General features: G+C 70.9%; 56 protein-coding genes and 1 pseudogene (1 of these 57 cut by a window edge). 35 read left to right on the top strand and 22 right to left on the bottom strand.

Features of this window, described 5'->3' with window-relative positions; translation table 11 throughout:
* The 3 genes in view from HII36_RS12015 to HII36_RS12005 are tightly spaced (at most 11 nt apart) and all read left to right on the top strand, a layout consistent with a single transcriptional unit that may run on beyond the window.
* On the top strand, positions 1 to 1276 hold the 3' portion of the coding sequence (locus HII36_RS12015; protein ID WP_173523206.1) for an NADH-quinone oxidoreductase subunit M. 284 nt of this gene lie to the left of the window's left edge; 1276 of the gene's 1560 nt are visible here — the last part of the coding sequence; the start codon falls outside the window, past its left edge; the stop codon is at positions 1274 to 1276.
* Positions 1273 to 2862, top strand: a complete 1590-nt coding sequence (gene nuoN, locus HII36_RS12010; RefSeq protein ID WP_173523205.1) for an NADH-quinone oxidoreductase subunit NuoN — start codon at positions 1273 to 1275, stop codon at positions 2860 to 2862. The genes HII36_RS12015 and nuoN overlap by 4 nt, the downstream gene beginning before the upstream one ends.
* Before the next feature lie 11 nt (positions 2863 to 2873).
* Entirely contained in the window at positions 2874 to 3863 is a 990-nt protein-coding gene (locus HII36_RS12005) for a polyprenyl synthetase family protein (RefSeq protein ID WP_173523204.1), read from the top strand.
* Here the strand turns inward: HII36_RS12005 and rarD are convergent.
* Positions 3831 to 4754 carry an EamA family transporter RarD gene (gene rarD / locus HII36_RS12000; RefSeq protein ID WP_173523203.1) on the bottom strand — a complete coding sequence of 308 codons (924 nt, stop codon included), beginning with the start codon at positions 4752 to 4754 and terminating at the stop codon, positions 3831 to 3833. The two genes, HII36_RS12005 and rarD, sit on opposite strands and share 33 nt — an antisense overlap.
* Before the next feature lie 121 nt (positions 4755 to 4875).
* Here rarD and msrA point away from each other — a divergent pair, with 121 nt between their 5' ends.
* The 4 genes from msrA to HII36_RS11980 all read left to right on the top strand — a co-directional run bounded on the left by msrA (position 4876) and on the right by HII36_RS11980 (position 7058).
* Positions 4876 to 5538 (top strand): peptide-methionine (S)-S-oxide reductase MsrA, encoded by a 663-nt coding sequence (msrA, locus tag HII36_RS11995; RefSeq protein ID WP_173523202.1) that lies wholly within the window; start codon positions 4876 to 4878, stop codon positions 5536 to 5538.
* A 111-nt stretch (positions 5539 to 5649) separates the two neighbouring features.
* A complete protein-coding gene (locus HII36_RS11990) occupies positions 5650 to 5865 on the top strand; it encodes a hypothetical protein (RefSeq protein ID WP_173523201.1) in 216 nt (71 codons plus the stop codon).
* A 128-nt stretch (positions 5866 to 5993) separates the two neighbouring features.
* Entirely contained in the window at positions 5994 to 6563 is a 570-nt protein-coding gene (locus HII36_RS11985) for a DUF3885 domain-containing protein (RefSeq protein WP_217369411.1), read from the top strand.
* An 87-nt stretch (positions 6564 to 6650) separates the two neighbouring features.
* The gene (locus HII36_RS11980) at positions 6651 to 7058 is read left to right on the top strand and encodes a hypothetical protein (RefSeq protein ID WP_173523200.1); all 408 of its coding nucleotides are present in this window, start codon (positions 6651 to 6653) and stop codon (positions 7056 to 7058) included.
* A 12-nt stretch (positions 7059 to 7070) separates the two neighbouring features.
* Here HII36_RS11980 and HII36_RS11975 read toward each other — a convergent pair whose 3' ends face one another.
* On the bottom strand, positions 7071 to 9824 hold the full coding sequence (locus HII36_RS11975) for an AfsR/SARP family transcriptional regulator (protein ID WP_173523199.1): 2754 nt from the start codon (positions 9822 to 9824) through the stop codon (positions 7071 to 7073).
* A gap of 104 nt (positions 9825 to 9928) precedes the next feature.
* On the opposite strand from HII36_RS11975, the gene HII36_RS11970 reads away from it, so the two are divergent.
* The gene (locus HII36_RS11970) at positions 9929 to 10255 is read left to right on the top strand and encodes a hypothetical protein (RefSeq protein ID WP_173523198.1); all 327 of its coding nucleotides are present in this window, start codon (positions 9929 to 9931) and stop codon (positions 10253 to 10255) included.
* A gap of 185 nt (positions 10256 to 10440) precedes the next feature.
* On the opposite strand, the pseudogene HII36_RS56505 reads toward HII36_RS11970, so the two are convergent.
* From HII36_RS56505 to HII36_RS11950, 4 genes and pseudogenes are all read right to left on the bottom strand, one after another.
* Positions 10441 to 10832 (bottom strand): annotated as a pseudogene (locus tag HII36_RS56505) (DUF4262 domain-containing protein).
* A 215-nt stretch (positions 10833 to 11047) separates the two neighbouring features.
* On the bottom strand, positions 11048 to 12268 hold the full coding sequence (locus HII36_RS11960) for a CU044_5270 family protein (RefSeq protein ID WP_173523197.1): 1221 nt from the start codon (positions 12266 to 12268) through the stop codon (positions 11048 to 11050).
* Positions 12261 to 12839, bottom strand: coding sequence for an RNA polymerase sigma factor (locus tag HII36_RS11955; protein WP_173523196.1), 579 nt, complete (start codon positions 12837 to 12839; stop codon positions 12261 to 12263). Before HII36_RS11955 ends, HII36_RS11960 begins: the two co-directional genes overlap by 8 nt.
* A 121-nt stretch (positions 12840 to 12960) precedes the next feature.
* Positions 12961 to 13560, bottom strand: coding sequence for a sensor domain-containing protein (locus tag HII36_RS11950; protein WP_173523195.1), 600 nt, complete (start codon positions 13558 to 13560; stop codon positions 12961 to 12963).
* Between the two features lie 84 nt (positions 13561 to 13644).
* Here HII36_RS11950 and HII36_RS11945 point away from each other — a divergent pair, with 84 nt between their 5' ends.
* On the top strand, positions 13645 to 16818 hold the full coding sequence (locus HII36_RS11945; protein WP_173523194.1) for a BTAD domain-containing putative transcriptional regulator: 3174 nt from the start codon (positions 13645 to 13647) through the stop codon (positions 16816 to 16818).
* A 33-nt stretch (positions 16819 to 16851) separates the two neighbouring features.
* Here HII36_RS11945 and HII36_RS11940 read toward each other — a convergent pair whose 3' ends face one another.
* The 3 genes from HII36_RS11940 to HII36_RS11930 form a co-directional block, all read right to left on the bottom strand.
* A complete protein-coding gene (locus HII36_RS11940) occupies positions 16852 to 17421 on the bottom strand; it encodes a dihydrofolate reductase family protein (RefSeq protein WP_173523193.1) in 570 nt (189 codons plus the stop codon).
* Positions 17422 to 17541: 120 nt separating this feature from the next.
* Positions 17542 to 19026: a serine/threonine-protein kinase gene (locus HII36_RS11935; protein WP_217369409.1), complete on the bottom strand. Its 1485-nt coding sequence runs from the start codon at positions 19024 to 19026 to the stop codon at positions 17542 to 17544.
* A 52-nt stretch (positions 19027 to 19078) separates the two neighbouring features.
* The gene (locus tag HII36_RS11930; RefSeq protein ID WP_173523191.1) at positions 19079 to 19660 is read right to left on the bottom strand and encodes a TetR/AcrR family transcriptional regulator; all 582 of its coding nucleotides are present in this window, start codon (positions 19658 to 19660) and stop codon (positions 19079 to 19081) included.
* A gap of 66 nt (positions 19661 to 19726) precedes the next feature.
* Between HII36_RS11930 and HII36_RS11925 the strand changes: the two genes are divergently transcribed.
* Positions 19727 to 20254, top strand: coding sequence for a DUF2867 domain-containing protein (locus tag HII36_RS11925; protein ID WP_173523190.1), 528 nt, complete (start codon positions 19727 to 19729; stop codon positions 20252 to 20254).
* Here HII36_RS11925 and HII36_RS11920 read toward each other — a convergent pair.
* Positions 20205 to 20603 (bottom strand): hypothetical protein, encoded by a 399-nt coding sequence (locus HII36_RS11920; protein WP_173523189.1) that lies wholly within the window; start codon positions 20601 to 20603, stop codon positions 20205 to 20207. The genes HII36_RS11925 and HII36_RS11920 overlap by 50 nt on opposite strands.
* A 143-nt stretch (positions 20604 to 20746) precedes the next feature.
* Here HII36_RS11920 and HII36_RS11915 point away from each other — a divergent pair, with 143 nt between their 5' ends.
* Positions 20747 to 21166, top strand: coding sequence for a VOC family protein (locus HII36_RS11915; RefSeq protein ID WP_173523188.1), 420 nt, complete (start codon positions 20747 to 20749; stop codon positions 21164 to 21166).
* A gap of 57 nt (positions 21167 to 21223) precedes the next feature.
* Here the strand turns inward: HII36_RS11915 and HII36_RS11910 are convergent, their stop codons facing one another.
* Positions 21224 to 21853: a TetR/AcrR family transcriptional regulator gene (locus HII36_RS11910; protein WP_407940780.1), complete on the bottom strand. Its 630-nt coding sequence runs from the start codon at positions 21851 to 21853 to the stop codon at positions 21224 to 21226.
* 118 nt (positions 21854 to 21971) lie between these two features.
* On the opposite strand from HII36_RS11910, the gene HII36_RS11905 reads away from it, so the two are divergent.
* The 10 genes from HII36_RS11905 (at position 21972) to rfbD (ending at position 30171) form a co-directional block, all read left to right on the top strand.
* Positions 21972 to 22346: an MmcQ/YjbR family DNA-binding protein gene (locus HII36_RS11905; RefSeq protein WP_173523186.1), complete on the top strand. Its 375-nt coding sequence runs from the start codon at positions 21972 to 21974 to the stop codon at positions 22344 to 22346.
* Between the two features lie 25 nt (positions 22347 to 22371).
* Complete coding sequence (locus HII36_RS11900; protein WP_173523185.1) at positions 22372 to 22899, top strand: GNAT family N-acetyltransferase; 528 nt, start codon at positions 22372 to 22374, stop codon at positions 22897 to 22899.
* Between the two features lie 222 nt (positions 22900 to 23121).
* Positions 23122 to 23499, top strand: coding sequence for a hypothetical protein (locus HII36_RS11895; RefSeq protein ID WP_173523184.1), 378 nt, complete (start codon positions 23122 to 23124; stop codon positions 23497 to 23499).
* 18 nt (positions 23500 to 23517) lie between these two features.
* Positions 23518 to 24462 (top strand): DMT family transporter, encoded by a 945-nt coding sequence (locus HII36_RS11890; RefSeq protein WP_173523183.1) that lies wholly within the window; start codon positions 23518 to 23520, stop codon positions 24460 to 24462.
* Positions 24459 to 25085: a GntR family transcriptional regulator gene (locus tag HII36_RS11885; protein WP_173523182.1), complete on the top strand. Its 627-nt coding sequence runs from the start codon at positions 24459 to 24461 to the stop codon at positions 25083 to 25085. The genes HII36_RS11890 and HII36_RS11885 overlap by 4 nt, the downstream gene beginning before the upstream one ends.
* Before the next feature lie 93 nt (positions 25086 to 25178).
* Positions 25179 to 25529, top strand: coding sequence for a hypothetical protein (locus HII36_RS11880; RefSeq protein ID WP_173523181.1), 351 nt, complete (start codon positions 25179 to 25181; stop codon positions 25527 to 25529).
* 290 nt (positions 25530 to 25819) lie between these two features.
* Complete coding sequence (locus tag HII36_RS11875; protein ID WP_173523180.1) at positions 25820 to 27274, top strand: sugar transferase; 1455 nt, start codon at positions 25820 to 25822, stop codon at positions 27272 to 27274.
* Positions 27275 to 27276: 2 nt separating this feature from the next.
* Positions 27277 to 28344: a glucose-1-phosphate thymidylyltransferase gene (locus HII36_RS11870; protein WP_173523179.1), complete on the top strand. Its 1068-nt coding sequence runs from the start codon at positions 27277 to 27279 to the stop codon at positions 28342 to 28344.
* Complete coding sequence (rfbB, locus tag HII36_RS11865; RefSeq protein WP_173523178.1) at positions 28341 to 29267, top strand: dTDP-glucose 4,6-dehydratase; 927 nt, start codon at positions 28341 to 28343, stop codon at positions 29265 to 29267. Before HII36_RS11870 ends, rfbB begins: the two co-directional genes overlap by 4 nt.
* Positions 29268 to 29301: 34 nt before the next feature.
* Positions 29302 to 30171: a dTDP-4-dehydrorhamnose reductase gene (rfbD, locus tag HII36_RS11860; protein ID WP_173523177.1), complete on the top strand. Its 870-nt coding sequence runs from the start codon at positions 29302 to 29304 to the stop codon at positions 30169 to 30171.
* On the opposite strand, the gene HII36_RS11855 is transcribed toward rfbD, so the two are convergent.
* Complete coding sequence (locus HII36_RS11855) at positions 30153 to 30731, bottom strand: dTDP-4-dehydrorhamnose 3,5-epimerase family protein (protein WP_173523176.1); 579 nt, start codon at positions 30729 to 30731, stop codon at positions 30153 to 30155. The genes rfbD and HII36_RS11855 overlap by 19 nt on opposite strands.
* A gap of 44 nt (positions 30732 to 30775) precedes the next feature.
* Here HII36_RS11855 and HII36_RS11850 point away from each other — a divergent pair, with 44 nt between their 5' ends.
* The 9 genes from HII36_RS11850 (at position 30776) to HII36_RS11810 (ending at position 40056) form a co-directional block, all read left to right on the top strand.
* Positions 30776 to 31981 (top strand): class I SAM-dependent methyltransferase, encoded by a 1206-nt coding sequence (locus HII36_RS11850; RefSeq protein WP_173523175.1) that lies wholly within the window; start codon positions 30776 to 30778, stop codon positions 31979 to 31981.
* Positions 31978 to 32754, top strand: coding sequence for a glycosyltransferase family protein (locus tag HII36_RS11845; protein WP_173523174.1), 777 nt, complete (start codon positions 31978 to 31980; stop codon positions 32752 to 32754). Before HII36_RS11850 ends, HII36_RS11845 begins: the two co-directional genes overlap by 4 nt.
* Positions 32751 to 33404 carry a PIG-L deacetylase family protein gene (locus HII36_RS11840; protein WP_173523173.1) on the top strand — a complete coding sequence of 218 codons (654 nt, stop codon included), beginning with the start codon at positions 32751 to 32753 and terminating at the stop codon, positions 33402 to 33404. The genes HII36_RS11845 and HII36_RS11840 overlap by 4 nt, the downstream gene beginning before the upstream one ends.
* Before the next feature lies 1 nt (position 33405).
* A complete protein-coding gene (locus HII36_RS11835; RefSeq protein ID WP_173523172.1) occupies positions 33406 to 34425 on the top strand; it encodes an NAD-dependent epimerase/dehydratase family protein in 1020 nt (339 codons plus the stop codon).
* Positions 34422 to 35684, top strand: a complete 1263-nt coding sequence (locus HII36_RS11830) for a DUF4910 domain-containing protein (protein WP_173523171.1) — start codon at positions 34422 to 34424, stop codon at positions 35682 to 35684. Before HII36_RS11835 ends, HII36_RS11830 begins: the two co-directional genes overlap by 4 nt.
* Entirely contained in the window at positions 35684 to 36646 is a 963-nt protein-coding gene (locus HII36_RS11825) for a hypothetical protein (RefSeq protein ID WP_173523170.1), read from the top strand. The genes HII36_RS11830 and HII36_RS11825 overlap by 1 nt, the downstream gene beginning before the upstream one ends.
* 10 nt (positions 36647 to 36656) lie before the next feature.
* A complete protein-coding gene (locus HII36_RS11820; RefSeq protein ID WP_173523169.1) occupies positions 36657 to 38102 on the top strand; it encodes an oligosaccharide flippase family protein in 1446 nt (481 codons plus the stop codon).
* On the top strand, positions 38099 to 38965 hold the full coding sequence (locus HII36_RS11815) for a glycosyltransferase family 2 protein (RefSeq protein ID WP_173523168.1): 867 nt from the start codon (positions 38099 to 38101) through the stop codon (positions 38963 to 38965). The genes HII36_RS11820 and HII36_RS11815 overlap by 4 nt, the downstream gene beginning before the upstream one ends.
* Positions 38966 to 39147: 182 nt before the next feature.
* Positions 39148 to 40056 carry a hypothetical protein gene (locus tag HII36_RS11810; RefSeq protein ID WP_173523167.1) on the top strand — a complete coding sequence of 303 codons (909 nt, stop codon included), beginning with the start codon at positions 39148 to 39150 and terminating at the stop codon, positions 40054 to 40056.
* Here HII36_RS11810 and HII36_RS11805 read toward each other — a convergent pair.
* Entirely contained in the window at positions 40053 to 40943 is an 891-nt protein-coding gene (locus HII36_RS11805; RefSeq protein WP_173523166.1) for a DUF6492 family protein, read from the bottom strand. The genes HII36_RS11810 and HII36_RS11805 overlap by 4 nt on opposite strands.
* A gap of 101 nt (positions 40944 to 41044) precedes the next feature.
* Between HII36_RS11805 and HII36_RS11800 the strand changes: the two genes are divergently transcribed.
* On the top strand, positions 41045 to 41848 hold the full coding sequence (locus HII36_RS11800; RefSeq protein ID WP_173523165.1) for a hypothetical protein: 804 nt from the start codon (positions 41045 to 41047) through the stop codon (positions 41846 to 41848).
* The gene (locus tag HII36_RS11795; protein ID WP_173523164.1) at positions 41845 to 43188 is read left to right on the top strand and encodes an O-antigen ligase family protein; all 1344 of its coding nucleotides are present in this window, start codon (positions 41845 to 41847) and stop codon (positions 43186 to 43188) included. Before HII36_RS11800 ends, HII36_RS11795 begins: the two co-directional genes overlap by 4 nt.
* On the opposite strand, the gene HII36_RS11790 is transcribed toward HII36_RS11795, so the two are convergent.
* Positions 43121 to 43675 carry a dTDP-4-dehydrorhamnose 3,5-epimerase family protein gene (locus HII36_RS11790; protein ID WP_173523163.1) on the bottom strand — a complete coding sequence of 185 codons (555 nt, stop codon included), beginning with the start codon at positions 43673 to 43675 and terminating at the stop codon, positions 43121 to 43123. The genes HII36_RS11795 and HII36_RS11790 overlap by 68 nt on opposite strands.
* 158 nt (positions 43676 to 43833) lie before the next feature.
* Here HII36_RS11790 and HII36_RS11785 point away from each other — a divergent pair, with 158 nt between their 5' ends.
* Genes HII36_RS11785 through HII36_RS11775 form a run of 3 tightly spaced genes read left to right on the top strand, consistent with a single transcriptional unit; the run spans position 43834 to position 48018 of the window.
* Positions 43834 to 44607: a WecB/TagA/CpsF family glycosyltransferase gene (locus tag HII36_RS11785; protein ID WP_173523162.1), complete on the top strand. Its 774-nt coding sequence runs from the start codon at positions 43834 to 43836 to the stop codon at positions 44605 to 44607.
* Between the two features lie 3 nt (positions 44608 to 44610).
* Positions 44611 to 46668 (top strand): glycosyltransferase, encoded by a 2058-nt coding sequence (locus HII36_RS11780; protein ID WP_173523161.1) that lies wholly within the window; start codon positions 44611 to 44613, stop codon positions 46666 to 46668.
* Positions 46669 to 46677: 9 nt separating this feature from the next.
* Positions 46678 to 48018 (top strand): hypothetical protein, encoded by a 1341-nt coding sequence (locus tag HII36_RS11775; protein ID WP_173523160.1) that lies wholly within the window; start codon positions 46678 to 46680, stop codon positions 48016 to 48018.
* Here the strand turns inward: HII36_RS11775 and HII36_RS11770 are convergent.
* The 8 genes from HII36_RS11770 to HII36_RS11740 form a co-directional block, all read right to left on the bottom strand.
* Positions 48005 to 48910: a glycosyltransferase family 2 protein gene (locus tag HII36_RS11770; protein WP_173523159.1), complete on the bottom strand. Its 906-nt coding sequence runs from the start codon at positions 48908 to 48910 to the stop codon at positions 48005 to 48007. The genes HII36_RS11775 and HII36_RS11770 overlap by 14 nt on opposite strands.
* Position 48911: 1 nt before the next feature.
* Complete coding sequence (locus HII36_RS11765) at positions 48912 to 49817, bottom strand: NAD-dependent epimerase/dehydratase family protein (protein WP_173523158.1); 906 nt, start codon at positions 49815 to 49817, stop codon at positions 48912 to 48914.
* Positions 49818 to 49883: 66 nt separating this feature from the next.
* Positions 49884 to 50957 carry a GNAT family N-acetyltransferase gene (locus HII36_RS11760; RefSeq protein WP_173523157.1) on the bottom strand — a complete coding sequence of 358 codons (1074 nt, stop codon included), beginning with the start codon at positions 50955 to 50957 and terminating at the stop codon, positions 49884 to 49886.
* Positions 50954 to 51658, bottom strand: a complete 705-nt coding sequence (locus HII36_RS11755; RefSeq protein WP_173523156.1) for a polysaccharide deacetylase family protein — start codon at positions 51656 to 51658, stop codon at positions 50954 to 50956. The genes HII36_RS11760 and HII36_RS11755 overlap by 4 nt, the downstream gene beginning before the upstream one ends.
* A 133-nt stretch (positions 51659 to 51791) precedes the next feature.
* Complete coding sequence (locus HII36_RS11750; RefSeq protein WP_173523155.1) at positions 51792 to 52856, bottom strand: 2-oxoacid:ferredoxin oxidoreductase subunit beta; 1065 nt, start codon at positions 52854 to 52856, stop codon at positions 51792 to 51794.
* Positions 52849 to 54693, bottom strand: coding sequence for a 2-oxoacid:acceptor oxidoreductase subunit alpha (locus HII36_RS11745; RefSeq protein ID WP_173523154.1), 1845 nt, complete (start codon positions 54691 to 54693; stop codon positions 52849 to 52851). Before HII36_RS11745 ends, HII36_RS11750 begins: the two co-directional genes overlap by 8 nt.
* Before the next feature lie 122 nt (positions 54694 to 54815).
* A complete protein-coding gene (locus HII36_RS59185) occupies positions 54816 to 54905 on the bottom strand; it encodes a putative leader peptide (protein WP_357584620.1) in 90 nt (29 codons plus the stop codon).
* Positions 54906 to 54938: 33 nt separating this feature from the next.
* A partial coding sequence (locus HII36_RS11740) for a polysaccharide deacetylase family protein (RefSeq protein ID WP_236003408.1) occupies positions 54939 to 55684 on the bottom strand: 746 nt, incomplete at its 5' end.

The following is a 55684-nucleotide window of genomic DNA, read 5'->3' as shown; positions in this document are numbered from 1 at the left end:
GGTGCCGATCGTGGTGCTGGCCTCCTGGCACGACGCGGACGGCGTCAAGACGGCCGACGGCACGGTCGTCGCGCCGAAGCGGTCGGTCAAGACGTACTTCTCGCTGCTGCTCGTGCTCGAGACGATGATGATCGGCGTCTTCGCGGCGACCGACGTCTTCCTCTTCTACGTCTTCTTCGAAGCCATGCTGATCCCGATGTACTTCATGATCGGGTCGTACGGCGGCGCCCAGCGGTCCTACGCGGCCGTCAAGTTCCTGCTGTACTCGCTGTTCGGCGGCCTGCTCATGCTGGTCGCGGTCATCGGCATGTACGTCGTCGGCAAGTCGTTCCAGTTCGAGCAGCTCGTCGGGGCCATCCAGGACCCGACCACGCAGAAGTGGCTGTTCGCCGGGTTCTTCATCGCCTTCGCCATCAAGGCCCCGCTCTGGCCGGTGCACACCTGGCTGCCCGACGCGGCCGCCCAGGCCCCGGCCGGCGCCGCGGTGCTGCTGGTCGGCGTGCTGGACAAGGTGGGCACGTTCGGCATGCTCCGCTTCTGCCTGGAGCTGTTCCCCGAGGCGGCCAAGGCGTTCACCACGCCGATCCTGGTGCTCGCGGTCATCAGCATCCTGTACGGCGCGATCGTGGCCATCGGCCAGACCGACATGAAGCGGCTCATCGCCTACACGTCGATCTCGCACTTCGGCTTCATCGTGATGGGCGTGTTCGCCATGTCCCAGGTGGCCCAGAACGGCGCCACGCTGTACATGGTCAACCACGGCTTCGCCACCGGTGCGCTGTTCCTGGCGGCCGGGTTCCTGATCGCCAGGCGCGGCTCGCCGTTTATCGCCGACTACGGCGGCGTGCAGAAGGTCGCGCCGACGCTGGCGGGCTTCTTCCTGATCGCCGGTCTGGCCGGTCTGTCGCTGCCGGGTCTGTCGTCCTTCGTCAGCGAGTTCATGGTCATGCTGGGCACCTACCAGAGCCCGGCCTTCGGCGCTGGCGCGCTGCGCGTCTTCGCGATCGTCTCCGCGGTGGCCGTGATCCTGGCGGCCGTCTACATCCTGTGGATGGTGCAGCGGGCGCTGAACGGGCCGACGGCCGAGCCGGTCAAGGCATTCAAGGACCTGAACGCGCGCGAGGTGTGGGTGCTCGCCCCGCTCATCGCGCTGATCATCGGCTTCGGGTTCTTCCCCAAGCCGCTGCTCGATGTCATCAACCCGTCAGTGGTGCAGACGATCGCGAACGTGGACGTCCCCACGGCTACCAGTCCTGAAGGGGGGAGTGGTCAGTGAACGACAACGTCATCCCGGCGCCGACCATCGAGTACGGCACTCTGGCGCCGTTGCTCCTGATCTTCCTCGCGGCCATCGTGGGCGTGCTCGTCGAGGCGTTCGCGCCGCGCTACCTGCGTAAGGCGATCCACATCCCGCTCGCGCTGATCGGCCTGATCGGCGCGTTCGCCCTGATCATCGTGCAGGGCGTGCTGGGCGGCGTCTCCACCAAGCCGGTCGCCATGGGCGCGCTGGCGGTGGACGGTCCCACGCTGTTCATCTGGGGCGTCATCGCCGTCCTGTCGATCGTCTGCGTGCTGCTGATCAACGACGAGGGCCACTTCGTCGCCTCGGCGGCGGCCGTGCCAGGCAGCGCGGACGAGGAGGAGGCCGAGACCACCGGCGGCGGCCACACCGAGGTCTACCCGCTGGTGATGTTCGCGGTCGGCGGCATGATGCTGTTCCCGGCCGCGCACGACCTGCTGATGATGTTCGTCGCGCTCGAGGTCATGTCGCTGCCGCTGTACCTGCTGTGCGGCCTGGCCCGCCGGCGTCGCCTGCTGTCGCAGGAGGCGTCGATGAAGTACTTCCTGCTGGGCGCGTTCTCCTCGGCGTTCTTCCTGTACGGCATGGCGATGATCTACGGCTACGCGGGCACCGTCTCGCTGCCGGGCATCAGCAAGGCCCTGGCCACCGGCTCGCAGCTCGACCCGCTGCTGCTGATCGGCTTCGCGCTGCTCGGCGTGGGCCTGCTGTTCAAGATCGGCGCTGCGCCGTTCCAGGCCTGGAAGCCGGACGTCTACCAGGGCGCCCCGACCCCCATCACCGCTCTCATGGCCTCGGGCACGCTCGTCGCGGCCGTGGGCGCGCTGATCCGGGTGTTCTGGGTGGCGCTGGGCAACCTCGACTGGAACTGGCGTCCGATCATCTGGGGCGTCGCCGCGCTGACCATGATCGTGGGTTCGGTGCTGGCGATCACGCAGACCGAGATCAAGCGGATGCTGGCCTACTCGTCCATCGCGCACGCCGGCTTCCTGCTGGTCGGCGTGGTGGCCACGTTCACCAGCCCCGAGGGAAACGCCGTCTCGCTGCAGGCGATCCTGTTCTACCTGGCCGTGTACGGCATCACCACGGTCGGCGCGTTCGCCGTGGTCACGCTGGTGCGCGACCCGGGCGGCGAGGCCGGTCACCTGTCGCGGTGGGCCGGTCTGGGCAAGCGCTCCCCGGTGCTGGCCGGCGTGTTCGCCTTCTTCCTGCTCGCCTTCGCCGGCATCCCGCTGACCAGCGGCTTCTTCGGCAAGTACGCGGTGTTCGCGGCGGCGCTGCAGAGCGGCGCGCAGCCCGGCGACTCGATGGGCGGCTGGATGGCCGGCCTGGTCGTGGTGGGCGTCGTGGCCTCGGCCGTGGCGGCGTTCTTCTACGTCCGCGTCATCGTGCTGATGTTCTTCAGCGAGCCGGCGGCCGACGGCCCGGCGATCGCGGTGCCCAGTATGGGGACCGTCGTCGTCATCGCCGTTTCTCTGCTGGTTACGGTAGGAGTCGGGCTGTACCCGCAGCCTGTGCTCGACATTGCCACTGATGCCGCTTCCGGCCTGTTCATCAGATAAGGGGTTGTTGTATGTCCGCGCCTCCCGTGGTTGACCTTCCCATTGAGGACGAGCGGTTGGCGCAGGACGTGGCCAACGGACTGGCCGCGGTCGAGAAACTCCTGCGTTCGTCCGTGGAGAGCGAGGACGCCTTCGTCACCGAGGCGTCCAAGCACCTCATCGAGGCCGGGGGCAAGCGCTTCCGCACGTTGATGGTGTTGCTCGCGGCCCAGTTCGGCGACCCGTCGGCGCCGGGTGTCGTGCCCGGCGCCGTAGTGATCGAGCTGACCCATCTCGGCTCGCTCTACCACGACGACGTCATGGACGAGGCCCCGGTGCGCCGGGGCTCGCCGTCCGCGAACGCCCGGTGGGACAACACCGTGGCGATCCTCACCGGCGACTATCTGTTCGCCCAGGCCTCGGACATCCTCGCGGACCTCGGTCCGGAGCTGATCCGCATCCAGGCCCAGACGTTCTCCCGTCTCGTGCAGGGGCAGATCCGCGAGACGATCGGGCCGCGCGACGGCGAGGACCAGGTGGCCCACTACCTCAGCGTGCTGGCCGACAAGACCGGCTCGCTGATCGCCGCCTCGGGGCGCTTCGGCGCGCTGCTGTCGGGCGCGCCCGCCGACGTGGAGGAGCGGCTGAGCAGCGCCTGCGAGGCGATCGGCGTGGCCTGGCAGCTCGGGGACGACCTGCTCGACGTGGCCTCCAGCGGCGCCGAGTCCGGCAAGACGCCGGGCACGGACCTGCGCGAGGGCATCAAGACGCTGCCGGTGCTGTACGTGCTGGCGTCCGGGGAATCGTCCCGGCTGACGGAGCTGCTGTCCGGGCCGGTGGCCGAGGAGGACGTCGACGAGGCGCTGACGCTGCTGCGCGCGCACTCGGGCATGGCGCGGGCGCGGGCCGAGCTGGACGCCTGGGTGGACCGGGCCCGGGCCGACATCTCCGGTCTCCCGGACATCCCGGCCAAGGCCGCATTTTTGGCGCTATGTGACTACGTGGTCGAGCGTTCGGGCTGATTTCCGGACGCGGGCGGCGGCGCGCGCCGTCCGCAGACTGTCGTAGGTGAAGATCGCCAAGGCCAGCCAGACGATCGAGAAGCCGATCCAGCGGCTGGACGGCATGGTCTCCTTGGCGATCAGCACCCCGCACATGAACTGCAGGATCGGCGCGATGTACTGCAGCAGCCCGATCGTGCTCAGCGGCACCCTGATGGCCGAGGCGCCGAAGAACATCAGCGGCACGGCGGTGATGACGCCCGCCCCGGCCAGCAGCAACGCGTGGGTCGGGGTGGAGTGCCCGAACGTGGCCTGACCGGAGCTCTCCAGATAGACCAGGTAGGCCAGCGCCGGGGCCAGCAGGACCAGCGTCTCCACGGTCAGGCTCTCGGCCGCGCCGACGTTCGCCTTCTTCTTCACCAGGCCGTACACGCCGAAGCTGACGGCCAGCACGAGCGCGATCCACGGCAGCCGGCCGTAGTCGAGCGTCAGCACCAGGACCGCCAGCGCGCCGAACCCGACGGCCACCCACTGCAGCGTACGCAGCCGCTCACGCAGCAGCACGACCCCGAACAACACGCTGACCAGCGGGTTGATGAAGTAGCCCAGCGCGCTCTCGACCACGTGCCCGGTGTTGACCGCGTAGATGTAGGTCCCCCAGTTGACCGTGATCACCACCGCGGCCAGCGTCAGCAGCGCCAGCTTCTTCGGCTGCTTGAGCAGCGCGCGAAACCACGACCAGTGTCTGCGGACGGCGAGCACCGCCACCACGGCCACCAGCGACCACACCATCCGGTGCGCCAGGATCTCCACGGCCCCGGACGGCTTGAGCAGCGGCCAGTACAGGGGGAACAGCCCCCACATCGTGTAAGCGGCGATGCCGAACAGGACACCGCGCCGTAGGTCAGGCATGTAACCCATAGTCGGGCATTACCACCTTTAAACACAAACGCGTATCGCTATACGGAATCGTGAAGAAGGTCTAAAGCGTTACCGTTGTGTACGGTAGAAGATCCTTCCCGGAGGTGGCACGATGGGCTGGCTGTTCGGCGGCAACAAGACATCGATGGTCCGTCCCGACGAGGCGCTCCCCGGCCGCGCCGCGCGGATGCCCGTGCCCGCCAGGCACGCCGTGCTGGACGCGCCGCTCGCGCCGCCGTACCCCGAGGGCATGGAGACGGCCGCCTTCGGCCTCGGCTGCTTCTGGGGCGCCGAGCGCAAGTTCTGGCAGACGCCGGGCGTCGTCATCACGGCCGTCGGCTACCAGGGCGGCTACACGCCGAACCCGACGTACGAGGAGGTCTGCACCGGCCGCACCGGGCACACCGAGGTCGTCCGGGTGGTCTTCGACCCGGCGAAGGTGTCGTACGAGAAGCTGCTGCGGGTCTTCTGGGAGGCCCACGACCCCACGCAGGGCATGCGCCAGGGCAACGACGTCGGCACGCAGTACCGCTCGGCGATCTACCACCACTCGCCGGAGCAGCGGCGGGCGGCGGAGGAGTCGCGCGAGGCGTACCAGCGGGTGCTGAAGACGGCCGGCTACGGCGCCATCACCACCGAACTCGCCCCCGCCGGCCCGTTCTACCACGCCGAGGAGTACCACCAGCAGTACCTGTACAAGGTCCCCAACGGGTACTGCGGGATCGGCGGGACGGGCGTCGCCTGCCCGGTCGGTCTTACCTCCAGTGAGGCCTGAGCGGGTCGGCCTGATCCAGCTGGGTGGATCAGGGAGGAGAACGCGAGGATCTTCTGCGAGATCCTCGCGTCGCTCATCGGGTACGAGTTCGACGATCTCGACTGGCAGGCGGTGGCGACCGGGCTGCCCGGCACCGACGATGAGCAGGAAGAACGCTGGTACGGCTATCCGCTGGTCGGGGAGACGGCGAGGCTCGATCTCAAGCTGGCCCGGGCGGTGGGCGGCGCGGTGATCTCGGTCGAGGTGTACGGGGCCGTGGGTGACGTGCTTCGGGGGCAGGTGGTGCTGGTCTGCGCCGTGGCCGCCGGCTACGGCCTGAGCCGTTGACCGCGACGGCGGATGTCCCGCTTGTCAGGACCCGGGTGACAGATCGCGACATTCCGACTAGGTGATCTATCGTTCTCCTGCGGCTGAGAATACGGGCGGCCACTGTTGCTTGCCAGACGGGGATGATCGTGACGGACGACGAGGTGTTGTCGCTCACCACTGCGTGGCGGACGCGGTGGGGCGGAACCCCGATCACCTATCAACTGCGCGGCCGGCATGCCGACCGCTGGGTCCGCTTTCACAGCCTTCCCGGGTCCAAGCGATACGCCGGGACCGAGGACGAGTACGAGATCATCCTTGATCGTCATCGCCGGGTGCTCACCGATCTCGGGGCGCAGGAACGGCTCTATGTGATGGCCGTCTACTTCGAGGACGAGAAGGGGAGGATCTCGCCCGATCCGCGTCATCCGGGCGCCGTGCCATGGCTGACGATCGAGCCTGACGACGACTCGCCATTCGTCGTCCCGGCGAGGATCTGCGTGACCATGATCTCCTTCGACCGGCAGACGCTGGACCCGCTGCTGCGGGCCGCGGCGGACGAGGAGCTGATCGACGTGATCATCGCCCCCTTGGATCTCCGGTGGCTCTATGGCCCCTACGACGGCGGGGCCGACGTCATCGCCGCCACCTCCCACGACCGTGACGTCTTGAAGAGCCGCTACGCGGACTGGCTGTCCTCGCACCCGTCCGGGATGTAGCGGCAGAGGGGATCAGCCATCAGCCACAGTGAGCGTGAGATCGAGGCGGACGTTCTGGCCGGAGGCCTCACTCCCGGGGAACGTCAGGTGATCCGGGTTCTCGACCTGGAGCGCCTCGCCGTGGAGAGGGGACGCGTGGCGCCCGAAGACGCCGGACGGATCCAGGAACCGGTCTACGGCGTCCTTCATTCGCTCAGGATGTGGGAGGTCCTGATCCGCGACATGGAGGAGGGGTGGCCGTACCGCTACCTGGTCTACGAGTACATCAATGACCTGACGGTGCGAGATGGCCTGGACGAGTACGGCGAGGCGCTTCGGGGGACGGTTCGTGACAAGTTCGCCGGCGCTCTGGAGCGTCTGGACGCGCGTTTTCGCGCGGTGACGAGGGAGGACGGCGGGGCCGAGCTGGCCCGGTACTGGCGGCCGGTCGCGGAGGGCAGGGAGACCCGGTGGTGGTGGGCCCGGCGGCCGGAGGAGCTGCCTGAGGGCTGGTAGCCGGCCGTGGTGTCATGCCTGGGTGATGCGGTCGCGGAGTTTGGCGGCGTCGGGGTGGCCGAGGTCGTCCAGGATGCGCAGGGCGTTGTGCCAGAGGCGGTGCGCCCCGTCGTGGTCGCCCGACTCCAGAAGATTCTCGCCCTGGTGGGTGAGGGTGTCGGCTTCGTTGTAGCGGTCGCCGAGCGACCGGTAGAGGTCCACTGAGCGCTGGTAGCAGGCCGTCGCCTCCGCGTGCTCGCCCAGGTTGCGGTGCGCGAGTCCGAGGCTGTTGTACGTGTTGGCCAGGCCGTGCCGGTCGTCGATCTCGGTGTGCAGGTCGAGGGCTCGGGTGCAGCTTTCCACGGCCTGGTCGTAGTCGTGCAGGAGCAGCTGGTACCAGCCGATCGCGTTCAGTGCCCTGGCCATTCCCGCGCGGTGGCCGGCCTGTTCGAAGAGCAGGAAGGACTGGCGCGCGTAGTGGAGCGCGCTGCGGTGGTGCTCCTGCAGCACGCGTACGGCCGACAGGTTGCCGTACGTGTGCGCCTGACCGACCGTGTCGTCCGCGGCCGTGTAGATGGCGAGGGCGGAGGAGTAGTGGTCGTGGGCGTCCTCGTACTTGGTGAGCCGCATGTGGGCGCGGGCGAGGTTCCGGTAGGCCGCGGCCTGACCCGACGGGTGGCCGGCGCGGGCCGCGGCCTCGATGGCCTGGCGCTGGCAGGCGATCTGGTCCATCCAGTGGCCCTGGCGGTCCAGGTAGTCGGCCAGGCTCCAGGCCAGTTGCCAGACGTGCGCGTCCAGGGTGAGCTCGGCGGCCTGCTGGACGGCCGCGAGCAGGGCGGCGTGCTGGGTGGTGAACCAGTCGAGTGCGTCGTCGTGGCCGGTGAGCGGTTCCGTGCGCACGCCCGCGACGGCGGGGGAGAGGCCGATGGGGTCGCGGTGCGGGCTCAGGAGCTGGGCGGCGGCGTGCGCGCTGTGCAGGTAGTGGTCGAGCACCCGGTGCACGGCGGCCCGCCGGTCGGCCTCGTCGTCGGTGCTCTCGGTCAGTTCCGTGGCGTACGTGCGCAGGAGGTCGTGGAAGGCGAAGTGGCCGGGACGGTGCTCGTCCACCAGATGCATGTCGGACAGCTCGGCCAAGTGCGCCCGCGTGTCCTGGAGGCCGGCGCCGCTCAGCGACGCGGCGGCCGCGGGGCTGAAGTCGGCGCCGGGATGCAGGCTGAGCACGCGGAACAACCACGCGGCCGGTTCGCTCAGCGCGCGGTAGGACCAGGAGAACACGGTTCTCAGGCAGGTCGCCGGGTCGCCGCAGTCGAACGCGGTCAGGTCGCCGGTCAGCTGGTCGGCGATGGTCCTGAGCGGGAAGTCGTGCTGCACGGCGCTGCGTGCCGCGGCGATGGCCAGGGCGAGGGGCAGCCGTCCGCAGGCGGTGATGAGCGATTCGACCGCGGCGGGGTCGGCGTCCAGGCGGGCCCGGTCGATGCGGCGGGCCAGCAGCTCGTACGCCTCGCCGGTGTTGAACAGGTTGAGACGCAGCGGATGCGCGCCCTCGGCGGCGACCAGTCCGGACAGGCGGCGTCGGCTCGTGACCACGACCAGGCATCTCCCGCCGCCGGGCAGCAGCGGCCGCACCTGCTCGGCGTCGCGCGCGTTGTCCAGCAGGATCAGCATCCGCCGGCCAGCGATCACGCTCCTGAACCGCGCGGCCGCCTGGTCGGCGTCGGCCGGGATCCGCTCCGCAGGGACGCGCAGCGCGTCGAGGAACCCGCGCAGCACGTCGGAGGCTTTCACCGCGTGCGCGGGGCCGTATCCGCGCAGGTTGACGTAGAGCTGGCCGTCGGGGAACCGGTCGCGCACCCGGTGCGCCCAGTGCACGGCCAGCGCCGTCTTGCCGATCCCGGCCGTGCCCGCGATGGCCACGATGGTGACGGCGGGCGGCGCGTCGTCGCCGGGCAGGAGGTCGTCGAGGCGGGCCAGGTGCTCCTCGCGTCCGGAGAAGGAGGTGACGTCGGCGGGCAGTTGCATCGGCGGCGGGAACGCGACGGTCTCGGCCCGGCGGGTGGCGAGCGAGGGGTCCGAGCGGAGAATCGCCAGTTCCAGCTTGACCAGCTCGTCCGCCGGGTCGAGGCCTGCCTTGTCGGCCAGCCTGTCCTTCATCCGCCGGTACGTCTCCAGCGCCTCGTCGCTCCTGCCGTCGCGGTGGAGCGCGAGCATGAGCTGACCGGTGATCCGCTGCCGGTACGGATGCTCCGAGGCCAGGGCGGAGAGCTCGCCGATCACCGCGCGGTGCCTGCCGAGGCGCAGCTCGGTGTCCATCTGGTCCTCGATCGCGCGCAGCCGCAGCTCGGCCAGTTCCTGACGCAGGTGCGCGGCCGCGATCTCGGAGGTGAGCCCGTCGCCGCGCCACAGGCCGAGCGCTTCGGCGTACAGGCCGGACGCCGTCTCGTCGTCGGCCTCTCGGGCCCGGGCGAGCAGGCCGCGAAAGCGGTGCACGTCGACGTCGTTCGGATCCACCGTCAGGCGGTAGCACACCCCTTCACGCTCGATGGTGAGCGCCGGGTCGAGCGCGCGTAACCGGGCGCGCAGCCGGGAGATCAGCGACTGGACGGTGCGCACGGCGGTGTCCGGGGCCTCGTCCGACCAGGCCAGCTCGACCAGTCGGTCGACCGGAACCCAGCGGTTGGCCTCCAGCAGCAGCGCCGCGAGCACGAGGCGTTCCTTGCGCGATCCCACGGGGATGCGGCGGCCGGCGGCGGAGATCTCCACCGCGCCGAGAAGCCGGAATTCGATCAAGGGCGCGCCCTGGCCGCAGATTTCCTGCAGCCGCCCTGCATCTCCCGCTTGCGATGCTGAGCGCGCACGACGACCTCCGCGTGACCCCGATGGGAAGGACGCCCATGTCGATCAAACGTGCGACCACCCTGCTGGTGGCCGGCCTCGTGACGGTGGCCGGGCTCGGCCTGACCGCCTCCACCGCCTCTGCGGACCCGGGCGGCGCCCCCTGCTACGGCAACACCGACGGCCTGTTCATCAAGAGGAAGGACAACAGCTGGCCCAACCTGTGGGCCGACGTGCTCAACTGCGGGCCGGCGCGGAAGGTGACCCTCGATGTCTCGCGGGCGCTCGACCCGTCGTGCGTGACCATCAAGCGCGCCCAGACCGCGCGGATCCACGCCACCGGCGGGGTTCCCGGGTCGACGATTCGCAAGGCGAAGTACTGCTGACGTACTCGGGGGCTGAACGGGTGAGTGCCGGAACGGCTCTCGCCCACTCCCCGTGAGTTCCCAACCCTTCATTCGCCAGGCTCCTGACGTGAGGTAGCTGGATCGTGGTCATCATAGGGCGACTGCGGGGGGCGAAAGCAGCGATCCGGGATCTCATCCCATATCTCAAGACCCATACGATTCGGTCAGGCTTCCGGCTTGAGCCACAGCCGCGGCTGAAGCTCACGGTACTTCTCGTCGAAATCGGGGTCCCAGGGGAACCGGCCTTCCGGGTCGGGCCAGACGACCTCCAGCACCGGGAACGGCGGACGCCGGTAGAACGAGATCGCCCGGCCGAAGAACTCGCGGTACCAGCGGAGGTCGACCTGTTTGAGCACCACGGGATGCCGGTCGAGCAGGTCGTCCCGCTGCTGCCCGGCCGCCACCGGCCGGCCGGGATCTGGTCGGCCAGGTCGTTCAGCAGCGTGTGCATGAGGTGCACGTCCAGGCCGAACATGGCCAGCTCGGGGGAGCGGTGGGTGTGCCAGAGGCCGACGGTGTAGGCGAAGGCCGGGCCTTCGTCGTCGGCGGGGATCATCTTCACGCTCCAGCCGCGCGTCTGGACGTGTTCGATGGTGTGCCGGTCCATGAGGTCCAGTTCGTCCCGGTCGCCGTAGTCGTGGCAGAGGACGCACCGGCAGTCGGGGTAGTCGATCGGCATGGCGCGAGATTACGGCAGATGCCGGACAGGCGCGCTCCGCCCAGGTCTCGGGGCTGATCGCCTGGGCGGAGCGGTGCGGCGCGCGTCGGGTGTCAGCGCGGCGGGGGCGTGTCCGTCCACTCCGCGATCTCGTACGTCTCGTACTCCGAGACCTCGCCCGGCCGGTGGAAGCGGTCGGGCTGACCGGCGGGCGTCAGGCGGCGCGGCCTGCCGTCGTCCCCCGGCGGTAGCTCGCGTGAGCCGCGCGGCGGCGTCGCCATCAGGTCCCGGATGGCCAGCAGCGTGCCCTTGGCCGGGTCGACGATCCACTGACGCCGGTAGGTGCCGAGCTGCTTCGGCGCGGTGAACAGGCCGAGCGGCAGCGTCGTCTCCAGCGGCAGCGAGATCACCACGCCTGATCGGCCGAGCGGGTCGGTCGTGGCGCCGCCGGCCGTGACGCCGGGCAGCGCGGCGAGCATCCGGAACGCGGCCGCCCGCACCGCCGGCGGCGTGGGGGCGGTGGACAGCAGGGTCCCGGCCACGTCGCTGAGCGCTCGCACCTGCTCGGCGCCGCGCAGCGACCGGATCGGCCGCTCGCTCACCTTGGGCGCGTAGGCCGCCCAGTCGCCTTCGAGGTCCAGCAGGGCGTCCTTCAGCCGCTCGGGATCGGTCGGCAGCGCCGCGATCCGCTCCGGTGTCATGCCGTAGAAGCGCTGGTCACCGGTGTTACGGCAGGTGAGCCGCCGGTCCGGGGCGTCCATGAACACCGTGCCAGGACCCTCGGGCGTCGGGACCCGCACCTTCATGGGGGCTCCCGCCTGCCGCCATCTCGCGCGGTCGCGGTCGCTCCACGGGCGGGCGGGCAGATCCTGGGCGGCGGAGCACGCACGCCCGTCGCGCTCGGTCCACTGGTGGTAGCGCATCCGCGATTCGACCTTGTAGTGGGTCGCCCGGTTCTGGCCGACCGCGTAGACCTTGCCCGCGACGCGCGTGGTGTACCAGTACGCGCCGGTCGCCGCCGTCCGCACGTTGCTCGCGGCGACCAGCAGCACGTTGCCCGGCTCGTACGGCTTCCCGCCGCCTCCCGGCCGGCCCGGCCGATCCGGGCGGTCCTGCGGCAGGGAGACGGCGATCGCGGCCGCCGCGACCACGGCGGCCGTCGCCACCAGGCCGATCGCCGGGAGCCTGAGGCTGAGCCTGAGGCTGCGGCGGGGGCTGGGGCGGGGGCGCGGCCGAGTGGCGGAGCGCCAGTCGATGCGCCGGGCCAGCAGGTCCGGGGTCTCCTCGCGGGCCGACGACGTCCGCATGCGGCGCAGCGCGTCCAGTTCATCCATCGTTGTCCTCCCGCGGAAGGGCCTTGCGGAGCTTCGTCCGAGTCCGGTGGATCTTGGCCTTGACGGTGCCGAGCGGCAGTTCCAGCACCGCCGCGATCTCGGCGTACGACAGCTCGCCCCAGGCCAGCAGCAGGATGGCGCCGCGGTCCTGCGCGCTCAGCGAGGCCAGGGCCTTGGCCAGGCGCGGGCCGTGCGCCGCGGCGAGCACGCGGTCGCTGACCCGCTCGGCGACGCCGTCCTCGGCCGGGTCCACGCCGGTCCTGGCGAACGCCCTGAACATGCGGGTCTCCTGGCGGTGGTGCCTGGCGATCAGGTTGCTCGCGATGCCCCACAGCCAGGCGGCGAACTCCGCGCGGCCGTCGAACCGGTCGCGTCGCCTGAACGCGGTGGCGAACGTCTCGGCCACGACGTCGTCGGCCAACGTGACGCCCAGACGGCGCTTGACGTAGGCGTGCAGGCGCGGCGCGTGGCGGCGGAACAGCTCGCCGAACGCCTCGGGGTCGTCCCAGGAGGCGGCGACGATCTCCGCGTCGTCGAGCCGTTCAGCAGGCCGCTCGGCGGGCCGACTCACCACTCCGGCCGTGGCCGGGGGGCGGTGTGGCGCTTCATGGTCGGTTCCTCCGGATGCAGGGTGCTTGACGTACTCCTCTCTCCCGCAGCCCGCTTCCTGGTTGCATCCTTTTCCCGCCCCTCTACGGACGGCAGACGCCGGGCAGCCGGCACACCTTGGCCGCCATCTTCCTGGCGTCCTTGGTGAGCCGGCCCGGGTCGTAGTCGCCCTCGGTGGTGGTGTAGATCATCAACGCGCTGCCCCGGCGGGCGACGACGCCGGTGATGGTCTGGTTCACGCTGCCGTCCTGCCAGGTCCGGTAGCCCATGCCGACGGATTCGTCCCCGACCTTGACCTTGCTCGTCCGCCACTCGATCTTGAGCTGGGGCGAGTCCGGGTCGCCCGTGCGCGCGCACCGCTTGACCTCCGCGCGCAGCCGCCCGAGCGCGGCGTGGGCGGCGCGCGGGCTTCGGTAGACGATGAGCTGTTCGGCGGAGCCGCTGGGTGCGCTGGTCCAGAGCGTGATCGTACGGGCCGCGACCCGGCCGCGGTCGGCCGCGCGCCGGTGCCCGCACGGGTTCAGCTCCAGGGGTCTGGTGAGCTTGTCGCTGATCTCGTAGCCCTGCTCGTAGGCCATCTCCGGGTCCATCTTCTTGCGCGCGGCCGGCTCGGTGAGCAGGAAGTTCTTCGGGATCTCGGTGACAGCCGCCGGAGACAGGGCCAGCAGCAGGGAGAGCGTCATGCTGATCACGAAGGGTTGGATGCCGTTTTGCCGGGCTTGGTTCTCGATGCCCTGATGAACAGCGGTTTCCCGTAGCCTGGGGCGATGCGACTTGGGGTGCTTGGGCCGCTGGCCGTGTGGACGGACCGGGGCGAGCCGGTCACGATCCCCGGGCGTAAGGTCCGGGCGCTGCTGGCCGACCTGCTGGTCCACGAGGGACGCCCGGTGTCGGCCGACCGGCTGGTGTCGGACCTGTGGGGCGAGGCCGCGCCGGCCGATCCCACGTCCGCGCTGTACGTACGGGTCTCGCAGCTGCGCAGGGCGCTGGCCGGCGCCGAGCCCGGCGACAGGGAACTGGTGGCCTCACAACCCCCGGGATACGTGCTGCGCGCCGGCCCCGACACGCTGGACGCGGCCAGGTTCGCCGAGCTGACCGGGCAGGCCATGGCCGCCGGCGACGCGCGGACCAGGGCCGGGCTGCTGGCCGAGGCACTGGGCCTGTGGCGCGGGCCGGCGCTGGCCGACTTCGCCGACGAGGAGTTCGCCACGGCGGCCGTGGCCAGGTGGGAGGAACAGCGGCTCGCGGCCGTCGAAGCGTACGCCGAGGCCAGGCTGGACCTGGGCGAACACCGGGAACTGGTCGGCGAGCTGGGCGAGCAGGTGGCCGGGCACCCGTACCGTGAGCGGCTGCGCGCGGCGCACATGCGGGCGCTGTACCGCTCGGGCCGGGCCGGCGAGGCGCTGGACAGCTTCCAGGAGCTGCGCCGCCTGCTGGCCGACGAGCTGGGCCTGGATCCGGGGCCCGAGCTGGCCGCGTTGCACCAGGCGATCCTGGCCGGTGACGCGTCGGAGTCCGCGCCGGTCGCGGCGCCCCGGCCGGTCAAGCCCACCACGAACCTGCCCGCGCCCGTCACCGAGCTCATCGGCCGCGACCACGCGGTACGCCGGGTACGCGAGCTGCTGGCCGCCGGCCGGCTGGTCACGCTCACCGGTCCCGGCGGGGTGGGCAAGACCAGCGTGGCCGTCGAGGTGGCCAGGGCGGTGGCCGAGGCGTACCAGGAAGGCGCGTGGCTGGTCGATCTCACCAGCTGGAACGGCGAGGGCGACCCGGCCGAGCTGGTCTTGTCCGTCCTGTCCATTCCAGATCCGGCCGGAGACTCCGAGCCCGCGGGCGACCGGCTGGCGGCCGCGCTGCGCGACAGTCGGCTGCTGCTCGTGCTGGACAACTGCGAGCACGTGATCGAGCCGGTCGCCGCCCTGATCGCGGCCCTGCTGGCGGCCGCGCCCGGCCTGCGCGTGCTGGCCACCAGCCGCGAGCCGCTGCGGCTGCGCGGCGAGGCCCGCTGGGACCTGCCGCCGCTGGACGTCCCCGACACCGACGACCCCGACCGGCTCGCCAGGTCCTCGGCGGTGCGGCTGTTCCTGGCCAGGGCCGGGCTGGCCGCCGAGCCGGAGATCACGGCCGGCGTCGCCGAGGTGTGCCGGCGGCTCGACGGCATCCCGCTGGCGCTGGAGCTGGCCGCCACCCGGGTGCCCGCGCTGGGCGTGCCCGAGCTGGCCGCCAGGCTGCGCGTGCCCAGGGACCGCTTCGGGCTGCTCGGCGCCGGGCCGCGCGACGCGCCCGACCGTCAGCGCACGCTCGCCGCGGTGATCGACTGGAGCTGGCGGCTGCTCACCGAGGACGAACGGGTCGTGCTGCGGCGGCTGGCCGTGCACGCCGGCGGCTGCACCCTGGAGGCCGCCGAGACGGTCTGCGCGGGCGACGGGGTCGCGTCGGCCCAGGTGCTCGACCTGCTGGCCGGGCTGGTGGACCGCTCCCTGGTGGTACGCGCCGACGGGCCCAGGTTCCGGCTGCTCGAATCGGTCTCGGCGTACTGCCTGGACCGGCTGCGCGAGAGCGGCGAGGAGGCGGCGCTGCGCCGCGGGCACGCCGCCCACTACCTGGCGCTGGCCGAACGCGCCGAGCCCCGGCTGCGCGGCCCCGAGCAGCGGGAATGGCTGCGCCGGCTGGACGCCGAGTCCGCGAACCTGCGTGCCGCGCTCGACACGTTCCGCGCCGAGCACGCGGCGGAGGAGGCGTTGCGGCTGGCCTGCGCGCTGGTGTGGCACTGGTTCCTGCGCGGCAGGCTCACCGAGGCGCGGCGCGCGCTGGCCACCGCGCTGGCCGTGCCCGGGCCGGCGCCCGAGGCGCTGCGGGCCAGGGCCGAGGCGTGGCACACCGGCCTGGCGATCAGGCAGGGCGCCGCCGGTCCGGAGCGGGTCGCCGACGTGCTGGCCGAGTACGAGAAGACGGCCGACCCGGTCGACCGGGCGCGGGCCGAGTGGTTCCTGGCGGCGTCCGTCATCGAGTTCGGCGACGCGGCGGCCACCGGCAAGCTGCTGGACCGGGCGCTCGACACGTTCGTCGCGGAAGGGGACCGGTGGGGCGAGGCGGCGGCGCTGAGCACCCGGGCCATGCTCGCGCACATGCGCAACGACCAGGAGGCGCTGGAACACGACGCCAGGCGCGGCGCCGAACTGTTCGGCGAGCTGGGCGACGCCTGGGGCGTGCTGCAGGCCACGGACTGGCTGATCGGCCTGGCCGACATGACCGGCGACCCGGCGGAAGCCGCCCGGCAGAGCGAGGCCGACCTGCGGATCGCCGAAGAGCTCGGGCTGTGGACGGACGTCGCGGGCCGGCTGTCCTGGCTGGGCTGGATCTCGATGCAGACGGGCGCGCACGAGCGGGCCTGCGAATACGCCGAGCAGGCCCGGCGACTGGCCGCCGAGCAGGGACAACGCTCGGTCGAGGTGTTCGCCGCCATCGCCCTGGCCTTCGCCGCCAGGCGCGCGGGCCGCTTCGAACTGGCCGGGGAACGGCTGCGGTGGCTGCTGGAGACGGCCAGGCGGCAGCAGACCGACGATGCGCATCCGCCGTACCTGACGATGGTGCTGACCGAGCTGGGGCTGCTGGCCTGGCGGCGCGGCGACTTCGACGAGGCGCTGGCCAGGCAGCGCGAGGCCGCCGCGATCTACCGCGAGCAGGGGCTGACGCAGGGCGTGGCGTGGGCGCTGGCCGGGCTCGCGGCGGCGCTGGCCGGGCAGGGGCGGCACGAGGTGGCCGCGCGGCTGCTCGGCGCGGCCGAGTCCGCCCACGGCTCCCTGTCGGCCTCCGACAGGGACGAGCTGTCCGCGATCACGGCCGCGGTGCGGGCCGCCGCCGGGCCCGGCTTCACCGAGCGCTTCGCGTCGGGAGCCGGGCTCACGCTGGACCAGGCCTGGTCCCTGCTGGACGACTGACCTGCGGCCGGCCGACCGGTGGGCCGGATGGGCTTACTTGGGCACGTAGACGTGCACCACGATGCCCGACTCGAACCGGTTCACGTCGGCCAGCTTCAGGTGGGTGGTGTCGAAACCGGCGCCTTCGAACAGGTGCTTGCCGGCGCCCACGATGACCGGGAAGTACCAGAAGTGGAACTCGTCGATCAGGCCGTGCTCGACCAGCGTGCGGTCGAGCTCGCCGGTGCCCCACTTCAGGATGTTCTTGCCCGGCTGCTCCTTGAGCTGCGCGACCTCCTCGGCCACGTCGCCCTTGAGCAGGGTGGCGTTCCAGGCGGTGGCCTCGGTCAGCGTCCGGGAGGCCACGTACTTGGGCAGGTTGTTCATGTGGGCGGCGTCCTCGCCCTCGCGGCCCGACCACGCCTCGGCGAACCCCTCGTAGGTCACCCGGCCGAGCAGCATGGCGTCGGCGTCGGCCATGAGGGTGCCGGCGTAGCGGCCGTGGTCCTCGTCCCAGTACGGGTGGCCCCAGTGCTGCGGCTCGGCGCGCGAGGCGGTGGAGGGACGGGTGTCGTCGATGATGCCGTCGAGCGAGACGAACGTGGACTCGATGATCTTGCGCATGATTCCTGCTCCCTGCGGTCTGTGGCGGGGGCTTTCGTGTGTCCCTGCCGATGACCTTCAGCTTGCCGGGGGCACCTTACCGTTTCCTTCTGGTCTCCTCGCCGACCGGCTTACCGGGCCTCAGCGCTGCCAGACCAGCAGGTCCATCGTGAGGTAGTCGCTGGTCGAGTCGACCACGTCGGTGACCTTGACCAGCGCGATGGCGGTGTCGGTGTACGCGCAGATCAACCGGCCCTTGACCTCCTCGATCGGCACGGTTCTCGTGTAACGGGTGTTGTCGACGCAGGCCTGGTAGGTGCCGCGCTCGCCGGGGGCGAGGACGGCCATGTTCGTGCCGCACAGGCTGTAGTTGCAGTATTCGAGGTCGCCGCCTTCTTCCTGGGGATGCATCGGGTCGTTGGTGAAGCTGACCTCGTAGTCGAAGGTGACGTCGATGCCCTTGTACGTGCCGAGCAGCGTGCCGGGCGGCTGGCTGCCCACCCCGCCCTCCTCGGCCGCCGTGGGGCTCTGGTCGGGTTCGGACGACGACTGCGCGGGCTCCGGCGCGACCGCCTCGCGCGTCCGGGTGACCGTGACGGTGGACTCGGGGCGCGGCTGGGCGCTGGCCGACGGCTCGCCGCGCGGCAGGAGCAGTGCGGTGGCCACGGCGGTCACGAGCGCGGTGCCGGCCGCGGCGACGGCCAGGAAACGCAGGCCCACGGTACGCGGCGGGCGCGGTGTTGTGGGCACCACGTCGTAGGCGGGCAGGACGCGGCTGACCGCGGGCGGCAGCCACGACTCCGGCACGGGACGCGCGTGCGCCTGGAGCATGGTCACCAGTTGACGCGGGGTCGGCCGCTGGGCCGGGTTCTTGGCCAGGCAGTGCGCCACCAGGTCCCGCAGCTGCGGCGGGCAGCCGTCGAGTTGCGGCTCGTCGTGCACCACCCGGTACAGGACCGCCGCGTCGGGGCCCTCGCCGAAGGGCGGGCGGCCGGTGGCGGCGTAGTGGATGAGCCCGCCCAGCGCGAACACGTCGATCGCGGGCGTGCTGGGGTGACCGAGCGCCTGTTCCGGGGCCATGAACACCGGGGTGCCGACCCGGACGCCGGTGCCGGTGAGCGGGGTGGCGTCGACGGCCTTGGCGATGCCGAAGTCGATGACCCGCGGCCCGTCGGAGGCCAGCAGCACGTTGGACGGCTTGAGATCGCGGTGCACGACCCCGGCCACGTGGATGGCCTGCAGCGCTTCGGCCACGCCGCAGGCGAGGTTGAGCACGGTCGCCGGGGGCAGCGGGCCGGACGAGGCCACGGCCGCGTCGAGCGAGGGGCCGGGCACGTACGCGGTGGCCAGCCAGGGGCGGGCGGCGGTGGTGTCGGCGTCGATCACGGGCGCGGTGTACAGGCTCTGCACCCGTTGCACCGCGGCGACCTCCTGCTGGAATCGCTGGCGGAACTCGGCGTTCCTCGCGTACTCGGTGTGGATCACCTTGACGGCGAGCCGTCTGCCGCTGGCCGTGGTGGCGAGGTAGACCTGTCCCATTCCGCCCGCGCCGAGCCGCGCTACCAGGCGGTAGCCTCCGATTTCCGCGGGATCGCCTTGAGTCAAGGGCCCGAAGGGGGAGTCCACGGGGCCAATGTACAGAGCGACCCCGGGGGCCGCCATGCGTTCGCGTGAGCGGTTATGCCGATGTGAGTGCGGCGGCGCAGGAGGCGGCCAGGTCCTCCGCGTAGGCGGGCAGCGGCCGGCCGGCGAGGTGATGCCGGCGGACGGTGGCGTACGGCAGGTCCACCGCGGCCAGGTACAGCCGCTCGCGGTCGGCGGGCGCGGCGGCGCCCAGGCGGCCGGCGAGCGCGTCGAGCGCCGCCCTGAGCCGGTCGTTGGCGGCGCGCAGCAGCTCGCGCGCCTCCTCCGGCCAGCCCGCCTCGTCGAAGTCGGCCGGGCCGTACAGCAGGACGCGCGACTCGCCGGGGTTGGCGCGGCACCAGGCGACGACGTGACGGGCGGCGGCGGGCGCGGCGTCCACGGCGGGCTCGCTGTCCAGCGCGGCGAGGTAGCCCTCGTGGAAGCGGCCGAGCGTGCGCAGCCAGAGCGCGGCCAGCAGTGACGCGCGGCTGGGGAAGCGGTGGTAGATCGAGCCGCTGGGCGCGCCCGCCGCCCTGGCGACGGCGGCGATCGTGACGGTGGCCGGGCCGGCGTCGGACACCAGGTCCGCGGCGGCGTCGAGGAGGCGGTCGACGTCGTGGCGAGGGGGTCTTCCCATGGAGTTGAGAATATCGGATGAATCGTTCTAGATTAAGCTCTCTAAAAACTTGGAGAGAGGACGGACATGTCCCGATCGGTTGATCCGCCCGCGCTGCGGACCCTGGTGGATGGCGCGGACCTGGTGGACGTGCGGACGATCGACGGCCAGGCCACCCTGCGCGCGTTCGCCGCCGGGGCGCTCGGCTGGGCGCCCTGGTGGCTACGTGGCCTCTACCTGGCCCGCGGCGTATTCGCGCGGCTGCTGCGCACCGCGCATCCGGATGTGCGGCCCGGCTCGGACGGAATGACGGCGGCCGACATTCCTTTCGAGCCCGGCCGCAGGATCGGATTCTTCCGGGTCGTCGACGCGGTGGAAGAACGGTATTTGCTGCTGTCGGCCAGCGATTCGCATCTCGCGGCGCACCTGGCGCTCGTCGCCGAGCCGGAGAATCGATTTCGCCTGGTCACCGTGGTGAAATACCTGCACTGGACGGGACGGCTCTATTTCGCGGTCATCCGGCCGTTCCACGCGGTCGTGGTGCGCGGCATGGCGCGGGCCGGGATCAGCGCCGGTCGAACCAGCGCCACGCCGGGGGGACCAGCAGCAGCGTGATCACGATCGCCGGGCCGAGCACGTCCGCGTCGAACATGACGGACGGGTAGAGCTCGCGGTCGACGGCCTTGAACGTCACGGTGGTGGCCGCCAGGACGACCTGCACCGCGATGGCGGCCCAGCGGATCCGGTCGCTGCGCCTGCGCAGGCGTTCCGCCAGCAGGCCCGTCAGCGTGAGGAGCGTGGCCGTGGCCGCCAGGATGAGGCCGATCCCGAGGTGAAAGGTGCTGAAGAAGGCGAATATCGCCCAGGCCAGCCCGACCAGGCCGAAAGCCACCTGGAGCGTCATGATGAACCGGGCGACGCGTACCGTGATCGGCATCTCCGTACGCTTGAGCGTTTCCGTCACTCCCCCATGATGCGACATCTCGCCCGATCATGGCGAGTAGTCGAATCCTCCGTGAATTTCGGACTTTTCGCAGTCCGTGACAGGCTGTGACAGGTGGACACCGCGATGCTGGCAACGGATATTGGACGGAAACGGAGGTTTAGATGGACGTGCGTTTGGACCATCTCGTCTGCTGGGTATCGGACCAGCTCAACTCCCTGGACTTCTACGAGCGGGTGATAGGCCTGGCCGGAGTACGGGCCGAGGAGTTCCGCGATGGGAAAGCCGCGTTCCCCAGCGTGCGCGTCTCGCCCGAGACGATCCTCGACCTGATGTCGTACGAGGCCGCCAGGGGCGTGGACGAGGGCACCGGGGTGCGGGGCAGCGCCGGCCATCCGCTGAACCATTTCTGCCTGGCCGTGGGCCGGGAGGATTTCGACGAGCTCAAGGTGCGGTTGAAGCGCAACGGGGTGGAGATCTCGGGCGGGGGCGTGGACTCCTTCGGCGCGCGGGGGATCGCGCCTGAGACGATTTACTTCGCCGATCCCGACGGCAACGTCATCGAGGTCCGGTACTACGACTGACGAGGGGCGGTCCGGCGGGCACCCCCTGGATCTCGTGGATCACTTGAGTCACTTCGGTCACTGGGAGCGGGCGCGGCGCAGGCGGCCGCGTACCGCGCGGCGGACCAGGGGGCCCATGTCGTCCAGGATCGCCACCAGCGCCCCCAGGTCCTCCAGCGCGTTCATGGCCTGGCCGGCGCCCGCCGGATCGACCCCCTCGTACAGCTCCAGCCCCACGAACGCCGCCGCGGTCGCCTTGGCCAGCCCCGCCACGTCCACGAACTCGGCCAGCGGCGTCTGCGCGAGCACCCGCCCGAGCGCCAGCTCCACCTCGGCGATCCACACGTTGAGCCCGTTGGCGGTGGCCGGGGCCAGCTCGGCGTCGGTCTGGCTGCCGGCCAGCAACTGGGCCAGCGCCGACACGCTGCCTTCCGCGCGTTCCTCGGCGTGCAGCTCGCGGCCCAGGTCCAGCAGCTCGCCCAGCGAGCTCACGGTGGCGAACCGTTCCCGGTAGAGCGCCACGCGCTGCTCGGAGCCGTACTCGATGGCGTCGGCGAGCAGCCGGTCCACGCTGCCGAAGTGGTAGAAGACGAGCGCCTGGTTCACCCCGGCCGCGGTGGCGATCGAACGGGCCGAGACCCCCGCGATGCCCTGCGTCTTGAGCGTCTCCAGCGCCGCGTCGAGCAGCTTGGATCGTGTGTCGGCCACCATGGTTCCTTCGCGGGGTCGAGCGTCGGGCGTCGGCGGCGGGCCTGCGCGCGCCTGGGCCTCACGCTAGCGGGAACTCCACCGGGAAGTGTCAGGGGACTTTGGTAGACCTGTGGACATGGGTGTGAGCGTCGACGAGTTCATGAAGCTGCTCGATCAGCTGCCGGAGGTCCGGCTGAGTCACGGGGGCAGCTGGGTCGGGCTCAAGGTCCGCGGCAAGGGCTTCGGCTACCTGTGGGAGGAGACCGAGACGGTCGGGCTCAAGGCGACGATCGAGGAGCAGATCGCGCTGGTGGCCGAACGGCCCGACGTCTTCGAGGTGCAGTTCACCGCCGGGCGGTACGGCTGGGTGGTGGTGCACCTCGACAAGATCGACGCCGACGAGCTGTTCGAGCTGACGGCCGAGGCGTGGTGCCTGACGGCGCCGAAGACCATGGTGGCCGCGTTCGAGGCCGAGCACCAGATCGGCCAGGGGGCGCAGGACGGGCGGTAGGCGGGCCGGCAGTAGTGTCGGGCGCGTGACCCCTGTGAACATCCGGCTGCGTCCGTGGCGTGACGACGACGTTCCGCTGGTGCTGCGGGCCTTCCACGATCCCGAGATGCGCCGCCAGTCGCCGTTCCCGATCCTCACGCCGAAGGACGCCCAGGGGTGGATCGCCCAGTGGACGGGCGTCGGGCACGCCTTCGCCGTCGAGGTCGCCGGCCCGGTGCCGGCCGAGCCGGGCGGGCTCACCGAAGGGCAGGTCGTGGGCAACGTGGCGGTCGCGGGCATCGACCGGCACGACAACGGGTGGGTGTCCTACTGGGTGGTGCGCGAGGCCAGGGGGCGGGGCATCGCCGTGCGCGCCACCGAACTGCTGGCGCGGTGGGCGTTCGAGGAGCGCGGGCTGTTCCGGCTCGAACTCGGCCACCGCACCGACAACCCCGCCTCGTGCCGGGTGGCCACCAAGGCGGGGTTCCGGCCGGAGGGGGTCGAGCGGGGCAAGCTGTGTTACGACGGGATCCGGTACGACGTCGAACGCCACGCCCGCCTCGCCACCGACTGACCGGCCGGCCGACTGACCGATTGGCCGGCCGACCCGATTGGCTGGGCGGCTGTCGGTCGGCGGGCTCGCGACCTCGGGCGACGTCCCGTTCAGAGAGGCACGCGGAGGGGCGTGCGGGCGGCTCGATGGGGAAGTGGGCCGTGGAGCGTGGTGTGCGAGACGGCAAGTGTGGCTTTTGGGATGCCTGGTCAGCCGGCGCCGTCCTGATCTAGGCTGCTGAACGTGGACAGCGAGAGTCTGGCCGCGGCCGGCCTGCTGGCGGCGCTGAGCCGGGCGTCGGGCATCCTCGCGGAGTTACGTCACCCCTTCGTGCGCAGCGCGCCCTTCTCCTATTTCGTCCCGCCCGCCGGCGCGCGTACCGGCAACCTCTTCACCCTGCCCGACGGCCGCGAGGTGCTGTTCGCCGTCTCCATCGCCGCCGCCGACGGCGCGTTCCACGTGGAGGGCGCGGTGACGGCCGAGGACGAGGTGCTGCTCGCACTGCCGCGCAAGAGCGTGCCCACCATCCGGGCCGGGGTGAGCGTGCTGGACGACTACGCCGCCGAACTCGCCGCCCCCGCCGGACGGTTCATCGACCAGCTACTGGACGAGATTGTCTGATTGTCAGACAATGTCCGTATGAAGAACGGACCTCTGGCCGTCGTGGGCGCCTCCGTGTTGTGGGGCACGGCCGGCACGGCGGGCCTGCTGGTCTCCGCGGACTCGGTCGCGCTCGCCGCGGCCAGGCTGGTCGTCGGCGGCGCCGCACTCGCGTTACTGGCCGTCGCGGGAACCAGGCGGGCCGGGGCGGGAACCAGGCGGGCGGTCGCGGGAACCACGCGGATCGGCGCGGGAACCAGGCGGGCCGGACTGAGAGAGATGGTGCGGCCGTCGTTGCTGCCGGCGGCGGTGGCGGTGGCGGCGTACCAGTTGTGCTTCTTCGCCGCCGTCGGCCGGACCGGCGTGGCGATCGGGACGGTGGTGGCGATCGGCAGTGGCCCGGTCTTCACCGGGCTGCTGTCGTGGCTGCTGCACCGGCAGCGGCCGAGCGCGCGCTGGGCGCTGGCCACGACCGCGGCGATCTGCGGCTGTGCCGCGCTGATCGTCGGCGGCGGCGCGCAGGCAGGCGCGCAGGTCGTGGTCGGGGTGCTGTTCGCGCTGCTGGGCGGCCTGCTGTACGCCTTCTACGCCGTCACCGCCGCCCGCGCCATCGGCGCCGGGGCCGAGTCGAACGTGGTCATGGGCGTCCTGTTCGGCGGCGCCGCGGTGATCATGCTGCCGGTCCTGGCGCTGCGCGGGGTGGAGTGGCTGGCCGAGCCGAAGGGGCTGATCGCCGTCGCCTATCTCGGGCTGGGCACCACGGCGCTGTCGTACTTCCTGTACGGACGCGGCCTGCGCACCACCCCGGTGGCCACGGCCGCCACGCTGGCCCTGGCCGAGCCGGCGGTCGCCGCGCTGCTCGGCGTGGTGGTGCTGAAGGAACATCTGACCCCGATCTCCGTGGCCGGGCTCGTGCTGCTGGCGGTCAGCCTGGTCGCGGTGGCCGTACCGGAGCGGGAAAGGGCGTTAAAGTCGCACACGTGACGTTGCCCCTCAGACCGGTGTCCGCAGTCGGCGCGCTGGCCGACGCCCTGCGCAGCAGGGTGTTGTCCGGCGAGATCGCGCCCGGCAAGGCGTTGCCCGAGCAGGAGATCGCCGCCGCGTACGGCGTGGCCAGGCCGACCGTGCGCGAGGCGCTGGCGGTGCTGGTGCACGAGGGGCTGCTCAGGCGCGAGCGCAACCGCAGCGCTCATGTCCCCGAGGTGACGATCTCGGACCTGGACGATCTCATGTACGTCCGCAGGCCTTTGGAGCACCTGATGGCCGAGGCCCTGGCCGGACGGCGGGTGCCGGAGGCGCAGGCGGCGCTCGACAGGATGGACCGTCTGCCGTCCGACGCGCCCTGGTCGGCGGTGGTGGCCGAGCACATGGCGCTGCACCAGGCGCTGATCGAGGCCGTGGGCTCGCCCAGGCTCGAACGTCTCTACGCGGCGCTGGCCGCCGAGATCCGGCTCGGCCTGGTCAGGCTGCGCGAGGTGTACAAGGACAGGGAGGTGCTGGTGCGTGAGCACCGCGAGCTGCTCGACGCCATCGCGGCCGGTCCCGAGCGGGCGCGGGCGGCGGTCGCGGATCATCTCAGCCACTCCTGGGGCGTCGAAGGCCGCTAGGACGACGGCGATCGTCCCCGGGATGGCGGCGAACGCGCACCATTGAGCGCGAACCCTTGCGGGACCGGCCTGGAACTCGCAAGAATCGCGGCCATGCACGGCAACCCGATGCCGGACTCCTACGTGTACGTCACGGAAGAGGGCGTCACCCGTCATTACGCGGACGGGAGCGTCGAGGCCCTCGCGTGGGAGGACGTGGTCGAGGTCCGTGTCGTCACGGAGTCCGGGGAAGACGTCCACTACATCCTGCTCGATCGCGACGGCGAGGGCTGTGTGGTGCCGCGCAGTGCGACGGATGCCACGTTTCTCGCCCGCCTGAGGTATCTGCCGGACTTCGACCTGGATCGGTTGACCGTGGCCTCTGACTCGTCCCATGACGGGGTTGTGGTCGTCTGGCGCAGTCCTGACCCGCCGTCGGCGTTGCCGGACCTGGAGTACGACTAGTCACGAGGCCTGGAGTACGACTAGTCACAAGGCCGTCAACCTCGCGAAATATCGCCGTAAACCTCACATTTCCCCAGCCTGTGCGCTGCATCTTTGGATCGTTCCGTCAACCCCCAAAGTCCAGCAATCTTCGTCCGATTGTGGACATTTGACGTTATTCCCCCGGTCTGAATCGATCTTTACTCTTTAGTGGGGGCCGCCGCCCTTGATTATGCATGGGGACATGTCAACCCATGTGGCTCAAGGAACGTCAAGTTACAGCGGTGCACAGAGTCATCAGGGTGGTATCTATGAGGGTGGGGACTGAGGAGTCCGCCGTCGTGCTCCTCGAGGCCGTACCACGCCACGCGTCCAGCATCTGGACACGAGCGTACTTACGGCTCCTGGTACTCGGCGACACCATGTGCGCGCTACTCGCATGCGTTTGCGTGGTGGGAGTCCGATTGTTGTTCGGCGCATACGTTCCAGCCATCGAGTTCGCGCTCGGAATCGGCCTGGTGCTCGGCTGGCCGGCCGCGTTGCGCATGGGAGGCGCGTATCGGCAGCGTGCCAACGGCGAGGGCACGGAGGAGTTCAAGGCCGTTTTCAACGGCGGCGTCGGTTTGATGGCCGCGGTGGCCATCGGGGCTTATGCCACGCAAACCTCCATCGCGCGAAGTTTCGTGATGGCGATGTTGCCGCTGGCCCTGCTCTCGACGCTCTACTACCGCTACCGCATGCGCAAACATCTGCATCGGCGCAGAGCGGTCGGCGACTACATGCGGCACGTCGTCGCGGTCGGCCACCGGGAGGCGATCCTCGACCTGGTGGTGCAGTTCCGCCGGCAGCCGTACCACGGGATGCAGGTGGTGGGCGCCTGCCTGCCGTCCGCCGGCATGGACGTCGACCTCGACGGGATCCCGGTGCTCGGCTCGTTCGGCGACGTGGCCGAGGCGGTCGCGGACGCCCGCGCCGACGCGGTGGCCGTGCTGGCCTGCCCCGAACTGGACGGCGCCGCGCTGCGCCGGCTGGCCTGGAGCCTGGAACAGGACAAGACGGACCTGTTCGTGGCCCCGGCCCTGCTGGACGTGGCCGGCCCGCGCATCAGCATCAGGCCGGTGGCCGGGATGCCGCTGATGCACGTGGAGCATCCGGAGTTCAACGGCGCCAGGCGGCTGGTGAAGAGCATCTTCGACCGGCTGGTCGCGGTGACCGCCGTGTTGTTCCTGGCCCTGCCGCTGCTGGCGCTCGCCCTGGTGATCAGGCTGACCAGCAAGGGCCCGGCGCTGTTCCACCAGACCCGGGTCGGCAAAGGCGGCAAAGAGTTCAATGTCGTGAAATTTCGTACGATGGTGGTTGATGCGGAGCAACTCAAGGGCGCGCTTCTCGAATGCAACGAGTTCGACGGCGTGTTGTTCAAGATTAGGAACGATCCAAGGATCACGCGGGTAGGCGCTTTCCTGCGGAAATATTCCTTGGACGAGCTCCCGCAGTTGCTCAATGTCATCCGCGGCGAGATGTCCCTGGTCGGCCCGAGGCCGCCGCTCCCGGAAGAAGTGGCCGCATACGGCACCGACGTGCGCCGCCGCCTGGTCGTCAAGCCGGGCATGACCGGCCTCTGGCAGGTCAGCGGCCGTTCGGACCTGACCTGGGAGGAGTCGGTCCGCCTGGACCTGCGCTACGTGGAGAACTGGTCGCTCATCCTCGACCTGCAGATCCTCTGGAAGACCTGGTCCGTCGTCACCCGTGGAGAAGGGGCTTACTAGCAGTGAAAGCACTCGTGCTCGCCGGAGGGTCGGGCACACGGCTACGGCCCATCACCCACACTTCGGCGAAACAACTGGTACCCGTCGCGAACAAGCCGGTGCTGTTCTACGGCCTGGAGGCCATCGCGGAGACCGGCATCCGCGAGGTCGGCCTGGTGGTCGGCGACACGCAGGCGGAGATCGAGTCGGCGGTAGGCGACGGTTCCGCGTTCGGGCTGCGCGTCACCTACCTGCGCCAGGAGGCGCCGCTCGGGCTCGCGCACGCCGTACTGATCGCCCGCGACTTCCTCGGCGACGAGGACTTCGTCATGTACCTGGGCGACAACTTCATCGTCGGCGGGATCACCGACCTGGTCGACACGTTCGCGCGTACCCGGCCGGCCGCGCAGATCCTGCTCACCAAGGTCGGCGACCCGCGCCAGTTCGGCGTGGCCGAGCTCGACCTGGAGGGCCGCGTGGTCGGCCTGGAGGAGAAGCCCGCGCGGCCCAAGAGCGACCTGGCCCTGGTCGGGGTCTACCTGTTCAGCCCGGCCGTGCACGCGGCGGTGGCCGAGCTGCGGCCGTCGTGGCGGGGCGAGCTGGAGATCACCGACGCCATCCAGTGGCTGATCGAGGCGGACCTGCAGGTGGAGTCCACGCTGATCTCGGGCTACTGGAAGGACACCGGCAACGTCACGGACATGCTGGAGGTCAACCGGCTGGTGCTCGAATCGCTCGAACCCCGGGTCGACGGCCTGGTGGACGACTCCAGCGAACTGGTGGGCCGGGTGGTGGTCGAGCCCGGCGCGGTGGTCGAGCGCTCCCGCGTGGTCGGCCCGGTGATCGTCGGCGCGGGCACCCGGGTGCAGGACAGCTACGTCGGCCCGTTCACCTCCGTCGGCGCGGACTGCGTGGTCGCCGGCAGCGAGATCGAGTACTCGATCGTCCTGCCCAGGGCGTCGATCACCGGGGTCGGCAGGATCGAGTCCTCGCTGATCGGTCATGACGTCGAGGTGACCGCCTCGCTCAACACGCCCAAGGCCCACCGTCTCGTGCTGGGCGATCACAGCAAGGTACAGATCGGTACATGAAGCGGATTCTGGTTACCGGCGGTGCGGGTTTCATCGGCTCCCACTTCGTCCGGGGGTTGCGTGACGCCGAGATCACCGTGCTGGACAAGCTCACCTACGCCGGCAACCTCGCCAACCTCGACGGGGTGCCGCACACGTTCACGCACGGCGACATCTGCGACGCCGAACTGCTCGACAAGGTCGTCCCCGGCCACGACCTGGTGGTCAACTTCGCCGCGGAATCCCATGTGGACCGCTCGATCGAGGGCGCCGGGGAGTTCGTCCGCACGAACGTGCTGGGCACCCAGACGTTGCTGCAGGCGTGCCTGGACGCCGGGGTGCCCAAGGTCGTGCAGGTCTCGACCGACGAGGTCTACGGCTCGATCGACCTCGGATCCTGGGACGAGTCCGCGCCGCTGCTGCCGCGCTCGCCGTACGCGGCGGCCAAGGCGGGCGGCGACCTGATCGCCCGCTCGTACGCCATCACCCACGGCCTGGACGTGTCCATCACCCGCTGCGGCAACAACTACGGCCCCAGGCAGTACCCGGAGAAGGTCATCCCGCTGTTCGTGACCAACCTGCTGCGCGGCAGGAAGGTGCCGCTGTACGGCGACGGCGGCAACGTCCGGGACTGGATCCACGTCGAGGACCACTGCGCGGGCATCCGCCTGGTCGCCGAGAAGGGCGAGCCGGGCGAGGTCTACCACATCGCGGGCACGGCCGAGCTGACCAACAGGGAGCTGACCGCGCGGCTGCTCGAAGCCTGCGGCCGCGACTGGGACTCGGTCGAGCCGGTCGCCGACCGCAAGGGCCACGACCGCCGCTACTCGCTGGACGACGCCAAGCTGCGGGCACTCGGCTACCGGCCGCGGATCCCGTTCGAGCAGGGGCTGAAGGACACCGTCCGCTGGTACGCCGACAACCCGGACTGGTGGGGGTCATGACGGATCACGGCTTACCCGGGCGCGAGGAGGCACCGTGCGGTGGCTGATCACCGGGGGCGGCGGCATGCTGGCGGCCGACGTCCTCGATCGTACGGCGCTGACCGGCGAGCCCGTGCTGGCCCTGTCCAGGTCCGAGCTGGACCTGTGCGACGCGCGGGCGGTACGCGACTTCGTGTCCGCCTACCGGCCCCGGGCCGTGATCAACTGCGCCGGCTGGACGGCCGTGGACGCCGCCGAGACCCACGAGGAGGAGGCGCTGGCGGTCAACGGGCACGCCGTGCGCGCGCTGGCCGAGTCGTGTGCCCGCGCCGGGGTCCGGCTGGTGCACGTGTCCACCGACTACGTCTTCGACGGGACGAGCGGCACGCCGTACCCGGAGGGCGCGGCCACCGGCCCGGTCAACGCCTACGGCCGCACCAAGCTGGCCGGCGAGCGGGCGGCGCTGGAACACGGGCACTACGTGGTGCGCACCGCCTGGCTGTACGGCGCGTCCGGACACAACTTCGTCCGGACGATGATCAGGCTCGCCGCCGAGCGTGAGACCGTGCGCGTGGTCGACGACCAGCGCGGCCAGCCCACCTGGACCGCCGACCTGGCCGACTTCCTGGTCAGGCTGGCCCAGTCGGACCTGCCCCCGGGGATCTACCACGGCACCAGCGCGGGCGAGACCACCTGGCACGGCTTCGCCAGGGAGATCTTCACCCTGCTCGGCGCGGACCCGGCCCGGGTGGTGCCGATCCCGTCCAGCGCCTACCCGCTGCCCGCCCGGCGGCCGGCCAACAGCCTGCTGGCCCACACCAGGTGGGAGCCGATCCGCCCGTGGCGGGCCGCCCTGCACGCCGCCTGGCCGGTGCTGATCAGGGACACGACCCCGAAGGCGGGCACTCAATGCAGCGTGGCGTAGAACTCCGCGCACGCCTCGTGGTCCGGCAGCAGGCCGGCGGACAGGGCCTCGGCCAAGGTGGGCGCGGCGGCGTCCTTGTCCGACAGCAGCGGCTCGATCCCGGCCGGCCAGGCGATCCCGAGCTCCGGGTCCAGCGGGTGCACCCCGTGCTCGCGGCCCGGGTTGTACGGCTGCGAGCAGAGGTACACCACCGTGGCCTGCTCGCTGAGCGCCATGAACGCGTGGCCGAGCCCCTCGGCGACGAACATGCCCTTCCTGGTGTGCTCGTCCAGTGTCACCGCCTCCCACCGGCCGAACGTCGGGGAGCCGGTACGCAGGTCCACCACCACGTCCAGGACCTCGCCGGCCACGCACATCACGTACTTGGCCTGGCTGGGCGGCACGTCGGCGAAGTGCACGCCGCGCAGCACGCCACGGGCCGAGATCGAGCAGTTGATCTGGGCGACGTCGAAGCGCCTCGGCAGCCTGGAGGCGTGGAACGCCTCCAGGAAGGCCCCGCGGGGATCGGTGTGGATGTGCGGCGTGTGGCACCAGGCGCCGTCGATGCCGAGGGGATCCATGATCCGCACAGTAGCGAAATATCACTCTTTGTTGGAGAGCATCTATGACGACTTGCCGCTTATGCGGATCAACCGATCTGGCCAGCGTCGTGGACCTGGGCGCGACACCGCCGTGCGAGCGCATACTCACCGCGGCGGAGCTGGACGGGCCGGAGGCCACGTACCCGCTGCACCTGCGGGTGTGCACGGAGTGCTGGCTGGCGCAGATCCCGCCGCTGATCACGCCCGAGGAGACGTTCACCGACTACGCCTACTTCTCCTCCTACTCCACCTCCTGGGTCGAGCACGCCAGGACGTTCGTCGGCGGGCTGCGGCTGCGGCCGGACTCCTTCGTGGTGGAGGTGGCCAGCAACGACGGCTACCTGCTGCGCCACGTGGTGGAACGCGGGGCGCGCTGCCTGGGCATCGAGCCGTCGGTGAACGTCGGCGAGGCCGCCAGGCGGCAGGGCGTGCCCACGGTCACCGCCTTCCTCACCCCTGACAGCGCCCGCGAGGTGGTGCGCGAGCACGGCAAGGCCGACTACGTCGTGGCCAACAACGTCTACGCGCACATCCCGGACGTGATCGGCTTCACCGAGGGCCTACGCACCCTGGTCGCCGACGACGGCCAGGTCTCCATCGAGGTGCAGCACCTGCTCACGCTGATGGAGCTCAACCAGTACGACACGATCTACCACGAGCACTTCCAGTACTACACGGTGGCCTCGGCCCAGCGCGCCCTGGCCAGTGGCGGGCTGACCCTGGTCGACGTCGAGCTGCTGCCCACGCACGGCGGCTCGATCCGGCTGTGGGCGCGGCCGGACGGCACGCCGTCGCAGCGCGTCGCGGACGTGCTGGCCATGGAGAAGGCGGCCGGGCTGCACGAGATCTCCGGCTACATCGGCTTCGCGTCGAGGGTCGCCAAGGTCCGGCGCGACCTGCTGCGCTTCCTGGTGGACGCGGCCGAGGAAGGCAAGACCGTGGTCGGCTACGGCGCGCCGGGCAAGGGCAACACGCTGCTCAACCACTGCGGCGTGCGGCCGGACCTGCTGGCGTACACGGTGGATCGCAACCCGTACAAGCACGGCAAGTTCACCCCGGGGGCCCGCATCCCGATCTGCCCGCCCGAGCGCATCGCCGCCGACCGGCCCGACTACGTGCTGATCCTGCCCTGGAACCTGCGTGACGAGCTGGTGGACCAGCTCTCCTACGTCCGCGACTGGGGTGGCCGGCTGGTCTTCCCGATCCCGAGACTGGAGGTCGTCTCGTGAAGGTCGTGCTGTTCTGCGGTGGCCGCGGCACCAGGATGCGCAGCGATCTGCCCGGCGGCGAGCTGCCCAAGCCGATGCAGTTCGTCGGCCCGCGCCCGCTGGTCTGGCATGTGATGCGGTACTACGCGCACTTCGGTCACAAGGAGTTCATCCTGTGCCTGGGCTACGGGGCGCAGCACATCAAGGACTTCTTCCTGACCTACCAGGAGACGGCCTCGAACGACTTCGTGCTGCGCGGCGGCCAGGTCGAGCTGCTGTCCACCGACATCTCGGACTGGTCGGTGTCGCTGGTCGACACCGGGCTCGACTCCTCGATCGGCGAGCGGCTGCGCCGGGTCCGCGCGCACCTGGACGGCGCGGAGATGTTCCTGGCCAACTACGCCGACGTGCTCACCGACGCGCCGCTGCCCGACATCATCGACCGCTTCGCCGCCTCCGACGCGGGCGCCTCGATGATGGTCGTCCCGCCGACCAACACCTTCCACGTCATCGACGTCGGCGAAGCCGGCCTGGTCGGCGGCATCACGCCGGTCAGCGAGATGCCGCTGTGGGTCAACGGCGGCTTCTTCGTGCTGCGCCAGGAGGTCTTCGAGCACATCCCGGAGAACGGCGACCTGGTCGCCGACGGCTGCGCGGAGCTGGCCAAGCGCGGGCGGCTGATGGCGTACCCGCACCGGGGTTACTGGCGGCCCAGCGACACCGTCAACCAGCGGCTGGACCTGGACCGCTCGTGGGCGCGCGGCGAGCGCCCGTGGGCGCTGTGGGAAGCATGATCGGCCTGCGGCCGGCCCGGCTGAGCGGCGTCGTGGCGCTCGGCGCGCACTGCGACGACCTGGCGATCGGCGCCGGCGGGAGCCTGCTCACGCTCTGCGCGGCCCGGCCGGGGCTGCGCGTCGACGCGCTGGTGCTCTCCGGCGGCGGCAGCGCGCGCGAGCAGGAGGAACGCGCCGCGCTCGCGGCCTTCTGCCCCGGCGCCGACCTGCGGATCACCGTGCTCAAGCTGCCCGACGGCCGCCTGCCCGCGCACTGGGACGAGGCCAAGAACGCCCTGGAGGACCTGCGCGCCGCACAGCCCGACCCCGGCCTGATCCTCGCGCCCTGGCGCGGCGACGCCCACCAGGACCACCGCGGCCTGGCCGAGCTGGTGCCCACGGTCTACCGCGACCACCTCGCGCTCGGCTACGAGATCGTCAAGTGGGACGGCGATCTCGGCCGCCCCCCGGTCTACCAGCCGCTCTCCGACACGGCGGCCGAGACCAAGGTGCGGCTGCTGCAGGAGCACTACCCGTCCCAGCGCCACCGCCCCTGGTACGACAGGGAGGCCTTCCTCGGGCTCGCCCGCATCCGCGGCATCGAGTGCGGGCACCGCTACGCCGAGGCCTTCCATGCGACCAAGCTGACCATCGATCTTTCTGGAGAATGACGTGCGGATCCTACTGACCGGGCACCAGGGCTACCTGGGCAGCGTGATGGCACCCGTGCTGTCCGCCGCGGGGCACGAGGTGATCGGCCTCGACTCCGGTCTGTTCGCCGATTGCGTGCTCGGCCCGGCGCCAGGCGACCCGCCCGGGCACGCCGTCGACCTGCGGGACGTGACCCCGGACCTGCTGAGCGGCATCGACGCGGTGGCCCACCTGGCCGCGCTGTCGAACGACCCGCTCGGCTCGCTGGCGCCGGAGCTCACCTACGACATCAACCACCACGCCTCGGTCCGGCTGGCCCGCCTGGCCAGGGACGCTGGGGTGCGCAGGTTCGTCTACGCCTCCACCTGCTCGGTCTACGGCGCCTCCGGCGGCGACGACCTGGTCAACGAGGACGCGCCGCTCAAGCCCGTCACCCCGTACGCCGAGTCGAAGGTCCGCGTCGAGGACGACCTGGTGAACCTGGCCGACGACGACTTCACCCCGGTCTTCATGCGCAACGCCACCGCCTTCGGCTTCTCGCCCCGGCTGCGCGCCGACATCGTGCTGAACAACCTGGTCGGCCACGCCGTGCTGACCGGGCGGATCCTGGTGATGTCCGACGGCACGCCGTGGCGGCCGCTGGTGCACGCGCTCGACATCGCCGAGGCGTTCCTGCGCGTCCTGGAGGCCCCACGCGACGACGTGCACGCGCGCGCGTTCAACGTGGGCACCGAGCACAACAACGTGACCGTGGCCGAGATCGCCGCCGAGGTCGCCGAGGCGGTGCCCGGCGCCGAGCTGCTGATCACCGGCGAGGCCGGCAACGACCCCCGCTCCTACCGGGTGGACTTCGCCCGCCTGCGCCAGGCGGTGCCCGGCTACGAGGCCCGCTGGACGGTGAAGGCGGGCGCGGCCGAGCTGGCCGACGCCTACCGCGCGCACGGCCTGACCCAGCACGACTTCGAGCGCCGCTTCACCCGCCTGGCCCGCCTGTCCGACCGCAGGAGCGAGGGGACGATCAGCGAAGAACTGCGGCCGTGACCGGGCCGGAGCTGCACGCCCTCGTCGAACGCCTGTACCCGATCTGCAGGAGCATCACCGGCGACGGCGTGCGCGAGACCCTGCGCGTCATCGGCGAGCACCTGCCGCTGGAGATCACCGAGGTGCCCACCGGCACCCAGGTGCTCGACTGGACGGTGCCCAGGGAGTGGAACATCCGCGACGCCTACATCAAGGACGCCGCCGGGCGCCGGGTGGTCGACTTCCGCGAGTCGAACCTGCACGTGGTGGGTTACAGCGTGCCGGTGTCCGGGACGTACTCGCTGGCCGAGCTGCGCCCGCACCTGCACACGCTGCCCGAGCAGCCGGACCTGATCCCCTACCGGACCAGCTACTACGCCGAGACCTGGGGGTTCTGCCTGCGCCAGAGCACGCTCGACGCGCTGGACGAGGGCCCGTACGAGGTGCTGATCGACTCCACGATCGAGGACGGCTCGCTGACCATCGCCGAGCACGTCGTCCCTGGCCGGACCCAGGACGAGGTGGTCATCTCCTGCCACACCTGCCACCCGTCGCTGGCCAACGACAACCTGGCCGGCATCGCGGTGGCGGTGGGCCTGGCCGCCCGGCTCGAACGGCCCAGGCACACCTACCGGTTCCTGTTCATGCCGGGCACGATCGGCGCGATCACCTGGCTGGCGCTGAACCGGGAACGCGTGCACCACATCGCGCACGGTCTCACGCTGGCCTGCGCCGGTGATCCCGGGCGGCTGACGTACAAGCTGAGCCGGCGCGGCGACGCCGACATCGACAGGGCGGTCACGCACGTGCTGCGTGACCGGCCGCACGACCTGATGCCGTTCTCCCCGTACGGCTACGACGAGCGGCAGTTCTGCTCACCGGGCTTCAACCTGCCGTTCGGCTCCCTGACCAGGACGCCGTACGCCGGTTACCCGGAATATCACACCTCCGGGGACAACCCGGACTTCGTAACATCGGCCGCCCTGGCCGACACCCTGGAGACGCTCTGGCAGGTCACCCGGGTGCTGGAGGGCGATCGCACCTTGCTCAACCTCAGCCCCTACGGAGAACCGCAACTCGGCCGGCGCGGCCTGTACGGATCTCTCGGCGGGCGGAGTGACACGAAACAGGCGCAGATGGCGATGTTATGGGTGTTGAACCTGTCCGACGGAGAACACAGCCTGCTTGACATCGCCCAGCGCGCGGAACTCCCGTTCACGGCCGTGGAGGAGGCGGCCAAGGCACTGCAGGATGCCGGACTGGTGAAGGAGTTGGCGTGATGGACTTCAGGGTCGGAGACCTGGTGGAAGTACGTACGGAAGCTGAGATCCGCGCCACGCTCGACGAGCGCGGCGAGCTGGACGGGCTGCCGTTCATGCCGGAAATGCTGGCCTACTGCGGCCGGCGGCTCACGGTGCACAAAGTGGCGCACAAACTGTGCGACACCCAGACGCGCACCGGGCTGCGCAAGATGGAGCGCGCCGTGCACCTGACGGGCGTCCGCTGCGACGGTTCCGCGCACGGCGGTTGCCAGACCGCCTGCTCGCTGTACTGGAAGGAAGCCTGGATCAAGCGCGTCGCGCCCGGCGCCGAGCCGGTCGTCGCCGCGCCGGACACCGGGCTGCTGCCGCTGCTGCAGGTCAACACGCGCAAGCCGCCGGGAGACGGCGGCGAGACCCGCTACTCCTGCCAGGCCACCGAGCTGCTGCGGGCCGCGCCGACGTGCCTGACCTTCAAGAACATCAACCAGTACGTCGTGGACGTGCGCTCGGGCAACGCCGGGGTGAAACGCACCGCGCAGGGCATCGCGATCGGGCTGTTCAACCGGCTGCAGAACCTGACCAAGCGGGTGCTGCCCAGGCGGCTGTGGCTCAAGGGCGGGCGGCCGTGGGGCTTCCTGGTCGGCCGGGTCACCGGCCCGACCCCGGCGCAGACGCTCGACCTGCAGCCGGGCGAGCTCGTCCGGGTCAAGTCGAAAGAGGAGATCCTCGGCACGCTCAACGCCGACCTGCTCAACCGCGGCATGGGGTTCGAGGAGGAGATGGCGCGCTACTGCGGGAGCACCGCCCGCGTGCAGGCCCGGGTGGACAGGTGCATCGACGAGAAGACGGGCCGGATGCTGCACATGAAGAACCCCTGCATCGTGCTGGAGGAGGTCGTCTGCGCGGGGGTGCACAGCCTCAACTGTCCACGCGAGTTCGTCCCGTTCTGGAGAGAGATCTGGCTGGAGCGGACTGGATGAAAAGGCAGGAATGAACGACAAGGTCGAATCCATCGGCCGCAAGGCGGGCCGTGGGCTGCGATGGAGTCTGCTGGGCAACACGGTCACCAAGGCGGCCTCCTTCGTGATGAGCCTGGTGCTCGCGCGCCTGCTCGGGGCCGAGGACTTCGGCGTGTACGCGGTCGCCCTGGCGGCCACGCAGTTCGTCATGGTGGTCAAGGACGCGGGCGTCATGGCCGCCGTCATCCAGTGGCGCGGCAGGCTGGAGGAGATCTCGGCGACGGCGACCGTGCTCGCCTTCGGCTTCGCCACCGGCCTGTACGCGATCTTCTGGGTGGGCGCGCCGTACTTCTGCGCGCTGGCCGGCAGCGTGCACGCGACGGGCGTCGTCCGGCTGCTCACCGCGGTCATCCTGGTCGAGGCCGTGACCGCGGTGCGCAGCGCGGCGCTGATGCGCAGGTTTGAGCACGACAAGCTGGCCATCGCCAACCTGGCGGGCTTCGCCGTCAACGCGACCCTGGCCATCTCGCTGGCGGCGGCCGGCGCGGGCGCCTACAGCTTCGCCGGCGGGCAGGTCGCGGCGGCCGTCGTCACCGGGGTGATCGTGCTGGCGCTGGCCAAGGTGCCCTTCAGGATCGGCTGGGACCGGGGCGTCGCGGGCCGGCTGCTGCGGTTCGGGCTGCCGTCGGCTGCCGGGTTCGGTCTTGAGGCCGTGCTGATGAACTCCAGCTTCATCGTGGTCGGCGCGGTGCTCGGCGAGGTGCAGCTCGGGTACTACCTGCTCGCCTTCAACGTGTCGAGCTGGGTGCCCGGGCTGATCGGCACCGCTCTGCGTTACGTGTCCCTGCCCAGCTTCTCGCGGCTGGCCGAGGACGCCGCGTCGCTGACCGAGGGGGTGCGGCGCTCGGTCCCGCTGCTGGTGTCCGTGGTCATGCCGGTGGCGCTGGTCATGGCCACGCTGGCGCACCCGCTCGTCGCGTTCCTGTACGAGCCCCGGTGGGACCCGGCGGCCGGCGTGCTGCGGTTCCTGGCCGTGCTGATGGTGGTCCGCATGATCATCTCGTTCCTGGCGGTGGACATCCTCATCTCGGTGGGCGCGACCAAGGCCACGATCTGGCTCAACCTCGGCTGGGCCGCCGCGCTGCTGCCCGCGCTGCTGGTCGGGGCACACCTGGACGGCATCAGGGGCGCGGCCATCGGCAATGCCGCCGCGGCCGCGTTCGTCGCGCTCCCGCTGGGCGTGCAGCTGCTGCGCAGGCAGGGCGTACGGCTGAGGCCGGTGCTGCCCGGGCTGGTACGGCCCGCGGTGGCCACGGCGGCGGCGGGGGTGACCATGGTGCTGTTCACCGGGGTGTTCGAGGGCGACGCGCTGCTCGAACTCGTCGTCGTGGGCGGCACGGGCCTGCTCGTCTTCACGCTGCTCGCGGTGCCCGGCGCGGTGCTCAAGCAGCTCACCAGAAGGAAGGTCTCGACATGACGCTGGTGTCCTTCGGGCTGCCGGTCTACAACGGCGCGGCGCGGCTGGAGCCGACCGTGCGCTCGGTGCTCGCCCAGGACCACGCCGAGCTGGAGCTGCTGATCTGCGACAACGCCTCGACGGACGGCACCGAGGAGCTGGTGCGCTCGCTGGCCGCCGCCGACGGCCGGATCCGCTACCACCGTCACGAGGTGAACATCGGCCTGGTGGACAACTTCACCTTCGCGCTCAGGCACGCCAAGGGCACGTATTTCCGCTGGGTCGGCGACGACAACTGGCTGGTGCCCTCCTACACCTCGCGCTGCCTGGAGGCGTTCGCGAAGGACGAGCGGCTGGTGCTGGTCACCAGCCAGATGGAGTACACCGGACCGGACGGCGGCAGGCAGAGCGGCGGCTACGACGGCGACGCGCTGCGCTCCGACGACCCGGTCGTGCGCTTCACGGAGCTGCTGCGCCTGCTGAACGAGAGTCACCTGGTCATCGACCCGCTCTACGGGCTGCTGCGGCGCGCTCCGGCCGCGGCGATGGACCGGCGGGTGGTGCTGCACGAGGACCAGATTCTCGCCGCCAAGCTGGCCCTGGCCGGCCCGTGGGGCCACATCGGCGAGGTGCTGGGCGGCAGGGGATGGGAGAGCCAGTCGCTGTCCGCCGTCGCCAGAAAGATTGGGATAGGGCCATGGGGCGCGAGGTTCGCCACGCTGGTGGAGTGCAGGGAGATCCTGCGCGGGCTGTCCGATTTCCCGCTGACTCCGGAGCAGCGCAGGCGGGCGCGTCGCGCGGTGCTCGGCCTGTACGTCACCAGGCACCGCAGGACCGTACGGCACCGCAGCCGCAAGCTGTTACGGATGGCCCTGAATAGGTGACCTTGCGGTGATGGTCGTTTCCGATGCGTAAGCGTATGTAACGACATGTAGGACTTTTCCGATTATCAGAGGCTGGTTGGCAGCCCTGACGAAAATGCGCCGCGCGGTCGAGGGGGACGGAAGACGTGGATTTTTGGAGGTCTATTCTCGACCTTGCCCGGCGCAAACTGATCGGACCACCGGTGATCGTGCTCGCGCTGGCCGTCGCCACGGCCGGCTTCCTGATCACACCCACCCGCTACGTGATCACCTCGTCGATGTTGCTCACCACGCCCGCAGCGGGCGGCACGCTGAACGCCGACCCCGACATCCCGGTGGGCCTGACCAACCCGCTGCTGCAGTTCAGCGACGGCCTGCGCACCACGGCCGGCATGCTCATCCTGGCCGTGAACGGGCCGCAGGCGCAGCGTGACATCGGCGTGGTCGAGGGCGGGTCGACCGAGGTCACCATCGACGACGGCCGCTCCAACCCGGACCTGCTCGGCATCAGCGGCAACGGCCCGTACATCTACGTGAAGGTCGACAGCGACTCCGCGGCCACCGCCCGATCGATTATGGAACGTGCCCGGCAGCGCATCAGCGCCGAGCTCGTGGAGCGGCAGCGGCAGTTGCGCGCGCCCACGTCCACCCACATCTCGATCCTGGACGTGGTGCCGCCGCTCACGCCCAAGGCCGAGATCGAGGGCAAGGTGCAGGCGGCCGGGGTCGGGCTCGTCCTGACGATCGTGCTCGGGTTCGGCATCGCCTACCTGGCCAGGCGGCGCGGTCTGTTCGAGCGGTTCGAGCGGTTCGGGAGCGGCGGTGACGAGGCCGAGGCGGAGGCCGACGCGGACGCCTCCGTGGTCACCGTGACCAGCGCCGACCCCGAGGACGACCCCGAAGAGTCCGAAGAGTCGGAGGAGTCCGAGGAGGAGGACTCCGAGGAAGGGGACTCCGAGCAGGAGGAGGACCCCGAGCCCGAGAAGGCGGACGTGAGCGAGAACGGCGCCGTGGAGTCCGAGGACCACCGGGCCCTGCTGGTCTCCGACGACGGCATCGCGACCGGGCCCATCGACGTCATCCGCGTCGGCTCGCCGAGCTCCGACAACTAGCCCGCGTCCTGCCGTTGAACGATCTGGGAGCAGCGGTCCAGCGCCGCCCGGCGCACGTCGGGCGGCGTCTTCGACTTGGCCGAGATCATCATGCCGACGGCCTCGGGCTTGAGCCCGTCGGCGAAGGCCAGCGCGCTCTCGAGATCCATCGGGACGTCTTCCCAGCTGTTGTGGCAGATCGTGGTGTCGGACGGCGGCCGGGTGCCGAGCACCTCGTCGACGAAGACGCCGTACAGGATGAACTCCGAGACGTGCAGGTGCGCGGTGAAGGCGTCGAACCAGGGCCGGCCGGTGCTGTCGGCGATGCGTCGCTGCAGGTCGCGCACGATCGCCGGGTCCCAGAAGTTCAGCGAGGTCACGTAGTCGTGCAGCGGCGGCGCCGGTGCGGGCGGCAGGCCGAGCAGGTCGCGGGCCACCTGGTGCCAGCGCACGTGCCTGGGCATGCCGGGGTGCACCGCGTCGTCGACCCGGTGCAGGCGCAGCCGTCCGTCGGTGGTGAAGCGGGCGGCGGTGGTGGGCCGGATCAGCACGATGTCGGAGTCGGCGATCAGCACCACGTCCGCCTCGACGGCGCCGGCCACCGCGAGCTTGATGGCCTGCTGGATCACCCAGCCGCGTACCGGCGGCCACGGCCGGCGCAGGTTGGCCCACAGGCCGCCCCACGGCCCGCGCGGCAGCCGCAGGTAATGCCGGGGCACCACCTCGGGCTCGGTCACCACCCGGCAGCGCGGGCCCGCGTAGCGGGCGAAGACGTCCCGGTCGGCGCGCGGCACGATCACGTGGTGCACGGTGTCGTCCGGCGTGAACTCCAGCACCGAGCGATGCAGTTCGGCGAACAGACCGGCATCGGGCGCGTAGCTGGGTGTGATGACCGCCAAGGTGCTCACGAAGATCTATCGCGGGATCGGTCCAGGCGTTACCCCGTCAGGTGCGGTAACGCGGCACACGCCGCCACACGATTGCCAATGGAGTGCGAGGGAGGAAGGTCGTGGATTTCTGGGGGGCTGTCCTCGTACTGTTCCGGCGCTGGTATGTCACGTTCCCGATGTTCCTGCTCACGCTGGGTGGCACGTACGCGGTGTACACGTCGGTGCCGACCCTGTACGTCTCGAACGCGGTCCTGGTGCTGACCATGCCGACCACGGGCGGCACCCAGCCGGCCGAGCCGGGCAAGCGGCTGCCGCACACCAACCCCCTGCTCAACTTCGACTGGGGGCTGAACATGACGGCCACCATCCTCATCCAGGCGCTGAACACGCCCGACACCACGGCCAGGCTCGGCGTGGTGCCCGGCGGTGACGTCTCGTACGTGGTCAGCAACGGCAACACCAACCCCGAGACGCTGGCCACCGGCCCGTTCGTGTTCATCGAGGGCAAGGGGCCCACGCCGCAGGCCGCCGAGTCGGTGGTGCGCCGGGTCATCGGGCGGGCGGACGTGGAGCTGGCCGAGCGGCAGCGCTGGCTGAACGCGCCCGTCCCCACCTACATCAGCGCGCACGAGATGGTCCGGCCGACGATCGCGCAGGCGCAGCGCACCAGCAAGCTGCGGGCCGCGGCGGCGGCCGGGCTGCTGGGCGGGATGGGCAGCCTGGGCGCGGCGTTCGCGACGGAGAGCGTCATCCAGGCGCTGCGCAGACGCAGGCGGCGGCGCGAGCAGGCGGCCGAGGCCGAGCAGGCGGCTGCGGCCGCGACGCGGGAGAGCGCGGAGCAGCCGGAGCAGCCCGGCGACGAGCAGGCCGGCCAGCGGGATGCGGACGCCACGCCCGACGAGCGGCTGGCGTCGCCGGCATGACCGGACTCACGCTCCGGCCGGTCGGTCCCGCCGCCGCGCGCAGGGGGCCGCACCCGGCGGACGGCGCGACGATCGCGGTCATCTTCACCGCGATCCTGATGATGATCCCGGCCCGGCTGGTCTTCCGCGGCCTGCCGTTCTCGCTCACGCCCGCCGACGCGATCGGGCTGCTCGGCGCGCTGGTCTGGCTCTGCACCCACTTCACGACCACGCTGGGCGCGGCCAAGGGCCCGAGCCCGGTGCGCACCTCGCTGTTCGTCTACTCGATCGCGCTGGTCGCCACCTACTTCTACGCCGCCGCCAGCTACCTGCCAGGCGACGAGATGAACCTGGCCGACCGGAGCATGGTGCTGGTCGTCGCGTCGGTCGGCATCGCGCTGGTGGTGTGCGACGGCGTGCGGTCCTACGAGCGGCTGGACCTGGTGCTGAAGGCCGTCGTGGTCACCGGCGCGCTGATCGGGATCGTCGGCGGGCTCCAGTTCGCGCTGAACCTCGACCTGACCAGCTACCTGAAGCTGCCCGGGCTGCGTTTCACCCAGGAGGCCCCGGCCATCCTGGAGCGCGGCGGGCTGAACCGGGTCTCGGCCACCACCGGCCACCCCATCGAGTACGGCGTCGTCTGCTCGATGGTGTTGCCGCTGGCGCTGCACTACGCCTTCCGCGAGCGGCTGCTGCGCTGGTGGGCGTGTTGTGCCCTGATCGCGGCCGGGCTGCTGTTCTCAGTCTCGCGCTCGGCGGTGCTCAGCCTGGTGGCGGTGGGCGTGGTGCTGTTCATCGGGTGGCCGCGCGAGCGACGGCTCATCGGCGCGGCGGTGGTGGCCGGGTTCCTGGTCGTGGTGAAGATCGTGATGCCCGGCGTGCTGGGGACGATCTTCGACCTGTTCGCCAACCTCAACACCGACTCCAGCATCAGCTACCGCACCCACGACTACACGGTGGCCGGACGGGAGATCGCCAAGAGCCCGTGGCTCGGCCGCGGCCTGGGCACCTGGTACGCGCCCAAGCACCTGATCTTCGACAACCAGTACATCTCCTCGCTGGTCGAGACCGGCGTGATCGGCCTGCTGGTCTTCCTCGGGCTGTTCGGCGCCGCGCTGTGGTCGGTGTTGCGTTCCAGGTACCTGTCCGCCGACCCGGTGGTGCGTGATCTGTGCCTGGCGCTGGTCGCCTGCCTGGTCGTCCCGCTGCTCGGCTCGGCCACGTTCGACCTGCGCTCGTTCGCCACCGTGACCGGGTTGTCGTTCCTGCTGATGGGCGTGTCGGGGGCGATGCTCAGGGCGACCCGAGCAGCCGTCGCCGCACCTGGGCCCACGGCTGAGCCGACAGGTCGCGCTCGCTGATCGCGCTCACCGGCAGCGGCCAGGCGATGGCCAGGTCCGGGTCGTCGTAGCGGACCGCGATGTCCTCGGCGGGGTCGTGCTCCCTGTCGATGCGGTAGCAGACGTCAGCCTGGTCGCTCAGCGCCTGGTAGCCGTGCAGCAGGCCGGGCGGGACGTACAGGTGGGCGAAGTGCTCGTCGTCGAGCACGGTGGTCATCTGCTCGCCGAACGTGGGTGACGACGGGCGGGCGTCCACCAGCACGTCGTGCACGGCGCCGCGGGCGCAGCGCACCAGCTTGGCCTCGCCCCGGCCGCCGCGGCCGTGCAGCGCCCTGATCGTGCCCAGGCGCGAGCGCGACTGGCTGTCCTGGATGAAGGCGGCCGGGTCGAGCCCGTGTTCCCTGGCGATCGCGGCGTCGAAGGTGCGGGTGAACAAGCCCCGGTCGTCGTGGTGCTGGGTGGGGATGAACAGCAGCACTCCGTCGAGTGCGCCGCGCTCTACTCTCATACGCCACAAATATCAGCAAAAAAGGTGCTTATCCGGCCTTTCTCAAGGCTGATCGACTTGCGTAACAAGCTCACCATTTCTCCCGATTACCCGATGGAACGCGGTATCCGGATCGGCGAGCGCGCGTGGGGGGCGGTCATATTTCCGCAGATCACTCCATGACCGCGGCGTTCACGCGAGTGCGCGTCGGCGCGATAGACGTCTCCACGATCACCGAGTCCGAGCTGGCCGGCCTGATGGCGAACGGCTGGCGGGACGGGCTCGGCGGCTGGATCGTCACCGCCAACGTGGACATCGTCAGAGCCGCGTCACGCGACCCCGAGCTGGCCGCCCTGGTGGCCAGGGCCGAGGTGGTCGTGGCCGACGGCATGCCCGTGGTGTGGGCGGGCCGGCTGGCGGGCGCCGCCATCGGCGAACGCGTGACCGGCGCCTCCCTCGTCTTCACGCTCTCCGCGCGCGCCGCCGCGGAAGGCCGCTCGATCTACCTGCTCGGCGGCGACGAAGGCGTGCCGGAAGCCGCCGGACGCGCGCTCACGGAGCGTTTCGACGGCCTGCGCGTGGCCGGCGCGCACTCACCGCCCTACGGGTTCGACACCGATCGGGAACGGCTGGGCGACGTCGTGGAACGTGTCATCGCCGCCCGGCCCGACCTCGTGCTCGTCGGGCTCGGCTTCCCCAAGCAGGAACGTGTCATCGTCAACCTCCGCCCGCGCCTGCCGCACGCCTGGTACCTGGGCTGCGGGGCCGGCATCCCGATGGCGGCCGGGCAGTTCAGCCGGGCACCCACCGTCCTGCAGCGCAGCGGCGGCGAGTGGCTGCACCGGCTGGCGCTGGAACCGCGCCGCCTGGCCCGCCGCTACCTGCTCCACGACGCGCCCTTCGCGCTGCGCCTGCTGGCGCAGGCGGCGCGTACCCGCCTGCGGGAAAGGTGAACGATGCTCGCCGTAGTGATCGTCACGTATCACAGCAGCGCTGTGATCGTGGACTGCCTGAAATCGGTGCGGGTGGCCCTGCAGGACCAGGGGCCCGCGCGGGTCGTCGTGGCCGACAACGCCTCCGGCGACGACACGGTCGACCTGGTACGCCGCACCGACCCGGACGTCGAGATCGTCCGGATCGGCCGCAACGCCGGATTCGCGGCCGGGGTGAACGCCGGCATCGCCGCCGCCCCCGGCTGCGACATCCTGGTGCTCAACCCGGATATCCGGCTCGAACCCGATGCCGTGGCCAGGCTCCGCGAGACGCTGGCCGTGCCCGGGACCGGCATCGCCGTGCCCGAGCTGACCGGCGACGACGGGCGTCTGCACCTGTCGCTGCGGCGGCGTCCCACCGTGCTGAGAGCGCTCGGCGAGGCCCTGTTCGGCGGTAACCAGGCCGGCCGCGTCCCGGCGCTCGGCGAGCTGGTCGTGAACCACGCGCACTACGCCACCGAGCGCACCGTCGACTGGGCCACCGGCGCCGCCTGGCTCGTCTCACGCGCCTGCCTGGACGCGCTCGGCCCGCTCGACGAGCGCTACTTCCTGTATTCCGAGGAGACCGAGTACATGCTGCGGGCAGGAGAGCACGGTTTCGCCGTCCGCTACCAGCCGCGGGCCCGGGCCGTGCACCTCGGCGGCGAACAGTCGACCTCCAGCGCGCTCTGGGCGCTGTCGGCGGCCAACCGGGTGCGCCTGCACCGCGAACGCCACGGCGCGGCGGCCGGGCTGGCGATGCGCGCCGCGGTCACGCTCAACGAGGGCATCCGCGCGCTGGCCAAGGGCCGCGCGTCCGGTCAGCGGCACCGGGCGGCGCTGTCCGCGCTGCGCGATCTGCCGGCCTGGCCGGGACAGGCCGCGGCCCCGCCCGGCTACGTCTGCTTCTCCGCCCAGGACTGGTGGTACCACAACCGGGCGCACTCCGACTTCCAGCTCATGCGCTCGGTGGCCGAGCACCGGAAGGTGCTGGTGGTCAACAGCATCGGCATGCGCATGCCGATGCCGGGCCGCTCGACCCAGGTGCTGCGCCGGATCACCCGCAAGCTGCGCAGCGTGGCCAAGTTCGTGCGCCGGCCGATGCCCGGCTTCTACGTCATGTCGCCGCTGCCGCTGCCCTTCTACGGCTCACCGCTGCTGCGCAGGCTGAACGCGGTGCTCGTGCGCACCCAGGTGCGACTCGTGTGCCGCCTCATCGGACTGACCGAACCGGTGATCATGACCACCATCCCCACCGCCTGGGACGTGGTCAGGCCGATGCGCCGCCGCTCGCTGGTGTTCAACCGCTCCGACCGGCACTCCGCGTTCCCCGAGTCCGACCGGGCCACGATCGAGGAACTGGAACAGGCGCTGCTGCGCCGGGCCGACCACGTGCTCTACGTCAGCAGGGCCCTCATGGACGAGGAACGCGAGCTCACCGGCGACCGCGCGTACTACCTCGACCACGGCGTGGACCTGGCCCACTTCACCAGGACCGAACGCCTGCCCGCCGACCTGGCCGCGATCCCCGGACCCCGGGTGGGCTTCTTCGGCGCGCTCGACGACTACCTGGTGGACTTCGACCTGCTGGAACGGCTGGCGAAAGACCTCCCAGACGTCTCGCTCGTGCTCATCGGCGACGCCGACGTGCCGATGGACCGGCTCACGAGGCACCCGAACGTGCACTGGCTCGGCTTCCGCCCCTACGACGTCATCCCCGCCTACGGCTCGGGCTTCGACGTGGCCATCATGCCGTGGCTGGACAACCCGTGGATCAGGCACGCGAATCCGATCAAGCTCAAGGAATACCTGGCGCTCGGGCTGCCGGTGGTGAGCACGGACTTCGCCGAACTCGCGGCCTACGGTGACCGGGTGCGCGTCGCCACCGGCCCCGCCGAGTTCGCCGCGGCCGTCCGCGCGACGCTGGACGACGGCGGGCCGCGGACCCCCGAGGCGCTGCGTGAATCCGTGCTCGGCGCGTCGTGGGACTCGCGCGCCGCCACGCTCATGGCCATGGCGGAAGCGCCGCCAGGCACGGGTTGAGGAGAGACGATGGGGAGAAAGCGTCCCCCGGCGGTCGTGTTCGGCATCGGATTCCTCGCCATGTCGCTGACCCTGGTGTGCTGCTATCCAGGTGACACGTGGCGGGACAGGCGGCCGGGGAGCGGCACGTCCGGGCCGAGCCCGACGGGCGCGGGGCAGGGGCCGAAGCTGCCGCTGGTGCCGTGGGAGGGCGGGCCCGCCTACTACGGCGGCTTCGGCGCGACGGCCGCCGCCGGCTGGGCCGATCCTTCGTTCTTCCCGATCGGCGTCTGGCTGGAGTCGGTCGTCGAACCGCAGGACGCCCCCGACGACAAGGCCCTGGGCATCACCACGTACGTGGGCCTGACCAGCACCAGCAACGCCCAGTTCGTCCGCGACAACGGCATGGCGGCGCTGACCAACAAGCCGCTGGCCGGGCACGGCAAGGAGACGGTCGGCTGGGTGATCGACGACGAGCCGGACATGTGGGCGGGTGCCGGCGACGCCGAGTGGACCGGCAACCACCCGGGCGAGGGCCCGCTGTGCGTGCCCGAGGACCAGGGCTGCGGCTACACGGTGATGAAGAAGCAGAAGGGCAGGCTGCCCAAGGACGACCGCCCGCACTACGCCAACTACGGCAAGGGCGTGATGATCTGGCAGACCGAGCCGGAGGCGGGCAAGTTCGTCAACGACTACACCGACATCATCTCGGCCGACGTCTACTGGTACACCTCCAACGGCATCTGCGAGGAGGCCAAGACCTACCTCAACCTGCCGCTCGACCAGTGCCGGCTGTCGGCGAACTACGGTGCGCTCATCGACAAGCTGCGCCGGCTGGACGCCCAGGACGGCCGCCTGCAGCCGATCTTCGCGGTGATCGAGGTGGGCTGGCCGGGCGCCGACGACCGGCGCGAGATCGAGCCGCAGGAGCTGGCCGGCGCGGTCATGAACTCGCTCATCCACGAGGCGCGCGGCATCGTCTACTTCAACCACAACTTCGGCGGCCCCTGCCAGTCGCAGCACGTGCTCAGGGATACCTGCGGCGACCGGATCAGGCCCACGGTGGTCGAGCTGAACAAGCGCGTCAAGCAGCTCGCGCCGGTGCTCAACAGCCAGTCGTACAAGCACAGGTTCAGCGACAGGCTCGACACCATGCTCAAGTACCACCAGGGCGCCTACTACGTCTTCTCCATGCTGGGCCGGGGCGAGAAGCCGGGCGCGCACGCGCTGACGCTGCCCGCGGGCATGCGGGCGAGCCAGGCGGAGGTGCTGTTCGAGGGACGCACGGTGCCGATCGACGGCACGGGCAAGTTCGTCGACACCTTCGAGGCCGAGTACTCCTACCACATCTACAAGATCACGCCCGGCTGACCCGGCTCGGGCGCAGCAGGGCGGCGAAGCAGGCCCGGGCCACCGGGCGGCCGGCCAGCGCCCGCACGCCCTGGCCGAACAGCAGCACCGCGTGGTAGACGGCGCCGGGCAGCCGGCCGCGCCGCCGTCTGAACAGTCTGGCCCGGTTGACCGCGAGCAGCGCGGCCAGCGCGGGGTCGGTGCCCGACTCGCCGCCGATGTGCTCGATCACCGAGCTGGGCTCGTACCAGGTCGTCCAGCCCAGGTCGCGGGCGCGCAGGCAGAACTCGGTCTCCTCGCTGTAGAGGAAGAACGACTCGTCCCACCGGCCCACCTGCCGCCAGGCGGGCACGGAGATCAGCATCGCCGCGCCCGTGGCCCAGGCGAACGCGCCCGCCCGCAGGTACACCCGCGGGTCGGTGACCAGCTCGCCCAGCCGCCACAGCCGGCCCGCCAGCGTGCCGCCGAGCACCGCCTCGGCCACCGCCCTGCCGATCGTCGGCATCCTGCGCAGCGACGGCTGCAGCGAGCCGTCCGGGTTGACCAGGTGCGGCACCGCGATGCCCCGGCCGGGCGCGGCCAGCGCCTCGGCCAGCGGGGCGATCGAGCCAGGACGCAGCCGGCAGTCCGGGTTGAGCACGTAGACCGCGTCGAGCCGGTCGAGGTCGAGCGCGGCCACGCCGGCGTTGACGGCCGCCGCGTACCCGGCGTTCCGCCCCAGCCCGACCGTGATCACCGGCAGGCCGGTGACGCTCTCGGCGACGGCCGTGCTGTCGTCGGCCGAGTCGTTGTCGGCGACCACGACCGCGGCCAGCTCCACGCCGCGCGCGGCGGCGGCCAGCGAGTCCAGGCACTCACGCAGGACCTTCGCGCTGTTGTAGGTGACGATCACCAGGGCGACGCGCGTCGGCATGTTAGATCGCCCGCTGGGCGTACCAGGCGACCGTGCGCCGCAGGCCGTCGCTCAGCACGACCTCGGGACGCCAGCCGAGCAGGTCCAGCGCCGGTCCTGGATCGGCGAGCTGGGTGATGTCCAGCGGCCGGTCGGCGACCGCGCCGAAGCCGGGCTTGGCCGTGCTGCCGACGATGTCGAACAACATCTCGACCAGCTCGCGCACCGAGGTCGCCACCCCGGTGCCGACGTCGACCGCCTGGCACACGGCCCGCTCACTCAGCGCCGCGGCCGCGAACGCCGACACCACGTCGTCCACGTACACCCAGTCGGCCACCTTGGCGCCGCTGGTCAGGTGCGGGTCGTCGCCGCGCAGCAGGGCCATCGTCACGTACGGCACCAGCTTGGTCAGGTCGCGTTGGGCCGGCCCGTACACCATGGAAGGACGCACGATCGTGTACGGCACGTCCCACAACCGGTGGAACAAGTCGGCGTAGCCGGAGGCGGCGCTCTTGGCCATCGCGTACGGCGACGGCGCGGCGGCCTGCCCGTTGCCCGGCCTGGGCTCCTCGATCGAGCCGGCCAGCACCACGCGGCACTCCAGACCGGCGACGGCGGTCAGCACGTTGACCGTGGTCACCAGGTTGCCGGTGAGCGTGGGCAGCACCACGCCGGTGTCCCTGGCCCCGTTGACCTCGCTGGCCAGGTGGAAGACGACGTGCGGCGACACCTCGGCGAACAGCCGCGCGGTGGCCTGCGCGTCACGCAGGTCGGCCCGATGCCAGTGAGCCGGGTATCCGGACTCCCGCCCGGGCTCGCGGCTCACCGCGTGGACCTCGGCGCCCAGTTCGGCCAGCCGCCGGGCCAGATGCCCGCCGATGAAGCCAGCGGCCCCGGTGACCAGGGCCCGCCTGCCAGTCCACGCCACGAGCGCCCCTCTCCGATGTCCTCGGTAAGGCCCGACCGTCCGGACGGACCCCAGCAAATCGCGAAATCATTCGTCACGCCGGCCGCCGTTGCGCCACGTCCGGACCCGGCGGGCCAGGCCGCGTACGGCCGCGCTCCTGCGCAGCAGGTCCCTGGCCCGCCCGCCGGGCACGGTCACCGCCCAGTGCGCCGCCGCGGCGGGCCCCGGCCTGGCGATCCTGCCCTCAGCCACGGCGAGCTGCTCGGTGGCCAGGAAGTCCTTGTAGGCCGCCTGCCCCTTGCCCAGGTGGATGTGCCGGACGCCGCGTTCGGCCGCGTCCGCAGCCAGGCCCAGGTGCTGCACCAGCCCGGGGGAGTACCAGGCGAACTTGCGGTCGTAGGCGGGGAACCAGCCGGCGAACACCCGGCCGGACACCAGCCCGAAATGCCCGGCGATCGGCCGGTCACCTGCGTAGAGCATGCTCAGCACCCCTCGCACGCACTCGCCCGGCTCCTGGTGCAGCCGTTCGATCAGCTCGGTGAACGCGGGCTCGGCGAACAGGTCGCGCTGCCCGGTCGCCCGGTACTGGGCCGACTTCCAGGCCAGCAGGGCCCGCAGGTCGGCAGGGTCGCGCGAGTCGAAGACGTGCCGGGTCTCGCCCACGTCGCGCCCGAGCCGGCGCTCCCGGTAGGCGGCCGACTTGTACGTCTTGGTGGAACGCGCCGTGATCCGCTCGCGGTACGCCTCGAAGCCGCCGGTCAGATCCATCACGGGCGACGGGCTGACGCTGCGGTGGAACTCCGCGAACTGCCCGCCGAGCAGGTGGTCGAAGCTCCAGACCGACAGCCCGCAGTCCCGCAGCAGCCGGCGCGGCTCCAGGCGCACCCCCGGCGCGGTCACGATGCCCTGCACGTCGGTGAACCCGGCGCCGACCGGCCTGCCAAGACCGCCGCGGCCGCGCTCGAAGGGGAAGAAGCCGGCCGGCTCGCCGTCGCGGGTCAGCACGGCCACGTGCACGTCGCCGCGGTAGCCCGCCACCGCCTGGACGAAGTCCGGCGACAGGTACGGGTTCTCCAGCAGCAGGTCCAGGCGCTGGAAGGAGCGCCAGGCGGCCAGCTCCGCCGCGCCGAGCTCGTGCGCGCGGACCACGCGCACCCTCATCCCGCCGCCTCCGCCGGCGACAGCGGGGACCCACGCCAGCGCTTGTACAGCCGTCCCGCCGTCTTCCTGGCCCGCACGGCGAGCGAGGCGCTCCGGTCGAGCACCCGGCACGTCCAGTGCTCGTCGAGACCGTGGAAGAGGGTGTAGCGGTCCTGCAGCCATTGGCTCGGCCACGCCCAGGACCCGTTGCTGGTGTACGCGCACGTCACCCCGGCCCCTCTGAGCCTGCGTAGCACGTTCCTGTCGTAGGAGCCGAACGGGATCGCCACTCGCGTGACCGGGTGCCCGCACAGGCGGGAGATGACCCGGTGCGCGGCGTCGAACTCCTCGACCGCCTGATGGTGGTCGATGTGCCGCCAGTCGCGGTGCGCCCAGCCGTGCGAGCCCACGCGCATGCCGGCCCGCGCCAGCTCGCGCACGTCCGCCTCGTCGAGCCTGCCGGGCTCGCCGAGCAGCCCGGCCAGGACGAAGAACTCGGCGCGCAGTCCGCGCTCCAGCAGCCTGGGCAGCGCGATCCGCACGTCGGAGGCGTTGCCGTCGTCGAAAGTGATGCGCACGTCGCGCCGGCCGACCACGGCATCGAGGACCTGCTCGAACTGCTCGACGCTTACCCACCAGTGGTCTTCACCTGGATCGAGTGGCCGCTCGGCCGGTCCGATGCCGTGAACTGTCAGGTTGATGATCGAGCCGTTGGTCCTCATCACCGTCCCTGGGACGAAGGTGTGTGGATCAGCCCTTCAGTGAATCCCGTCCGGGAGCCCGGTCGTTACACACGACGGCGCCGCCGCCCCCGCGAAGGGGACGGCGGCGCCGTGGAAACGCGTGCCCGCCTGGTCAGCCGATGCGCCAGGTGTCTCCACCGAGCAGCAGGTCGCTCAGGTCACCGGGGCCCTTGCCGGCCACGGCCTCCTCCAACTGCTCGGCCATGAGCACGTCGTAGGCCGGGCGGTCGACCTGGCGGAAGATGCCGATCGGCACGTGCTCGAAGGCCGGCTCGTCGAGCCTGGACAGCGCGAAGGCCACCGACGGGTCGGGGTTGTGCGCGTCGTGCACGAGGATGTCGGCCTCGCTGACGCCCGCGCGCGCCACGACCTCGATGCCGCCGTTCGCGGCCCGCACGACGGCCTTGGAGCTGCTCACGATCGGCTGCCCGTGCTCCAGGCGCAGCGTGATGTCGTCGCGGACCTCGGGGTCCTTGAGCTGCTCGAAGGCGTTGTCGTTGAAGATGTTGCAGTTCTGGTAGATCTCCACCAGCGAGGTGCCGCGGTGCGCGGTGGCCTCGCGCAGCACCGACTGCAGGTGCTTGCGGTCGGAGTCGATCGTGCGGGCCACGAACGACGCCTCGGCGCCGATGGCCAGCGAGATCGGGTTGAACGGCTTGTCGAGCGAGCCCATCGGCGTCGACTTGGTGATCTTGCCGACTTCCGAGGTGGGCGAGTACTGGCCCTTGGTCAGACCGTAGATCCTGTTGTTGAACAGCAGGATGTTCAGGTTGACGTTGCGGCGCAGCGCGTGGATCAGGTGGTTGCCGCCGATCGACAGCGCGTCGCCGTCACCCGTGATCACCCACACGCTCAGGTCGGGACGGCTGGCCGCCAGACCCGTCGCGATCGCCGGCGCCCGCCCGTGGATGGAGTGGAAGCCGTAGGTGTTGAGGTAGTACGGGAACCGCGACGAGCAGCCGATGCCGGAGACGAACACGATGTTCTCGCGCTTGAGCCCCAGCTCGGGCAGGAAGCTCTGCACCGCGGCCAGGATGGCGTAGTCACCGCAACCGGGGCACCAGCGCACCTCCTGGTCGGACTTGAAGTCCTTCAGGCTCTGCTTGGCGTCGGTCTTGGGGATGAGGCTCAGGCCCTTGCCGTTGATGAGCCCGTTGCCGTTGGTCGGCTCAGTCACTGTCGATCACGTCCTGGATGACTCCGGCCAGCTCCTCGGCCTTGAACGGGAGCCCGCGCACGCGGTTGTAGCTGATCACGTCGACGAGGTAGCGGGCGCGCAGCAGCAGCGCCAGCTGACCGAGGTTGATCTCGGGCAGCAGCACCTTGTCGTAGGCCTTGAGCACCTCGCCGGTGTTGGCCGGCAGCGGGTTGAGGTGACGCAGGTGGGCCTGGGCGACCTTGCCGCCGCTCTTCCTGATGCGCCGCGCCGCAGCCGCGATCGGGCCGTAGGTCGAGCCCCAGCCGAGCACCAGGACCCTGGCGTCGCCGTCGGGGTCGTCGACCTCCAGGTCGGGCACGTCGACCCCGGCGATCTTCGCCGCGCGCAGCCTGACCATCAGGTCGTGGTTGTTCGGGTCGTAGGAGATGTTGCCGGTGCCGTCGGCCTTCTCGATGCCGCCGATGCGGTGTTCGAGTCCGGCGGTGCCGGGGATCGCCCACGGGCGGGCCAGCGTCTCCGTGTCGCGCTTGAACGGCAGGAACTCGCCGTTCTCGCCGTTCGGCGCGGTGGTGAACTCCTGCGAGATGTCGGGCAGGTCGGCGATCTCCGGCAGCCGCCACGGCTCGGAGCCGTTGGCCAGGTAGCCGTCCGACAGCAGCATGACCGGGGTGCGGTACTTGACCGCGATCCTGGCCGCCTCGATGGCCGCGTCGAAGCAGTCGCTCGGCGACATCGGCGCCACGATCGGCAGCGGCGACTCGCCGTTGCGGCCGAACATGGCCATCAGCAGGTCGGTCTGCTCGGTCTTGGTCGGCATGCCGGTGCTCGGCCCGGCACGCTGCACGTCCACGATGATCAACGGCAGCTCGGTGGTCACCGCCAGGCCGACCGTCTCGGCCTTCAGCGCCACGCCGGGGCCCGAGGTGGTGGTCACGCCCAGCGCGCCGCCGAACGCCGCGCCCAGCGCCGCGCCGACGCCGGCGATCTCGTCCTCGGCCTGGAAGGTGCGGATGCCGAACCGCTTGTGCTTCGACAGCTCGTGCAGGATGTCGCTGGCCGGGGTGATCGGGTACGAGCCCAGGAACAGCGGCAGCTTCGACTGCACGCTCGCCGCGATCAGGCCGTAGGCCAGCGCCTGGTTGCCCGAGATGTTGCGATAGACGCCGGGAGCCAGACGGGCGGGCTTGACCTCGTACGACACCGAGAACGACTCGGTGGTCTCGCCGTAGTTCCAGCCTGCCTGGAAGGCCGCGATGTTGGCCTTGGCCAGGTCGGGCTTCTTGGCGAACTTCTGCTCGAGGAACTTGACGGTCTGCTCGGTCGGCCGGTGGTACAGCCACGACAGCAGGCCGAGCGCGAACATGTTCTTCGAGCGCTCGGCGTCCTTCTTGGACAGCTCGAAGCCTTCCAGCGCCTTGACCGTCAGCGAGGTCAGCGGCACCGCGTGCACCCGCCACTCGGCGAGGGAGTCGTCTTCGAGCGGGTTGGCGTCGTAGCCGACCTTCTGCAGGTTGCGCTTGGTGAACTCGTCGGTGTTGGCGATGATGTCGGCGCCGCGGGGCAGGTCGCCGAGGTTGGCCTTGAGCGCGGCCGGGTTCATCGCCACGAGCACGTTGGGCGCGTCGCCTGGCGTGAGAATGTCGTGGTCGGCGAAGTGCAACTGGAAGCTCGACACGCCCGGCAGGGTTCCTGCGGGGGCGCGAATCTCGGCCGGGAAGTTGGGCAGCGTCGACAGGTCGTTGCCGAATTCGGCGGTGCCCGCGGTGAAGCGGTCGCCGGTGAGCTGCATGCCGTCGCCGGAGTCGCCGGCGAATCTGATGATCACGCGGTCGAGTTGCTGAACCTGCTTTGCCACAGCTCAGTCCTCCTCGACGCGCCAAGGCGCGGTCGCTTCTGGCGCGTTCTCTGTTTCCATGCTAGATCCTCGAGAGGTCACGCGTTTCCAACCCAGACAAAGTGGGTAACGCGGGGGGAAATTCAGGGTGAGGTTGGAGAACGACGACACAGCCCTGATGCGAGCCTGCAGAGGTCTACATGCAGGCGTTCGAAGAGGACGGTTCGGGTCACGAGCGCCAACTATACGTCCCCCCAAGGCGTGGGCTATGTCAGGGGCTGCTTGCGCGGCAGGTCGCTCCCTGACCTGTAAAGGCGTCCGGCCTGCATGCCTGCTGAGCCGTACAACTCTGGAACGGTGACGAACGTGTAACCCTTCCCGCGGAGTCGTTTGAGGATGTCCGGAACGGCGTCAACGGTCGTGCGCCTGGTGTCGTGCATGAGGATGACCGCTCCGGGGTGCGCGCCCGCGACCGCTCTGTCGGCCACCGTCCGGGGGTCGCGCGCGTTCGCGTCCTGGGTGTCGACGTCCCAGTTGACCAGGGCCAGGCCGAGGGCACGTGCGACGTTGCGCACGTCCTTGTCGACCGAGCCGTACGGCGCGCGGGCCAGTTTGGGCGTCTGGCCGATGATCGCGTTGACCGTGTCCGCGGTGCGGTCGAAGGCGTCGGTGATCTTGCTTGTCGACTCCTTGGCCAGGTCTCGGTGCGCCCAGGTGTGGTTGCCGATCAGGTGACCCTCCGCGCTCATCCGGCGCAGGAGCTCGGGCTGGGCGGCGGCGCTGGTGCCGACCGTGAAGAAGGTGGCCCTGGCGCCGGCGGCGTTCAGGACGTCGAGCAGCTTGCCGGTGTCGGGCCCCGGGCCGTCGTCGAAGGTCAGGGCGACGCACTTGGTCGCCGCGCAGTCCACCGAGCCGGGGCGGTCCGCCGAGCCTGGGCGGTCCGGCGCGCTCGCGCGGGCGCCGCCCGGGTCCTCGGCCGCCACCGGCGGGGGCGGGGGCGCGGCCGGGGCCG

This window comes from Nonomuraea antri (assembly GCF_013283785.1).
GTDB lineage: Bacteria > Actinomycetota > Actinomycetes > Streptosporangiales > Streptosporangiaceae > Nonomuraea > Nonomuraea antri.
The sequence above is the reverse complement of the archived record's forward strand: the minus strand, read 5'-3'. Positions and strand labels throughout refer to the sequence as shown.

What these genes read in the sequence shown, in the direction of transcription:
- HII36_RS12005 (WP_173523204.1), top strand. Translation starts at nt 2,874, where the DNA reads ATGTCCGCGCCTCCCGTGGTTGACCTTCCCATTGAGGACGAGCGGTTG.
- rarD (WP_173523203.1), bottom strand. Translation starts at nt 4,754, where the DNA reads ATGCCTGACCTACGGCGCGGTGTCCTGTTCGGCATCGCCGCTTACACG.
- msrA (WP_173523202.1), top strand. Translation starts at nt 4,876, where the DNA reads ATGGGCTGGCTGTTCGGCGGCAACAAGACATCGATGGTCCGTCCCGAC.
- HII36_RS11970 (WP_173523198.1), top strand. Translation starts at nt 9,929, where the DNA reads ATGTCGATCAAACGTGCGACCACCCTGCTGGTGGCCGGCCTCGTGACG.
- HII36_RS11960 (WP_173523197.1), bottom strand. Translation starts at nt 12,268, where the DNA reads ATGGATGAACTGGACGCGCTGCGCCGCATGCGGACGTCGTCGGCCCGC.
- HII36_RS11950 (WP_173523195.1), bottom strand. Translation starts at nt 13,560, where the DNA reads ATGACGCTCTCCCTGCTGCTGGCCCTGTCTCCGGCGGCTGTCACCGAG.
- HII36_RS11945 (WP_173523194.1), top strand. Translation starts at nt 13,645, where the DNA reads ATGCGACTTGGGGTGCTTGGGCCGCTGGCCGTGTGGACGGACCGGGGC.
- HII36_RS11940 (WP_173523193.1), bottom strand. Translation starts at nt 17,421, where the DNA reads ATGCGCAAGATCATCGAGTCCACGTTCGTCTCGCTCGACGGCATCATC.
- HII36_RS11930 (WP_173523191.1), bottom strand. Translation starts at nt 19,660, where the DNA reads ATGGGAAGACCCCCTCGCCACGACGTCGACCGCCTCCTCGACGCCGCC.
- HII36_RS11925 (WP_173523190.1), top strand. Translation starts at nt 19,727, where the DNA reads ATGTCCCGATCGGTTGATCCGCCCGCGCTGCGGACCCTGGTGGATGGC.
- HII36_RS11915 (WP_173523188.1), top strand. Translation starts at nt 20,747, where the DNA reads ATGGACGTGCGTTTGGACCATCTCGTCTGCTGGGTATCGGACCAGCTC.
- HII36_RS11905 (WP_173523186.1), top strand. Translation starts at nt 21,972, where the DNA reads ATGGGTGTGAGCGTCGACGAGTTCATGAAGCTGCTCGATCAGCTGCCG.
- HII36_RS11890 (WP_173523183.1), top strand. Translation starts at nt 23,518, where the DNA reads ATGAAGAACGGACCTCTGGCCGTCGTGGGCGCCTCCGTGTTGTGGGGC.
- HII36_RS11880 (WP_173523181.1), top strand. Translation starts at nt 25,179, where the DNA reads ATGCACGGCAACCCGATGCCGGACTCCTACGTGTACGTCACGGAAGAG.
- HII36_RS11875 (WP_173523180.1), top strand. Translation starts at nt 25,820, where the DNA reads ATGAGGGTGGGGACTGAGGAGTCCGCCGTCGTGCTCCTCGAGGCCGTA.
- rfbB (WP_173523178.1), top strand. Translation starts at nt 28,341, where the DNA reads ATGAAGCGGATTCTGGTTACCGGCGGTGCGGGTTTCATCGGCTCCCAC.
- HII36_RS11855 (WP_173523176.1), bottom strand. Translation starts at nt 30,731, where the DNA reads ATGGATCCCCTCGGCATCGACGGCGCCTGGTGCCACACGCCGCACATC.
- HII36_RS11850 (WP_173523175.1), top strand. Translation starts at nt 30,776, where the DNA reads ATGACGACTTGCCGCTTATGCGGATCAACCGATCTGGCCAGCGTCGTG.
- HII36_RS11840 (WP_173523173.1), top strand. Translation starts at nt 32,751, where the DNA reads ATGATCGGCCTGCGGCCGGCCCGGCTGAGCGGCGTCGTGGCGCTCGGC.
- HII36_RS11825 (WP_173523170.1), top strand. Translation starts at nt 35,684, where the DNA reads ATGGACTTCAGGGTCGGAGACCTGGTGGAAGTACGTACGGAAGCTGAG.
- HII36_RS11820 (WP_173523169.1), top strand. Translation starts at nt 36,657, where the DNA reads ATGAACGACAAGGTCGAATCCATCGGCCGCAAGGCGGGCCGTGGGCTG.
- HII36_RS11815 (WP_173523168.1), top strand. Translation starts at nt 38,099, where the DNA reads ATGACGCTGGTGTCCTTCGGGCTGCCGGTCTACAACGGCGCGGCGCGG.
- HII36_RS11795 (WP_173523164.1), top strand. Translation starts at nt 41,845, where the DNA reads ATGACCGGACTCACGCTCCGGCCGGTCGGTCCCGCCGCCGCGCGCAGG.
- HII36_RS11790 (WP_173523163.1), bottom strand. Translation starts at nt 43,675, where the DNA reads ATGAGAGTAGAGCGCGGCGCACTCGACGGAGTGCTGCTGTTCATCCCC.
- HII36_RS11785 (WP_173523162.1), top strand. Translation starts at nt 43,834, where the DNA reads ATGACCGCGGCGTTCACGCGAGTGCGCGTCGGCGCGATAGACGTCTCC.
- HII36_RS11780 (WP_173523161.1), top strand. Translation starts at nt 44,611, where the DNA reads ATGCTCGCCGTAGTGATCGTCACGTATCACAGCAGCGCTGTGATCGTG.
- HII36_RS11775 (WP_173523160.1), top strand. Translation starts at nt 46,678, where the DNA reads ATGGGGAGAAAGCGTCCCCCGGCGGTCGTGTTCGGCATCGGATTCCTC.
- HII36_RS11770 (WP_173523159.1), bottom strand. Translation starts at nt 48,910, where the DNA reads ATGCCGACGCGCGTCGCCCTGGTGATCGTCACCTACAACAGCGCGAAG.
- HII36_RS11760 (WP_173523157.1), bottom strand. Translation starts at nt 50,957, where the DNA reads ATGAGGGTGCGCGTGGTCCGCGCGCACGAGCTCGGCGCGGCGGAGCTG.
- HII36_RS11755 (WP_173523156.1), bottom strand. Translation starts at nt 51,658, where the DNA reads ATGAGGACCAACGGCTCGATCATCAACCTGACAGTTCACGGCATCGGA.